This window comes from Capnocytophaga sp., from assembly GCF_030532915.1.
GTDB lineage: Bacteria > Bacteroidota > Bacteroidia > Flavobacteriales > Flavobacteriaceae > Capnocytophaga.
Genome location: NZ_JAUNKD010000004.1, coordinates 1 through 57,671, shown reverse-complemented (window position 1 = coordinate 57,671; position 57,671 = coordinate 1). Strand labels below are relative to the sequence as shown.

At 40.3% G+C, this 57,671-nt stretch carries 46 protein-coding genes (1 of these 46 running past the window's edge); 22 read left to right on the top strand and 24 right to left on the bottom strand.

Annotated elements, in window-relative coordinates; all coding sequences use genetic code 11:
- The 6 genes from Q4D72_RS02000 to serS form a co-directional block, all read right to left on the bottom strand.
- A protein-coding gene (locus Q4D72_RS02000; protein ID WP_303075747.1) for a TraR/DksA C4-type zinc finger protein crosses the window boundary here: on the bottom strand, window positions 1–246 show its 5' portion. Its footprint begins 138 nt before the window's first position; 246 of the gene's 384 nt are visible here — the first part of the coding sequence; the start codon lies at window positions 244–246; the stop codon falls past the left edge of the window.
- A gap of 67 nt (window positions 247–313) precedes the next feature.
- Complete coding sequence (locus tag Q4D72_RS01995) at window positions 314–1,498, bottom strand: toxin-antitoxin system YwqK family antitoxin (protein WP_303075746.1); 1,185 nt, start codon at window positions 1,496–1,498, stop codon at window positions 314–316.
- Between the two features lie 44 nt (window positions 1,499–1,542).
- Window positions 1,543–1,851: a membrane-binding protein gene (locus Q4D72_RS01990; RefSeq protein ID WP_303075745.1), complete on the bottom strand. Its 309-nt coding sequence runs from the start codon at window positions 1,849–1,851 to the stop codon at window positions 1,543–1,545.
- A 610-nt stretch (window positions 1,852–2,461) separates the two neighbouring features.
- Window positions 2,462–2,899: a GNAT family N-acetyltransferase gene (locus Q4D72_RS01985; RefSeq protein ID WP_303075744.1), complete on the bottom strand. Its 438-nt coding sequence runs from the start codon at window positions 2,897–2,899 to the stop codon at window positions 2,462–2,464.
- Window positions 2,900–3,013: 114 nt separating this feature from the next.
- Window positions 3,014–6,490 carry an isoleucine--tRNA ligase gene (gene ileS / locus Q4D72_RS01980; RefSeq protein WP_303075743.1) on the bottom strand — a complete coding sequence of 1,159 codons (3,477 nt, stop codon included), beginning with the start codon at window positions 6,488–6,490 and terminating at the stop codon, window positions 3,014–3,016.
- Window positions 6,491–6,694: 204 nt separating this feature from the next.
- The gene (serS, locus tag Q4D72_RS01975) at window positions 6,695–7,975 is read right to left on the bottom strand and encodes a serine--tRNA ligase (protein WP_303075742.1); all 1,281 of its coding nucleotides are present in this window, start codon (window positions 7,973–7,975) and stop codon (window positions 6,695–6,697) included.
- A gap of 186 nt (window positions 7,976–8,161) precedes the next feature.
- Here serS and Q4D72_RS01970 point away from each other — a divergent pair, with 186 nt between their 5' ends.
- Both Q4D72_RS01970 and Q4D72_RS01965 read left to right on the top strand, forming a co-directional pair.
- Entirely contained in the window at window positions 8,162–9,931 is a 1,770-nt protein-coding gene (locus tag Q4D72_RS01970; RefSeq protein ID WP_303075741.1) for an aminopeptidase P family protein, read from the top strand.
- 127 nt (window positions 9,932–10,058) lie between these two features.
- Window positions 10,059–10,262 (top strand): hypothetical protein, encoded by a 204-nt coding sequence (locus Q4D72_RS01965; protein ID WP_303075740.1) that lies wholly within the window; start codon window positions 10,059–10,061, stop codon window positions 10,260–10,262.
- A gap of 57 nt (window positions 10,263–10,319) precedes the next feature.
- Here Q4D72_RS01965 and Q4D72_RS01960 read toward each other — a convergent pair whose 3' ends face one another.
- Genes Q4D72_RS01960 through Q4D72_RS01950 form a run of 3 tightly spaced genes read right to left on the bottom strand, consistent with a single transcriptional unit; the run spans window position 10,320 to window position 14,410 of the window.
- Window positions 10,320–12,527, bottom strand: coding sequence for a cation-translocating P-type ATPase (locus Q4D72_RS01960; RefSeq protein ID WP_303075739.1), 2,208 nt, complete (start codon window positions 12,525–12,527; stop codon window positions 10,320–10,322).
- Between the two features lie 9 nt (window positions 12,528–12,536).
- The gene (locus tag Q4D72_RS01955) at window positions 12,537–13,658 is read right to left on the bottom strand and encodes a DNA polymerase III subunit delta' (RefSeq protein WP_303075738.1); all 1,122 of its coding nucleotides are present in this window, start codon (window positions 13,656–13,658) and stop codon (window positions 12,537–12,539) included.
- 35 nt (window positions 13,659–13,693) lie between these two features.
- A complete protein-coding gene (locus tag Q4D72_RS01950; RefSeq protein WP_303075737.1) occupies window positions 13,694–14,410 on the bottom strand; it encodes a hypothetical protein in 717 nt (238 codons plus the stop codon).
- Window positions 14,411–14,631: 221 nt separating this feature from the next.
- On the opposite strand from Q4D72_RS01950, the gene kbl reads away from it, so the two are divergent.
- The 8 genes from kbl (at window position 14,632) to Q4D72_RS01910 (ending at window position 25,121) form a co-directional block, all read left to right on the top strand.
- Complete coding sequence (kbl, locus tag Q4D72_RS01945; protein ID WP_303075736.1) at window positions 14,632–15,828, top strand: glycine C-acetyltransferase; 1,197 nt, start codon at window positions 14,632–14,634, stop codon at window positions 15,826–15,828.
- Window positions 15,829–15,934: 106 nt separating this feature from the next.
- Complete coding sequence (locus Q4D72_RS01940; RefSeq protein WP_303075735.1) at window positions 15,935–17,296, top strand: OmpA family protein; 1,362 nt, start codon at window positions 15,935–15,937, stop codon at window positions 17,294–17,296.
- Between the two features lie 261 nt (window positions 17,297–17,557).
- Window positions 17,558–20,566 carry a tetratricopeptide repeat protein gene (locus tag Q4D72_RS01935; protein ID WP_303075734.1) on the top strand — a complete coding sequence of 1,003 codons (3,009 nt, stop codon included), beginning with the start codon at window positions 17,558–17,560 and terminating at the stop codon, window positions 20,564–20,566.
- 14 nt (window positions 20,567–20,580) lie between these two features.
- The gene (locus tag Q4D72_RS01930; RefSeq protein ID WP_368502023.1) at window positions 20,581–22,344 is read left to right on the top strand and encodes a TonB-dependent receptor; all 1,764 of its coding nucleotides are present in this window, start codon (window positions 20,581–20,583) and stop codon (window positions 22,342–22,344) included.
- Window positions 22,345–22,422: 78 nt separating this feature from the next.
- Window positions 22,423–22,839, top strand: a complete 417-nt coding sequence (locus tag Q4D72_RS01925) for a hypothetical protein (RefSeq protein ID WP_303075733.1) — start codon at window positions 22,423–22,425, stop codon at window positions 22,837–22,839.
- 111 nt (window positions 22,840–22,950) lie between these two features.
- Window positions 22,951–23,625 (top strand): response regulator transcription factor, encoded by a 675-nt coding sequence (locus Q4D72_RS01920; RefSeq protein WP_303075732.1) that lies wholly within the window; start codon window positions 22,951–22,953, stop codon window positions 23,623–23,625.
- A gap of 32 nt (window positions 23,626–23,657) precedes the next feature.
- On the top strand, window positions 23,658–24,713 hold the full coding sequence (locus Q4D72_RS01915; protein ID WP_303075731.1) for a cell wall metabolism sensor histidine kinase WalK: 1,056 nt from the start codon (window positions 23,658–23,660) through the stop codon (window positions 24,711–24,713).
- A gap of 21 nt (window positions 24,714–24,734) precedes the next feature.
- Window positions 24,735–25,121 carry a hypothetical protein gene (locus Q4D72_RS01910; RefSeq protein ID WP_303075730.1) on the top strand — a complete coding sequence of 129 codons (387 nt, stop codon included), beginning with the start codon at window positions 24,735–24,737 and terminating at the stop codon, window positions 25,119–25,121.
- A 3-nt stretch (window positions 25,122–25,124) separates the two neighbouring features.
- Here Q4D72_RS01910 and Q4D72_RS01905 read toward each other — a convergent pair whose 3' ends face one another.
- Window positions 25,125–25,877, bottom strand: a complete 753-nt coding sequence (locus tag Q4D72_RS01905; protein ID WP_303075729.1) for a 1-acyl-sn-glycerol-3-phosphate acyltransferase — start codon at window positions 25,875–25,877, stop codon at window positions 25,125–25,127.
- 212 nt (window positions 25,878–26,089) lie between these two features.
- Between Q4D72_RS01905 and Q4D72_RS01900 the strand changes: the two genes are divergently transcribed.
- From Q4D72_RS01900 to Q4D72_RS01865, 8 genes are all read left to right on the top strand, one after another.
- Window positions 26,090–27,478, top strand: a complete 1,389-nt coding sequence (locus Q4D72_RS01900) for a dipeptidase (RefSeq protein ID WP_303075728.1) — start codon at window positions 26,090–26,092, stop codon at window positions 27,476–27,478.
- Window positions 27,479–27,646: 168 nt separating this feature from the next.
- Window positions 27,647–28,741, top strand: a complete 1,095-nt coding sequence (gene dprA, locus Q4D72_RS01895) for a DNA-processing protein DprA (RefSeq protein WP_303075727.1) — start codon at window positions 27,647–27,649, stop codon at window positions 28,739–28,741.
- A gap of 96 nt (window positions 28,742–28,837) precedes the next feature.
- Entirely contained in the window at window positions 28,838–29,644 is an 807-nt protein-coding gene (locus Q4D72_RS01890) for an SDR family oxidoreductase (protein WP_303075726.1), read from the top strand.
- 57 nt (window positions 29,645–29,701) lie between these two features.
- Window positions 29,702–30,583, top strand: coding sequence for a glucose-1-phosphate thymidylyltransferase RfbA (gene rfbA / locus Q4D72_RS01885; RefSeq protein ID WP_303075725.1), 882 nt, complete (start codon window positions 29,702–29,704; stop codon window positions 30,581–30,583).
- Between the two features lie 69 nt (window positions 30,584–30,652).
- Window positions 30,653–32,995 carry an oligopeptide:H+ symporter gene (locus Q4D72_RS01880; protein WP_303075724.1) on the top strand — a complete coding sequence of 781 codons (2,343 nt, stop codon included), beginning with the start codon at window positions 30,653–30,655 and terminating at the stop codon, window positions 32,993–32,995.
- Window positions 32,996–33,248: 253 nt separating this feature from the next.
- Window positions 33,249–34,691: a hypothetical protein gene (locus tag Q4D72_RS01875; protein WP_303075723.1), complete on the top strand. Its 1,443-nt coding sequence runs from the start codon at window positions 33,249–33,251 to the stop codon at window positions 34,689–34,691.
- Window positions 34,692–34,693: 2 nt separating this feature from the next.
- Window positions 34,694–35,152, top strand: coding sequence for a hypothetical protein (locus Q4D72_RS01870; protein WP_303075722.1), 459 nt, complete (start codon window positions 34,694–34,696; stop codon window positions 35,150–35,152).
- Between the two features lie 176 nt (window positions 35,153–35,328).
- Window positions 35,329–36,201 (top strand): hypothetical protein, encoded by an 873-nt coding sequence (locus Q4D72_RS01865; RefSeq protein ID WP_303075721.1) that lies wholly within the window; start codon window positions 35,329–35,331, stop codon window positions 36,199–36,201.
- Between the two features lie 64 nt (window positions 36,202–36,265).
- Here the strand turns inward: Q4D72_RS01865 and Q4D72_RS01860 are convergent, their stop codons facing one another.
- Complete coding sequence (locus Q4D72_RS01860) at window positions 36,266–38,401, bottom strand: suppressor of fused domain protein (protein WP_303075720.1); 2,136 nt, start codon at window positions 38,399–38,401, stop codon at window positions 36,266–36,268.
- A gap of 259 nt (window positions 38,402–38,660) precedes the next feature.
- Window positions 38,661–40,259 (bottom strand): bacillithiol biosynthesis cysteine-adding enzyme BshC, encoded by a 1,599-nt coding sequence (gene bshC / locus Q4D72_RS01855; RefSeq protein WP_303075719.1) that lies wholly within the window; start codon window positions 40,257–40,259, stop codon window positions 38,661–38,663.
- A gap of 229 nt (window positions 40,260–40,488) precedes the next feature.
- Here bshC and Q4D72_RS01850 point away from each other — a divergent pair, with 229 nt between their 5' ends.
- The 3 genes from Q4D72_RS01850 (at window position 40,489) to pruA (ending at window position 44,634) form a co-directional block, all read left to right on the top strand.
- Window positions 40,489–40,737 carry a FeoA family protein gene (locus tag Q4D72_RS01850; protein WP_303075718.1) on the top strand — a complete coding sequence of 83 codons (249 nt, stop codon included), beginning with the start codon at window positions 40,489–40,491 and terminating at the stop codon, window positions 40,735–40,737.
- Window positions 40,734–42,848 carry a ferrous iron transport protein B gene (feoB, locus tag Q4D72_RS01845; protein ID WP_303075717.1) on the top strand — a complete coding sequence of 705 codons (2,115 nt, stop codon included), beginning with the start codon at window positions 40,734–40,736 and terminating at the stop codon, window positions 42,846–42,848. The genes Q4D72_RS01850 and feoB overlap by 4 nt, the downstream gene beginning before the upstream one ends.
- Window positions 42,849–43,008: 160 nt before the next feature.
- Complete coding sequence (pruA, locus tag Q4D72_RS01840; protein ID WP_303075716.1) at window positions 43,009–44,634, top strand: L-glutamate gamma-semialdehyde dehydrogenase; 1,626 nt, start codon at window positions 43,009–43,011, stop codon at window positions 44,632–44,634.
- 84 nt (window positions 44,635–44,718) lie between these two features.
- Here pruA and Q4D72_RS01835 read toward each other — a convergent pair whose 3' ends face one another.
- Genes Q4D72_RS01835 through miaB form a run of 3 tightly spaced genes read right to left on the bottom strand, consistent with a single transcriptional unit; the run spans window position 44,719 to window position 48,366 of the window.
- Entirely contained in the window at window positions 44,719–45,543 is an 825-nt protein-coding gene (locus tag Q4D72_RS01835; protein WP_303075715.1) for a thymidylate synthase, read from the bottom strand.
- A 25-nt stretch (window positions 45,544–45,568) separates the two neighbouring features.
- Window positions 45,569–46,891, bottom strand: coding sequence for a serine hydrolase (locus tag Q4D72_RS01830; protein ID WP_303075714.1), 1,323 nt, complete (start codon window positions 46,889–46,891; stop codon window positions 45,569–45,571).
- A gap of 29 nt (window positions 46,892–46,920) precedes the next feature.
- Window positions 46,921–48,366 carry a tRNA (N6-isopentenyl adenosine(37)-C2)-methylthiotransferase MiaB gene (miaB, locus tag Q4D72_RS01825; RefSeq protein ID WP_303075713.1) on the bottom strand — a complete coding sequence of 482 codons (1,446 nt, stop codon included), beginning with the start codon at window positions 48,364–48,366 and terminating at the stop codon, window positions 46,921–46,923.
- A 254-nt stretch (window positions 48,367–48,620) separates the two neighbouring features.
- On the opposite strand from miaB, the gene Q4D72_RS01820 reads away from it, so the two are divergent.
- Window positions 48,621–49,028, top strand: a complete 408-nt coding sequence (locus tag Q4D72_RS01820) for a DUF2059 domain-containing protein (protein WP_303075712.1) — start codon at window positions 48,621–48,623, stop codon at window positions 49,026–49,028.
- Between the two features lie 55 nt (window positions 49,029–49,083).
- On the opposite strand, the gene pyk is transcribed toward Q4D72_RS01820, so the two are convergent.
- The 9 genes from pyk to Q4D72_RS01775 form a co-directional block, all read right to left on the bottom strand.
- The gene (gene pyk / locus Q4D72_RS01815) at window positions 49,084–50,535 is read right to left on the bottom strand and encodes a pyruvate kinase (protein ID WP_303075711.1); all 1,452 of its coding nucleotides are present in this window, start codon (window positions 50,533–50,535) and stop codon (window positions 49,084–49,086) included.
- The gene (locus Q4D72_RS01810) at window positions 50,529–51,002 is read right to left on the bottom strand and encodes an IPExxxVDY family protein (protein WP_303075710.1); all 474 of its coding nucleotides are present in this window, start codon (window positions 51,000–51,002) and stop codon (window positions 50,529–50,531) included. The genes pyk and Q4D72_RS01810 overlap by 7 nt, the downstream gene beginning before the upstream one ends.
- A 66-nt stretch (window positions 51,003–51,068) precedes the next feature.
- Window positions 51,069–51,272: a hypothetical protein gene (locus Q4D72_RS01805; RefSeq protein WP_303075709.1), complete on the bottom strand. Its 204-nt coding sequence runs from the start codon at window positions 51,270–51,272 to the stop codon at window positions 51,069–51,071.
- A 60-nt stretch (window positions 51,273–51,332) separates the two neighbouring features.
- A complete protein-coding gene (gene lptC / locus Q4D72_RS01800; protein ID WP_303075708.1) occupies window positions 51,333–51,905 on the bottom strand; it encodes an LPS export ABC transporter periplasmic protein LptC in 573 nt (190 codons plus the stop codon).
- Between the two features lie 2 nt (window positions 51,906–51,907).
- Window positions 51,908–53,251 carry a hypothetical protein gene (locus Q4D72_RS01795; RefSeq protein WP_303075707.1) on the bottom strand — a complete coding sequence of 448 codons (1,344 nt, stop codon included), beginning with the start codon at window positions 53,249–53,251 and terminating at the stop codon, window positions 51,908–51,910.
- A gap of 21 nt (window positions 53,252–53,272) precedes the next feature.
- Entirely contained in the window at window positions 53,273–54,556 is a 1,284-nt protein-coding gene (locus Q4D72_RS01790; RefSeq protein ID WP_303075706.1) for a hypothetical protein, read from the bottom strand.
- A gap of 31 nt (window positions 54,557–54,587) precedes the next feature.
- A complete protein-coding gene (locus tag Q4D72_RS01785; protein WP_303075705.1) occupies window positions 54,588–55,322 on the bottom strand; it encodes a type III pantothenate kinase in 735 nt (244 codons plus the stop codon).
- Window positions 55,323–55,392: 70 nt separating this feature from the next.
- A complete protein-coding gene (locus Q4D72_RS01780) occupies window positions 55,393–56,730 on the bottom strand; it encodes a Na+/H+ antiporter NhaC family protein (RefSeq protein WP_303075704.1) in 1,338 nt (445 codons plus the stop codon).
- Window positions 56,731–57,132: 402 nt separating this feature from the next.
- The coding region (locus Q4D72_RS01775) for a hypothetical protein (protein ID WP_303075703.1) at window positions 57,133–57,671 on the bottom strand (539 nt) is incomplete at its 5' end.

Sequence of the window (57,671 nt, the reverse complement as noted above, 5' to 3'; positions counted from 1 at the left end):
GCGGATAAACTTTTCCTGACGGATTGCCAACGCCGTATTTTCTTCCTTACTGTTCACTTTTGAGCCTTCCTCAAAGGCTTTGAAGGTGGGGGCGGTGTCTTCCGTGCCGTTGCTGGCGCTATTCATATAGGCGCTTTTCAAAAGCTCTAAATCGGCTTGGGCTTTCTGGATTTTTTCTTCAATAAGCGCCTTGAATTCTTCAAGTTCCTTGTCGGAATATCGGGCTCTGATGTTTTCTGCTTCCATAATACTCTTATTTTTAAACTGAATGATGCATTCTTTTGTTATTTTCTTGCTTTGAAATTTGTTTTTCTTAAAACTGAGTTGATTTTATTAGATTGCGATGGTCATAAACGTCCTCTTTTTCGAGCTTTCCGCCCTCGGTGTAATACTTCCACGTGCCGTGCATCGTGTCATTCTTGTAGAAACCTTCGGTGTAGAGCTTGCCGCTGCGGTGGTACGACTTGAAAACGCCTTCTTTATTGCCGCGAACGTACGGAGTTTCTTTCTCCAAGAAGTTATCCTTGTCCTGATAATAATATTTCCACGTGCCGTCACGAAGTCCGTTCGTGTAATTGCCTTCCACTTCCTTCTTCCCTTCGGAATTCATCGAGAGATACGCCCCGTGCAGTTCGCCATTGGCTAAATTCCACAGTTCGCTGAGCTTTCCGTTCACGTGAAAGGTTTTTCGCACGATGATTTTGTCGTCTTTGTAATCCCTTTCTTCGGCAACCACCCCCGTATCGTAAAATTCCTTACAGATACCGTTGCGTTTGCCGTTTTTTACACGAATTTCGATTTTTGGGTTGCCATTTCCGAAGTACTCCCGCTCGGTATACGTGTCCTTATTGGTGTATTCCACCTCTTTTTTAAGGGTTCCGTTCTCGTTTACTTCTTTCCACTTGCCGGAAGGCTCACCGTCTTTGTAGAAACGCGTGTATTGGTAATCGCCCCGATTGGAAACCATCTTGCCCCAGAACTTTCCGTGCTTTACATCGTCTTTGTACGTCTCCAAAAGGCGTAAATTTCCGTCGGAATCAAATTTTTTCTGCTCGCCATTGAGCTTTCCGTTGGTGAAATTGTCTTCCCGAAGCAGTTTTCCTTTGGAATTGAACTCCTGCCACTTGCCATCGGGTTTGCCTTTTTTGTAATGCATCAGTCGTTCGAGGTTTTTCGGGTCGAATTGGTTATAAACCGCTTTTTTTCCGTCGAGTTCACCATTATTATACGAACTTTCTTCCAGCAAATCGCCTTTTGATGAAAAACGTTTGTATTTTCCGTGCATCCGACCTTTTGCGAAATGTACCTCATAGAAACTTCCGCCTCCCAAAGCCACTTTGTAATCACCATCAAGTGGTTCGTCGGTTTTGTCGGACTTGTAAAGGGTTTCCGTGCCGAATTTCTGAGCGGTAATTTCGTTTTCGGAAACAAATTTTTGGGCATACCCCGAAGGTATCACCAAAAAACAAGCCATTGCAATGAATTGTAGTGCTTTCATAGCGTTATTTTCTGATAAAAAACAATCATTCCCTGCCGGAAAACCTATCGGCTTGCCGAGATACCGAACTCTTTCCAGTTCTCTTGCGGAATATCCACCTTTACGCGTGTTCGGGCAAAGGAGTGGCTCTCGATGAGTTCCTTCATTTTGTCGTCCAACGCCTTGGTTTTGGCTTTCAAGTCCGCTTTTAGTTTCTCTTGCTCGCTGTTAAGGGTTTCCACCTCCGTGCGGAGGGCTTCGAGTTTGTTGATAAACTCGTTGTCAATCTTGGTTACTTCGCCCGCGTGGTTACGAAGCCCGTCTACCATCAGTTTTACACTGGTAATCTGTTTTGAATACGTTAGTGCTGCCATAGTAATACTAGTTTTAATGTTGATAATTTATTTTTTTGTTTCAAAATTTTAAATAGTTCTCGTTCTTTTTTCGTTTTCTTCCTTTGAAGGAAAAAATCAAAGCACGAAACGCAGGGGTATTTGATGGTTGGCGGTTATTTCTTGACCGAATTGCCCATTTTACACCTTGCGTAAGGGTTATGCTGTGGGTAATTACTGCATTTCTTTCATTGAATTTCATAACAGCACCTATTTTGCAGCGTAGAAACACTACCCAAAGCCGATTTTTATCTTATAAAGAGTTTTTTTATGGATGGAAAAATGAATTTTCTTCAATAAAAAACATTTTTCTTGATTGAAAATTTAATCTTACAGCAGTAAAATTGAATTATTCATCAGTAAAATTGAATTCTACTGCTATTCTTTTCAACGAACCACCGGTAAGATTTAATTTTACAGGTCGGAAATTAAATTTTCTAGCAGGGAAACTCTTTTTTACCGCTCAAAGATACGATTTCCTTTTTTAAAAAACAAATTTTTTAGCAAGAAAATTAATTTTCCTTAACGGATTTCTTTTTTTCTACGGAAGGAAAGGTTATTTTACGGTTTCAAGTTTCAGAAAAACGGCTGTTTAAAACGAATCACATTGCATTTTTTGGTGTGGGATACCATCCAAATCGAATAATCCGCCTACGGATTTAAATCCGAATGCTTCATAAAAAGGAATTACGTATTGTTGGGCTTCAATGACGATTGTTTTTTGAGGGTAAGTAGCTCGGATAAAAGCCATTACTTCTTGTACGAGTCGTTTTCCGAGTCCCGAGCCTCGGCATTCCGGCGAAACAACAACCCGCCCGAAGGTTATGTGGTTTTCCTTTCTAAAAACACGGCTATACGCACTGATTTTTGCGTTTTTATCGGTGTAAAACACGTGATGACAGCGTAAATCTTCGTCATCCAACTCGTAATACGGGCAATTTTGCTCCACCACAAAAACCGCCACCCGCAAACGCATTATTTGGTACAACTCGGAAGTGTTTAACTGCTCAAAAGTTTTTATTTGCCACATTTTTTTGGGGTTTTTATGCAGGGAAAGAAGAAAATACCGATGGAAAAGCTCTTTTAACCTTTGTCAAAGTCCGAAAGACTTTGACAAAGGTTCTTTTCAGAGCAATGAAATTGTTTACGCTTTCTCCACCACGATTTTGGTCGTGATATTATCGAATTCTATCGCCTCACCGGAAAGGTTTTCCGTGAAGGAAAGTTCGTTAGTAAGCGTTTCATTTTTAATGTATTGTAGGTTTGCCGAAACGGCTTCCTCCAATGTTTTTTCGCTTTGCAAGCGAATGTTAATTTTGTCCGTAATTTCAAAATTATTGTCCTTGCGAATATTCTGAATGCGGTTCACGAGCTCACGGGCGATGCCTTCTTTTTTGAGTTCGTCCGTGATGTGAATGTCCAACGCCACGAGCAAACTTCCCGACGTTGCCACAAGCCAACCTTCGATGTCTTGGGTGGTAATTTCCACATCGTCAAGGGTTAAAACCACCTCGCCATTGGCTAAATTCAACGTGAGTTCGCCCTTTTTCTCGATGGAAAGAATATCTTCTTGCGTAAATTTCTGTATTTCAGCAACTACGGCTTTCATATCTTTCCCAAAACGAGGACCTAAGGTTTTGAAATTCGGTTTTATTTGCTTTACCAAAATTCCGGACGCATCTTCCAAAAGTTCGATTTCCTTAACGTTCACTTCCGATTTGATAAGGTCGGCAACGGCTTCAATTTCAGCTTTTTCCGCTGCATTGGCAACAGGAATCATTATCTTTTGCAATGGTTGACGCACCTTTATCATTTCCTTTTTACGAAGCGAAAGCACCAATGACGAAATGCTTTGAGCTTTTTCCATTTTGCTTTCCAATAATTTGTCAATCATTGTGTTATCCGATTTCGGGAAGTTGGTCAGATGCACACTTTCGGCGTTTTCTTGTCCCGTTTTGGCGGTCAAATCTTTGTACAATCGCTCGGCGTAAAACGGAGCTACGGGAGCCATCAATTTTGCCACGTTGAGCAGACAAGTGTAAAGCGTTTGGTATGCCGAAATTTTGTCGGCTTCGTATTCGCCTTTCCAAAAACGACGACGGCAAAGCCTTACGTACCAGTTACTTAGATTTTCCTGCACGAAATCGGAAATGAGTCGTGTGGCACGCGTAGGCTCGTAGGTTTCGTAGGCTTCGTCCACTTTTTGAATAAGCGTGTGCAGTTCCGATAAAATCCAGCGGTCAATTTCGGGACGTTCCGCAAGTGGAATATCAGCTTCTTTGTATGAAAATCCGTCCACGTTGGCGTACAAAGCAAAGAACGAATAGGTGTTGTAAAGCGTTCCAAAGAATTTTCTCCTAACCTCTGCAACTCCCTCTAAATCAAACTTTAAGTTGTCCCACGGATTGGCGTTGGAAATCATATACCAGCGAGTGGCATCAGGTCCGAACTCTTTCAGCGTGGCGAACGGGTCGATGGCATTGCCCAAGCGTTTGGACATTTTTTGTCCGTTTTTGTCTAAAACCAATCCGTTGGAAACCACGTTTTTATACGCAATTCCGTCGAAAACCAATCCTGCAATGGCGTGAAGCGTATAGAACCAACCGCGGGTTTGGTCTACTCCTTCAGCAATGAAATCAGCTGTTTTCCAAGTGTTTTCAACCATTTCTTTGTTCTCAAACGGATAATGCCATTGGGCGTAAGGCATCGCACCGGAATCAAACCAAACGTCGATAAGGTCGTTTTCGCGTTTCATCGGTTTTCCGCTTTCGGACACTAAAATAACGTTGTCCACCACGTTTTTATGCAGGTCGATTTTTTCGTAATTTGCCTCGGACATATCGCCCACTTTGAAATCAGCAAAAATGTCTTCGCTCATCACTCCGGCGGCGATAGCTTTCTGAATTTCAGCTTTTAATTCTTCCACCGAGCCGATGATTTTTTCTTCTTTTTTGTCGTCGGTTCGCCAAATCGGAAGCGGAATGCCCCAGTAACGCGAACGCGACAAATTCCAGTCGTTGGCGTTTTGCAACCAGTTTCCGAAACGCCCTTCGCCAGTGGCTTTGGGTTTCCAGTTGATGGTTTTGTTCAGTTCAAAAAGGCGGTCTTTGATGTCGGTAATTTTGATAAACCACGAGTCAAGCGGATAGTACAAAACGGGTTTGTCGGTACGCCAACAATGCGGATAGGAGTGAACATATTTTTCCACCTTAAACGCCTGACCTTCTGTTTTTAAGAGAATAGCGAGTTCTACATCCCAAGACTTTTCAGGCACCGTTTCGTCGTAATATTCGTTTTTGATGTATTTTCCGCTGAAAATTTCAGGAACTTTGTTGCCTTTCACAAACTTTCCTTGCAAATCCACAAGCGGCACCAAATTGTCGTTTTCGTCTTTGATGAGCATCGGCGGAATGCCGTTTTCTTTGGCAACACGAGCGTCATCAGCACCGAAAGTCGGGGCGATATGCACAATACCCGTTCCGTCTTCCGTCGTTACGAAATCACCCGTAATCACACGGAAGGCTTGGTCGGCATTTTCGGCAGGTAAAAACCACGGAATCAGTTGCTCATAAGTAGTTCCTTCCAAATCCGAGCCTTTAAATTCGTCGATGATTTGATACGGAATTTTAGCGTGCTTCATCTCGCTGGTTTGTGCAATCGCCACATTGATAATGTCCAAAGCATCATCTCTATCAGGGATTTCGTTGTATTTTTGTTCAATTCGGTCAAATATTTCAGAATTTTCACCTTCGGCAAACTTGCTTCCGAATTGTTTTGATACTAAATCTTTTGCTAAAATCACATAAATCGGCTCGTAAGTGTATTGATTAAAAGTTTTAACCAACACATAATCAATATTTTTGCCCACAGCCAAAGCCGTATTTGACGGAAGCGTCCAAGGGGTGGTTGTCCAAGCCAATACAAACACATTTCTGCCTAAATCTTTAAACTGATTTATAAGCTGATACGAAAAAGTTTTCACACGGAATTGAGCTACAATCGTGGTGTCGGAAACATCGCGGTAAGTTCCCGGCTGATTGAGTTCGTGCGATGAAAGTCCCGTTCCTGCTTTTGGTGAATAAGGCTGAATGGTGTAGCCTTTGTACAGAAGTCCCTGATTATAAATCTGTTTCAACAGCCACCAAACCGACTCCATATATTTGGATTTGTAGGTGATGTACGGATTTTCCATATCCACCCAGTAGCCGATTTTTTCGGTGAGGTCGTTCCAGATGTCGGTGTAACGCATCACGGCTTCCTTACAGGCTTTGTTGTAATCTTCCACAGAGATTTTTTTACCGATGTCTTCCTTGGTGATGCCGAGTTCTTTTTCCACGCCGAGTTCTACGGGCAGTCCGTGCGTATCCCAGCCCGCTTTTCGCTTCACCTGAAAGCCTTTTTGGGTTTTGTAACGACAAAAAATATCCTTGATGGAACGCGCCATCACGTGGTGAATGCCCGGAATTCCGTTTGCCGAAGGCGGTCCTTCAAAAAACACGAAAGGCGTTTTGCCCTCACGCAAGTCGATACTTTTGTCGAATATGTTGTTTTCCTGCCAGTATTTCAAAATTTCACCGGCTAAGGTGGGTAAATCTAAGGTTTTGTACTCTGTGAATATCATTTTCTAAACTTCTAATTCGTTGTGATTAAATACATTTCTGGCAAAAAACGCCTCAATATTATTTTAAAGATGCGAAATTACTAAAAAAATATGGGATAAAACGTTTTTTTGAGGCTTTTTTTATTTCTGTAATAAGATAAAAACCTGAAATCGATACGTTTAAATCAATTTCAGGTTTTTGATTATGAATGATCAACAATTTCACTATTTTTTGAGTTCGATTTTGTCAAATCCGGTGTATTTTTGCAACACTTCGGGGATTGCGATGCCGTCTTCGGTTTGGTAATTTTCTAAAATTCCAGCCAAAACACGGGGCAATGCCAACGAACTTCCGTTAAGCGTATGAGCCAATTTATTTTTTCCGTCGGCATCTTTGTAACGCAATTTCAATCGGTTGGCTTGAAAGGTTTCAAAGTTAGATACTGAGCTGATTTCCAGCCATTTTTGTTGTGCCGTGGAATAAACTTCAAAATCGTAAGTCAATGCCGAAGTGAAGCCCAAATCACCACCACACAAACGCAAAATGCGGTACGGCAACTTCAATTCGTTCAGAATAGATTTCACGTGCTCAACCATTGCATCTAAGGCTTTGTACGAATTTTCGGGGTGTTCCACGCGTACAATTTCCACTTTATCAAACTGATGCAAGCGATTCAGCCCGCGAACGTGAGCCCCGTAACTTCCTGCTTCTCTGCGGAAACAAGGCGTGTATGCCGTACAGCAGATAGGAAGCTCATTTTCAGCAAGTAACACATCTCTGAAAAAATTGGTTACCGGCACTTCGGCGGTGGGAATCAAATAGAGGTCGTCCAACCCAATGTGATACATTTGTCCTTCTTTATCAGGAAGTTGCCCCGTTCCGTAGCCCGATGCTTCGTTTACCACGTGAGGTACTTGAAATTCTTGATAGCCCGCTTCGGTGTTTTTATCTAAAAAATAAGTGATTAACGCCCGTTGCAACTTGGCTCCCTTGCCTTTGTAAACAGGAAAACCCGCTCCCGTAATTTTTACACCAAGCTCAAAATCAATGATATCGTATTTTTTTGCGAGTTCCCAATGTGGAAGTGCGTTTTCGCCTAAATTCGGGATTTCACCGGCTTGAAAAACTACTTCGTTATCGGTTTCGGAAGTTCCAAACGGAACTAATTCATTGGGAATGTTTGGAATACGATACAATAGTTCGCTTAAGTTTTCCGAAATTTCGGACAAGGCATCGGAAAGATTTTTGGATTTATCTTTCAATTCGGCGGTTTTTTCTTTCAAAACATTGGCTTCGGCGGTTTTTCCGGATTTGAAAAGCTGACCGATTTCCTTTGAAATGGCGTTGGATTCTGCCAAAACGGTGTCAAGTTCAGCTTGGGTGGCTCTTCGTTTTTCGTCTAACTGAATCACCTCATCAACGATATGTAAATCTTTGAAATTACGCTTTTTAAGTCCGTTTAAAACCGTGTCTTTATTTTCTCTGACAAAAGTAAGTTGCAACATATTTTTCGTTTTTAACACATTGAACCCACAAAGGTACAAAATATTCAGTAAAATCAAAAAAAAGAGGTTTTATTTTTGTTTTTGGGAAAAGAAAAATCTAAAAAGAAGAAGGAAATTAAAAATATTTCATACCTTTGTCAGACTTATTTTTTAATGAAATAGTTACAATCCGTTAAATTTTAGATAATGAAAACATCAGAAAAAATAACACTTTTACGAAAACAGATGCAAACCGAAGGCGTTGATGCCTTTGTGATTTTTAGTGCAGACCCACACCTTAGCGAATATCTGCCTGAGGAATGGTTGGAACGTGCGTGGCTTTCAGGTTTTACGGGGTCGGCTGGTTTTGTGGTAGTTACCCGAGATAAAGCCGGATTGTGGACGGACTCGCGTTATTTTGTGCAGGCACCCATTGAGCTCAAAGATTCGGGCATCACACTTTTCAAGGAAGGCGTGGAAGGTACACCCGATTATGTCGATTGGTTGGTGTCGGAACTTCCAAAAGGGGCAACGGTGGCGCTGAATGCTTTGGCAACGTCACATTTAGCGTGGGAAAAATTACATAATGTATTGAAAAATAATGAAATACATTTGAAAAACAATCCGTTGTTGGATAAGGTTTGGACAAATCGTCCGAAAAGTCCACTGCACCCTATTTTTGTGCATCCTGATAAATGGGCAGGGCAAACGGTAAATGATAAATTGGAAGCCATTCGCGAAAAAATGAGACAGCAAAAAGCTGATTTGCATATAATTACTTCATTAGATGATGTGGCTTGGACGCTCAACCTTCGAGGGAGTGATGTGGCGTATAATCCGGTGTTTTTGGGTTACGTAGTGCTTTCAAAAAACGATGCCATTTTGTTTGTTGATAAAGCCAAAGTAACTGCTGAAGTTGAAAATCATTTGAAAAAATCGGGAGTGGCAATCAAAAATTATGATGATTTCTTTACATATCTTTCCGAAGTGAAAAAATCATCGGTGTTAATTGCTCCGAATGCCAATCAAGCGATTTTCAATGTTTTAGAAAAAGATAATTTCATAATAAAAGCGCCGGCGCCGGGTAATTTGATGAAAGCTACCAAAAATGCAACCGAGCTGGAAGGATTCCGAATCGTGATGGAGCGCGATGGTGTGGCGATGGTTAAATTTTTGTACTGGCTGACGCATCGGGTAGGGAAGGAGCCGATGACTGAGTACAGCATCGGAAAAAAACTACGTGATTTCCGTGCCGAAGGCGCTAATTTTGTTGGTGAAAGTTTCGGAAGTATCGTTGGTTATCAGGGTAATGGCGCAATTGTGCATTATTCGGCTCCGGAAGAAGGCAGTAAAGAAGTTTTTGCCAAAGGCAGTATTTTGGTGGATTCGGGCGGGCAATATTTAGAAGGAACGACCGACATTACCCGTACCATTCCGCTTGGTGAGGTTTCACAGGAATTTATCGACGATTGTACGCTGGTTCTTAAAGGTATGATTCAGTTGGCGATGGTGCGTTTTCCGAAAGGGACAAAAGGCGTTCAGTTAGATGCCTTTGCCCGAATGCCTTTGTGGAAACACAAAAAAGATTACGGACACGGAACGGGGCACGGCGTGGGAAGTTTTATGAACGTACACGAAGGTCCGCAAAACATTCGGAAGGATATGAATCCGCAAGAATTGCTGGTGGGAATGGTTTGTTCAGACGAACCCGGTTTTTATGTGGAAAACAAATACGGCATACGCCACGAAAATTTGATAGCCGTGCAGGAAGTGCAGCACAATGAATTCGGGACTTTCTATGAGTTTGAAACACTGACGCTTTGTCCGTTTATGCCCAATGCCATTAACATACATTTGCTTACCGATGACGAAAAACAATGGCTGAACAATTACCACAAAACTTGCCAAGAAAAGTTAGCACCTCATTTGCAAGGCGATATAAAACAATGGTTTTTGGAACTTGTAAAGCCGTTGTGATTTACCAAATTGCATTTTAAGGATTTATAATCTTTTTATTTTCAGCACCGAATGAAAACTGTTAAAAAAATAAGATTTTCCCATTTTTTTAACAGTTTTCTTTTTTAAACCGAAAGATGAAATACGGTTGTTTTTTATTTCAAAAATACCTTTTATAGAACCTTTTGAAAGAGAGTATGCAATCAAAGATGCTGTCCAAAAATTCAAAATCATCAAACATAAAAAAGACTATATTGAGTTACAACAATCCAATGGAACTGTTTTAAAACTCAAAAAAGTAGAAAAAGGTTTTTATGGTGATGAACCTTTTGTAAGAGAAAATAATAAATAACTACAGTTAAAATCAAAAAATCTTCTTTCTTAATTAAGAAAGAAGATTTTTTTGTGATTATTCTTTCCATTTGAGTCGCAAACTGTTGGTTACCACACTGAGGCTGCTCATCGCCATCGCTGCGCCGGCAAGCATCGGGCTAAGCATAAATCCGTTGATGGGATATAAAACTCCGGCTGCAATGGGGATACCTATAATGTTGTAAATGAATGCCCAAAATAAATTCTGCCGAATGGTTGTTACCGTTTGCTGTGAGAGTTTTATTGCTTGCGGAATTTTACCCAAATCAGATGATATGATGGTCATTCGGGCAACATCAATGGCAATGTCAGCGCCTTTTCCCATTGCGATGCTTACATCGGCAGTGGCAAGGGCTGTGCTGTCATTGATGCCATCACCAACCATTGCTACGATTTTTTGGTTTTGTTGTAATTGTTTTATAAAATCAGCTTTGTCTTGGGGCAAACATTCACTTTTGTAGCTTTTTATATACAACTGATTAGCAATAGCTTGCGCAGTTTTTTTATTGTCGCCCGTCAGCAGATGTAAGTTGATGCCCATTGCGTGCAGTTCGTTTATGGCGGTTTTTGAGGTTGGTTTTACTTGGTCGGCTATGGCTATGGCGGCGAGTGCTTTTTGGCTATCGGAAAACCAAATCACGGTTTGGGCTTTGGCGCTCCACTTGTCGGCTTTTTGTTGCAATATTTCCGAAGGAGTGATTCCGTTTTCGGTTAATAAGGTTTTATTCCCAACGAAGTACGTTTCACCACTAAAAACAGCCGTTACGCCTTTTCCGGTAATGCTTTCAAAATTAGTTAAATAAACCTCATTTGCGTCTGTCAAGTGATTTGTAACAGCTTCTGCCAGTGGGTGTTCTGATTGTTTTTCGATACTTCGCAAAATGCTTTTTAGCTCCGGTGTTTCGGTAAGCCATTCGATGTTGGTAACTTGGGGTTTCCCTTCGGTAATCGTACCGGTTTTGTCCAGCACAATATCGGTTATGTTTTTAGCCCGTTCCAAACTTTCGGCATCTTTTATCAAAATTCCTTTTTCGGCGCCTTTGCCAATGCCCACCATAATGGCGGTGGGTGTAGCCAATCCCAAGGCGCACGGACAGGCAATAACCAAAACGGTAACCGCTGCCAACAACCCTTGAATCAGGCTGTGTTCGCCACCCAAAAAAGCCCATAAAATAAAGGTGATTGCGGCAATTACCATCACCGTTGGAACAAAAACCGAAGCAATTTTATCCGTTAGTTTTTGAACGGGAGCTTTACTGCCCTGTGCTTCCGTAACGGTTTTGATGATTTGGGCAAGCATCGTTTCTTTGCCTACTTTTTCGGCTCGGAATCGGAAACTTCCCTTTTGGTTAATAGTGCCTGCAAAAACTTTCTCGTTCTCCTTTTTTAGTACGGCAACGGGTTCGCCACTGAGCATACTTTCATCAACGTACGAAGTTCCGCCAACTACCTTGCCATCAACGGCAATTTTTTCACCGGGTTTTACCAAAATAGTGTCGCCCACCCGAACGGATTCAATAGGTACGGTTTTTTCATTGCCATCGGCTTGGATAAGAGTAATGGTTTTGGGTTGTAGTCCGATGAGTTTTTTGATTGCCGATGAGGTGTTTCCCTTGGCTTTTTCTTCAAGTAATTTCCCTAAAAGAATGAATGCGATGATAACGGCAGCCGCTTCAAAATAAACGTGCGGGGTGATATCTTTTTTTTGTAAATAACTTGCAAGCAGCATATTAAATACGCTAAAACAATAAGCAATACCGGTGCTGAGGGCTACCAACGTATCCATATTTGCCGAGCGGTTTCGTGCTTTTTTCCAAGCACTTACAAAAAAATCTTTACCCAACCACAACACAACCGGAGTTGAAAAAAGCCACATCAGTTCATTGGCGTAGGGCATATTCATAAAAACCATTCCGATGACAACCACAGGAATCGATAACATAACTGCCCATAAGGTTTTGAATTGTAGCGACTTTATTTTTTCAAGATGGATGCTCTCTAAGGTTTGTTGCGAATCGGTACCTTCGTTAATCAACAGGTCAAAGCCCGATGCTTGCACAATTTTTTGCAAAGTTTCGGGATTGGTTTGCTTAGCACGATATTCCACCGTGAGGTTGCCCGTAGCGAAATTTACGACAGCATTTACAATTCCATTGCTTTGTTTTACAGTGTTTTCAACGCTTCCGGCACAAGCAGCACAACTCATTCCCAGCACGGGAAATGTTTTTTTGATGATGTTACTCATTTGTACGTTTTATTTGGTGTGCAACAATCGGGTTAGTTTGATGGATAAATCCGTGAGAATAATTTTGGCGTTTCCGTTGCGTTCGATGTGAAAAAGAGCGTCTTCCAATTGTTGGTGAATGGCTTCGATGTTATTTCCGTGAACAAACGGAGCGAATTTTTCCAAACGAAACGATGGGTCTTGAAACTCGGAATACACCAAACTTCCTGAATTGTAATTTAAAAGCATCGCCTGACGGAAAACCTCAATACAATACAACAAAAATTGTTTTTGCGTTTCGCGTCCTGCGGCGGCAATTTCTTCGCTCCATTGCAAAAGTCCGTGAATGGAAGCCTTGTTGCCTTTGGCTCGGTAAGCGGTTCTGACCCAGCTGATAAACCATTTTTCAAAGCTGTTTTCTTCATCTTTTTCCTGCGAAAAACGCAAGGCTTTGTTGAAACTTCCTTGTGCCCGAACGGCTAATTTAACAGCTTCATTTTCAGGAATTCCGTTTGCTATAAGTCCCTGTTTGATGGCATTTTCGCTCAACGGCGGAAAACGCAAAATTTGGCATCGTGATTTGATGGTTTCCAAAATGGCGTTTTCATCTTCCGTAACTAACAGAAAAATAGTTTGTTGCGGTGGTTCTTCCAGTAGTTTTAAAAGTTTGTTTGCCGATTCGGTATTCATTTTTTCTGCCATCCAGATAATCATCACTTTGTAACCGCCTTCAAAGGCTTTGAGGGCGAGTTTGGAGGTGATGTCTTTGGCTTCGTTCACGCTGATGTTCCCCTGTTTGTTTTCGATGCCCAGCTGCGAATACCAATCGAAGAGATTTCCGTAAGGTTGCTCTTTCACGAATTTGCGCCATTCATCTAAAAATAAGGAACTTATGGGGTCTTTTTTTACTTTGGTATTGGTGGCTGTCGGGAAAACGAAATGCAAATCGGGGTGCGAAAGGTTGGCACATTTCAGCAAACACGATGCGTTATTTTGGCAAAGAATGTACGTGCCATAGGCAATTGCCATCGGGAGCGTGCCACAACCTTCACCGCCCACAAAAAGTTGTGCGTGCGGAATGCGTTGGGCATCTACGCTGTCTTTTAAGTATTTTTTGATGGAATCGTATCCAAGGATGTTGTCAAATGTCATTTTTTTGTTGCTTTTGTGATTAAAAATAGCTGTCTTTATGTTGTTTGTGCTCTTTTCTGAAAGAAATTCCGCAGGAAAACACCTAAAAGCACCAAAATAACGATGCCAATTATCGTTATGGAAGCTAAAAGAGCTGTTTTTACCCCACTTTCTTGGGTATCTCCGTTAAAATATGCGTAAATCAGCAGTAATTCGGCGGCGATAAGCAAACTCGGAAAAAGAACGTATTTCCCGAAGGTTATCAGTTGATTGAGATATTTTTGGGTATTTCCGTTAAAAATATAGATAAAAATTCCGATTAGGAGGCTTCCGAAAACCAGTGAAAAAGCACTTGAAGCGATGACTTTCAGCAAGAAAGCAAATCCCCAGCCGATGATTTCGTCATTTTTTTGATAGTATTTGATTGGGTAACTGGTTTGGAGCCTTTTAACGGAAAAATCCAAAGCTTTGACGATGGTGTCGTTTTGAGTCGTAACAAATCTGACAACGGGTATGTACATCAATTTTTCAATTTCGATGATTTCTCCGTCTGCGTTTTTGTATCTTTCTTTGACAAAATCAATTTCATTATCAATTACTTCTGCTTGGTATGTTTCAGATTGTAAGCCTTTAACCACCTCAGAGGAAGTCTGTGTCATAATGACAAAACTCACAATGGTTATACCCAAAATGCTTGCCATTGTGCCAAAAATCCACAAGAAAGAACGAATCCCGATTTTTGTTTTTTTTCTGCTTTTATAGTGTCGTTTCACAAACAAAATTGTGATAAGAATTGAAATAACTATAAAAAGTGTAAAGGCTATTGTTGGCATCACTCAAAACTAACGGAAATATCTTTTTTGAAAAGTACAAAGGTAACGAATTTACAGGAAAAGATAAAATAAATGCAAAAAAAACTGTTTTTTTTTATGTCTGTCAAAAAAAATAACTACATTTGTACTTTCAAAGTACCATTAAAACCATACTTTAAGCTATGTACGGAAAAATAAAACAACACTTACAGGCTGAAATAGAAGATATTAAACAAGCCGGACTTTACAAAAAAGAACGCATCATTACTTCCAAACAAGGAGCTGAAATCAAAATTTCTTCGGGCGAGGAGGTGATAAACTTCTGTGCGAACAACTATTTGGGGCTTTCGGCACATCCTGAGGTTATTCAGGCAGCCAAAGACACCTTAGACACGCACGGTTTCGGAATGTCATCAGTACGTTTTATCTGCGGAACGCAAGATATTCACAAAGAATTGGAGCAAAAAATCGCCGATTTTTACGCAACGGAAGACACCATATTATATGCAGCTGCTTTTGATGCCAACGGAGGCGTGTTTGAACCGCTTTTTACCGAGCAAGATGCCATCATTTCCGATTCGCTTAACCACGCTTCGATTATCGACGGAGTGCGTTTGTGCAAGGCAAAGCGTTTCCGTTACGAAAACAGCAATATGGCTGATTTGGAGGCCAAACTTCAAGAAGCCGATTCGGCAGGGGCTCGTTTTAAAATCATCGTAACCGACGGCGTTTTTTCAATGGACGGCGTGGTAGCTCCGCTGGATAAAATCTGTGATTTGGCAGATAAATACGATGCTTTGGTAATGGTAGATGAATGCCACGCAGCCGGATTTATCGGAGCCACGGGCAAGGGAACGCTCGAAGCCAAAAAAGTAATGGGGCGTGTGGATATCATTACCGGAACGCTCGGCAAAGCCTTGGGCGGTGCGATGGGCGGTTACACGACGGGTAAAAAAGAAATTATCGAAATTTTGCGTCAGCGTTCGCGTCCGTATTTGTTTTCTAACTCGTTAGCGCCGGCAATTGTGGGGGCTTCCATTAAAGTGTTTGATTTACTCTCAAAAGACACTTCATTGCGAGATAAATTGGAGTGGAACACCGAATATTTCAAAAAAGGAATGAAAACTGCCGGTTTTGACATCATCGAAGGCGATAGTGCCATTGTTCCGGTGATGCTTTACGATGCTAAAACCTCGCAAATAATGGCTGACGAGCTGTTAAAAAAGGGAATTTACGTCATTGGGTTCTTTTATCCGGTAGTTCCGAAAGAAAAAGCCCGAATCCGCGTTCAGCTGTCAGCAGCGCACTCTAAACAGCACTTAGACAAGGCAATAGATGCTTTTACAGAGGTCGGCAAGAAGCTGGGGATTATTAAGTAAGAGTTAAAAAAAATAAAAAAAACGAATAAGTTTCGTAAATATATCAAAATAATATTTATATTTGTCCCAAGAATTAAAGTAGTAATCAAAAAATTCATTTTTAAGTATGAAGAAAATCAAAGTAACTTTTATTGCTTTGGCTTCGCTTTTATCAGCCGGAGCTTACGCACAAGATGCAAACAATCCTTGGAAAATAGGATTCGGAGTTAACTCTGTTGACATCCGCACACCAGAGGATTTTGGTGAGTTAATGAAAGACTGGGGAGGTCCAAGTGACCTTAATATCCTTCCTGCTATTTCACGCCTTTCAGTAGGTAGATATATCGGTGCGGGGTTCTCAGCTGAGATTTCAGGCTCATTAAACAAAATCGAAAAAGGTTTTGGGTATATCAAAGATGCGCCAAAAGTTGATCAATCTTTCTGGGGAGTTGATTTAAGAGCTAAATACCACATCAACAACCTATGGTCAGGTGCTCGTTGGTTTGACCCTTACTTGCAAGTAGGTGGAGGGTATGCAACCATTGACGATGCCGGAAAATTCAGAGCCTTAGGGGGTGGTGGTCTTAATTTGTGGTTCACCGAGAACATCGGTTTGAACTTACAAACGGCTTACAACCCTACTTTCAAAAGCGGTTCAACTGAGGATTTCTTCCAACATTCAGCAGGTATTGCTATCAAATTTGGAGGAAAAGATACTGACAAAGACGGAATCTTTGATGACAAAGACGAGTGTCCGGAAGTACCAGGTTTGAAAGAATTCAACGGATGTCCTGATACTGACGGTGACGGAATCGCCGACAAAGACGATGCTTGTCCGGAAGAAGCCGGAACAAAAGAATTTAACGGATGTCCTGATACTGACGGTGACGGAATCGCTGACAAAGATGATGCTTGCCCAGAGGTAGCCGGTCCAAAAGAACTTAACGGATGCCCTGATACTGATGGTGACGGTGTTGCTGACAAAGACGACAAATGTCCGGAAGAAGCTGGTCCAAAAGAAAACAACGGATGTCCTTGGGCTGATACCGACAAAGACGGTGTTCTTGACAAAGACGATGAGTGTCCTGAGGTTGCAGGTCCTGCTTCAAACAAAGGATGCCCTGAGGTAACTGAGGAAGTACAAAAAACATTGAACGAGTATGCTAAAACTATCTTGTTCGATACAGGTAAAGCTTCAATCAAACCTGAGTCAGCTGCAGTATTAGAGCAAATCGTTGGTGTATTGAACCAATATCCTAACGCTAAATTTACTATCGAAGGACACACTGACAGCACAGGTAACAAAGCTAAAAACCTTACACTTTCACAAGAAAGAGCTGATTCAGTACGCCTTTATTTAGTTCAAAGAGGTGTTTCTGATACACGTTTGTCTGCCAAAGGATACGGTGTTGAAAAACCAATCGCTTCTAACAAAACAGCAAAAGGAAGAGCTTTGAACCGTCGTGTTGAAATCAACTTGGTAAAATAAGCAGAACTTCGGATAAACGAAATGTAATTAAATTGAGAGGTTGCCTTCGGGTAACCTCTTTTTTTTGTGCTTATTTCAAAAATATTTAGCTTTTATTTAACTTTTACAAATTTTTATAAGTATGTTCCTGAAAATTAGGTGTTTATTATGTTTTTAAGGGCTTTATTTTTGATTTTTGAGAAAATGTTGTTTGCAATTTGTTCTCAAAAATTGGTTTGGTACATAAAATTCCATAAATTTGGGCGATAAAAACATTTCTTTATGAAACGAACGATTTTTTCACTTTTTTCTCTTCTTGTTTTTAACCAGTGGATGCAGGGGCAACAGACTGAAATTTTCACCAACGCATCGGCTGATTTTCAAAAAGCAGTATCATTGTATAACAGAAAGTTGTACAAACCGGCACAGCATTTGTTCCGAAAAGAACAACAGGGGTCTTCTGATAGAGACATACAAATCCAATCACAGTATTACGTGGCTTCAACGGCTGCGCTTTTGGGTGAATTGGGAGCTGACATGCTGATGGAAAAGTTTATCGAAGAACATCCCGAATCGCCACTCAGCACAGGGGCTTATATGCGAATGGCTGATTTTTACTTCCAACGCGGAAATTACAAAGATGTGTTGAAATGGTATCGCAAAGTAAACGATGCCAGCGTAAGCAGAGAAGAACGAAGCAAATTTTACTTCCAAAAGGGTTATGCCTTGTTTTCAACAGGAAGCCGAAAAGAAGCCGAGAAATATTTCAATTTAGTGAAAAGCACCAAAGAATATGGCGCCGATGCCAATTATTATTTGGGATATATTGCTTATGATTCAGAAGATTACAAAAAAGCCGAAAGTTATTTTGAGCAAGTGAAAGGCGAGGAAAGTCTTGACAAAAATGTGTCATATTTTCAGGCGAATATGAAGTTCAAGCAAGGCAATTTTGAGCAAGCATTAAATGAAGGATTAAAACAATTGCAGAAAACCAAAAATCCACAAGAAACCTCTGAACTTAACAAAATTATAGGTGAAAGTTATTTCAATTTAGGGAAATATAACCAAGCCATTCCGTATTTGAAAGAATATAAAGGAAAAAGAGGCAAGTTTTCAAATACCGATTTTTACTATTTGGGGTACGTTCACTACAAAAATAAAGATTATGTCAGCGCCATTGACCAGTTCAATAAAATCATTGACGGTAATGACCACGTGGCGCAAAATGCCTATTATCACTTGGCGGAATGTTACCTAAACACGGGGCAAAAACAACAAGCCTTGAATGCTTTCCGAAATGCCTATCAGATGGACTATGATGCTCAAATCAAGAAAGATGCGCATTTGAATTACGCCCGATTGAGCTATGAAATCGGAAATCCGTATGAGAGCGTTCCGGAGGTTTTGTTGGCTTATGCCCGAAAATATCCCAATGATAATAAAGAGGAAATTCAATCGCTTTTGATTGATTCATATATTTCTTCAGGTAACTACCAAGCGGCAATCAGTTTGTTGGAACAATCAAACGACCCGAGAGACCGCGAGGTGTACAAAAAAGTGTCCTTCTATCGCGGATTGGAGCTTTTCAACGAATTGCAATATCCGCAAGCGCTTGATTATCTCAAAAAAGCAGCTGGAAGTAATGATGCCGTTCTGGCAGGGCGGGCGCTTTATTGGCTGGGTGAAACCTCATATCAACTGAAAGATTTTGCAAATGCTAAAAATTTCTATTCCCAATTTTTAAACAATTCAAATATTTCAAAAACAGATGAATACAAGCATATTCATTACAGTTTGGCGTATGCCGATTTCAATCTGAAAAATTACAAAGGAGCCATTGAAAATTTTGAAAAATATCTGAAAGAAAACCCAAAACCCAATGCGTGGACAAATGATGCGTTGTTGCGCTTGGCTGATTCGTACTTCGTGGAAGGGAAATACTGGCCTGCAATGGAGCGATATAACAAGCTCATTGCCGGAAAATCGTCAGACGAAGATTATGCCGCTTACCAAAAAGCTATCAGCTATGGTTTTGTAGACAGGTCGAAAAAGAAAATTGAAGATTTGGAAGATTTCATCAAAAAATACAGAAATTCAAATCTTCGACCCAACGCCTTGTTTGAACTTGGAAATGCTTATGTTTCAGACGGAAACACGGCAAAAGGCGTGCAATATTACAAACAAATCCAAACCGAATACAAAGGTAATAACTTAGTGCCACGGTCAATGCTTCGTGAAGGATTGGTTTATTACAACAAAAACAACAATCAAGAGGCGTTGAAAATTTTCAAAACCATTGCGCGTGATTATCCGCAAACGAACGAGTCGGCGCAAGCGGTGGCAACAGCCAAACTCATATACATCGATATGGGGAAAGTAAACGAGTACGCCACTTGGGCAAAAGGGCTTGGTTATGTGGAAGTTTCGGATTTGGAACTTGAAAGCGCCACTTACGAAGCAGCCGAACGTCAGCACTTGCAACAGAATGAAAAAGAGGCAATTGCCGGATTTGAAAAATACATCAAAGACTTCCCCAACGGAATGCGTTTGAGCAATGCACAATTCTATTTGGCACAACTTTATGAAGGAGCAAACCAAAAATCAAAAGCCGTAACCCTTTATGATGAGGTTATCAAAAGCGGTTCGACTGAATTTAGAGAGCAATCATTGGTGAAACTATCTCAAATTCTGTTAGATGCAGGAAGTTATCTCAAAGCAAAACCCTATCTTGAAGATTTGGAAAAAACCGCTACCGTTGCTCAAAATAAAGTGTATGCACAATCAAACTTGATGCGGGTTTGTTACAACGAAAAATTGTATGACAAAGCGGTTGAATATGCCAATAAAGTGCTGGCAGAGAAAACAATAGATAACCGTATCAAAAACGATGCCTACAACGTATTGGCACGTTCTTACATCAAAATCGGTAATGAGGCAGAAGCCCGAAAAGCCTATCAGGAAGTAGCAAAAACTGCCACCGGAAGTATGGCTGCCGAAGCAATGTATTACAATGCCTACTTCAAACACAAAGACGGCAAGTTTAAAGAATCAAACGAAGTGATTCAAAAACTGGCAAAAGAATACGGCGGTTACAAAGAATTTGCCGCCAAAGGATTGGTGGTAATGGCAAAAAACTTTTACGGACTAAAAGACTCATACCAAGCAACGTATATTCTTGAAAATGTGATTACTAATTTTAAAGAATATCCGGAAGTGGTTGAGGAAGCCAAAAAAGAATTAACTGCCGTGAAAGCCGAAGCCGCCAAAAGCAATTCGTCCGTAAAAATGTAATTTGATAACTAAAAATGATGATGATGATTAAAAATACAATCCGAATCAAATCGCTGTTCCTGTTGCTGTTGCTGCCCTCAGCGGCATTAATGGCTCAAAATAAGAAAGATAGCCTAACAACCAAGGTCATCGATGTGGTAAAATCATACGTGCCAACCATCGCCGATGCCTACAAAAAGCGTGAAGATGCCAACATTAAAAAAGATTCGCTCACGCTTGCCAAAAAAGAAATTACCTATTCCATTTATTCGGTGCCGGTGGCGTCCACTTTCGTTCCGGATAAAGGAAAAGCCTCTACCATTAAGAAGGTTACCAAACAGGAAACCTATCAAGATTCATACATCGGTGGGGCTTTCGGGAATTTAAGAACCATTTACGGCGATGCATCGGTTACTTTGCCGGTTTCTGATGAAAGTAATTTGGCATTTTTGTTCAACCATCTTTCATCAAATGGTGAGGTAAAGGGTATTATTCCGGATAATGATTATGTCAAAACATCGGCTGATGCCCGTTATGATTACCTTGACAGAGATGTGAATTGGGGCGTGGGGCTTGATTTTGGCAGAAAAGTTTACCATTGGTACGGCGTGCAAAAAGGGTTTTATACCGATGAACAGTTGGGCAAACTTTCAAACATACAACAAACCTATTTAGGCTACGGATTAAGCGGTTACGTAAAACTTGCCGATTCATATTTTGACGGGTTAGACTTGCTTTTCCGCGGATTTTCCGATAAATTTGACAGCAGTGAAATCAATGCCCGAATTGCGCCTTCATTTCAGGTACCTATCAGCGATGGTGAACAAAAAATCCGTTTGAATTTACTATTTGATTATTATTCAGGAAGTTTTGCCAGAGGCTATGTAACTACCGATGCTGTTTCCAACAAATGGATGTTGCTTGGCGTTAATCCGTCATATCATTTTTCAACCGGCGATTTGGATTTGAAATTAGGGGCAACGATTGCCTATGCAGGCGGACATCCTACGCAAGACAGCAATTTTAAAGCCTTTCCCGATGTGGAAGTGTTGTACCGAATCGGGGGCGGAAACACCATCGTACACGCAGCCGTTCGCGGAATGTTACAACAAAATACCTTTGAAAAACTAACTGATGTAAATCCATATTTAGCACCTATTCAGTTGATTAACCCAACAAACGTAACAATGGATATTTCAGGTGCGCTCAAAGGTGAACTCACCACGGGGCTTCATTACAAATTGCAAGGGGGCTACAAACAATATGAAAATTTGCCGTTGTTCACTACTTATACTGAACTAAATTCGCCTGTGGTTATGTTGGGTTACCAGCACAATAACTCGTTTCGGGTAGTTTACGATAAAGTAACCGAATTTGGGTTTTCAGCGGGGCTTTCGGGCAATGTGAGCAATATCTTTTTCTTTGATTTGGAAGGAAAAATCAACGGCTATTCGGCTAAAAATGAAGCAGAGGCTTGGAATTTACCCAGAACGCGTGTGTCGTTGTTCACCGATGTGAAAATCATTGAGGGGCTTTTTGCCGGATTTGATGTGTTTCACGTTGGCAGCCGCTATGAAGCGGATTATGCCACTGCAATTGGGGCAACACCTAACAAATTGACCTTGGAAAGCTATTTTGATTTGAATTTCCACGCCGATTATACGCTTAATAAAAAACTAATGATTTTTGTTCGTGCAAATAATTTAATGTCAGACAATTATCAACGATGGGCGTATTACCCCACACACGGATTTCAGGTTTTTGGAGGCGTAAAATATTTGTTTAGTTTGAAAAAATAATCACCAGAATAAACAAATTGTTGTATTTTTAACAAAAATGCCGTACTTTTGTGCAACTTATCAAAAAAGCAGCAGTTTATGAATCCGTTGGAATTACAACAATTATTGGATGAACATTGCCAAGAAATGAAAGAAAGTATGCCGGGTTTTTTGTTCTATGGAATTTTAAGCGCAACCGACGGCACAACACTATCCAAGATACAGGCTGATGATAATCCACTGGCAATGAATATTGAAAGTAATTCAGCTTTCCATTTAAACGTGCTCAGCAAGGTTAAAAAGGTAACGGAAAGCAGTGTGGAATCACAATTGGAAATTGACGATATCATCGTTGAAACGGATAAGGTTACTTTCGTGATTATGGTTTCGGCATCGGGGAAGTTTTTCTCAGTTACGGCATTGGAGCGTGAAAAGGCAAATTTGGGCATTACGCGTGCATTGCTCTATCGTTGTAAAGCCGTTTTCGGGGCAATGTTAGATGATTTCTTTTCGTAAAACAAAGGTTATTTTGTGTTTATAGAAGAAAAATGGCAGTGCTTTTCGTTGTAAAAGAGTTGATAATAAGTGCATTCAAAAAACTCTTTTATGGTTATGTAGAATTCTGTTATGAAAAATATTAAAATTTTACTGGTAGATGATGACCCCGATATTTTAGAGTTTGTGGGTTATAATTTGCAACAAGAACATTTTCAGGTTTTTACCGCAACCGATGGCGAGCAAGCTGTGCAAATGGCAAAACAAGAATTACCGCATCTCATCTTGCTTGATGTGATGATGCCCAAAATGAACGGAATTGAGGCTTGTGAGCAAATACGCAAATTTCCAGAGCTTTCACAAACGGTAATAGCTTTTTTAACAGCCCGTAGCGAGGATTATTCGCAACTGGCAGGTTTTGAAGCCGGAGCCGACGATTACATCACCAAACCCATTAAACCTAAGGTACTTGTGAGTAAAGTAAAGGCACTGCTTCGCCGATTTACCGAAAAAGAAAGCAGTTCCATACTGAAAATCAGAGACCTTGTCATAGACCGCGATGAATATAAAATAACGTACAAAAACAACGAAATTTTGCTCCCGCGCAAGGAATTTGAACTTTTGTGGCTACTGACATCCCAACCCGGAAAGGTATTTAAACGCGAAGAAATTCTTGATAAAGTTTGGGGCAGTGAGGTAGTTGTGGGTGACCGCACCATTGACGTTCACATTCGCAAATTGCGTGAAAAAATAGCCGACGATTACTTTAAAGCCGTGAAAGGAGTTGGTTATAAGTTTGTTATGTAATTCGGTTGTTTATTTGCATTTCGGGGTAAAATATGCAAAAATTAAAAAAATCATATCGTTTTGCACTAAAATCATCGTTGCTTATAACAGCATTTTCTAGTTTTTTGTTGGGAGTTGTTATTTTCTTCTTTGGTGATATTCCACTTTGGGTGTTGATTCCGTATGCGGTGAGTCTTTACGGGCTTTGTTTTTTTGTGTTGCAATATCGCGTTGAAAAATTCATATACAAGCGCATCAAAAAAATATACAAAGATGTTTCGTTACTTGAAAATACAAGTATTAAAAATCAGGTAATTACAACCGATATTTCATCGTTAAGTAAAGAAATTAACCGATTTGCCCGCCGAAAAAAACTCGAAATCGAAACCCTGAAAGACCGTGAAAATTACCGAAAAGAATACATCGGAAATATTTCACACGAACTCAACACGCCGCTTTTTACCGTGCAAGGTTATATTTTAACGCTTCTGGATGGGGCGGTTGAAAATAAAGCCATTCGTAAAAAATACCTATCGCGTGCCGCCAAAGGTGTTGAGCGGCTCATTTATGTGGTGAAAGACCTTGAAATGATTTCAAAATTAGAAACAGGCGAGTTGATTCTTGATTTTGAGCAATTTAACCTCGTTGAACTGATTCAAAACGTATTTGAGATGTTTGAAATGCAGGCAGCAAAACGCGAAATTTCACTTGTTTTTGACAAAGCGTATGAACCCGTTTATGTGTATGCCGACCGAGAGCGGATACAGCAAGTGCTTGCCAATCTGATAGTTAATTCGTTAAAGTATGGAAAACATAACGGAACGACTGAAATCAGCCTTGAAACACTTTCAAAAGAAAAAATATTGGTGCGAATTACCGACAACGGCGAAGGTGTACTAAAACAGCACATTCCCCGACTTTTTGAGCGTTTTTACAGAGTAGATAAAAGCGGAAACCGAATGCAAGGCGGTTCGGGGCTTGGGCTTTCCATCGTGAAACACATCATTGAGGCGCATAAACAGAAAATTTACGTTGATAGCGTTTACGGCATCGGTTCCGAGTTTTCATTTACCTTAAATCTTGCCCCGACCGAAACACCATCAGAATAACATAAAATAGTGATTTTCAAAATGATTTTAGGTTTTATTTTTGTATTTCTCGCTATTACTTTCGGGTTTAGTGCTTTTGAAAAAATAACGGATTTTAAAGGAACAACAGCGTATTACGCGACGTACTTTTCTAAGACATTTTTAGCAAGATACATATCGTCTGTTTTGATTTTTGTAATTGTTTTTGAGGTACTTATCACATTTTTGTTCGCTTTGGGGCTTGTTGAACTATATTTAAAAAAAATAATTTTTTTGGGTTATTGGGCGCTTGTTTTGGCCGCCTCGCTTTTACTTTGTTTTTTGGTGGGGCAACGTTTGGTAAAAGATTATGATGGCGCCCGAGGAATTGCTATTTATTTTATAATCTGTTTGTTAGGTTTGGTGTTGATTGAATTGGTGTATCAATAAAAATCAATGTTTTTGCGTGTTTTTATCATCAAATAACTGATTTAAAATCAGTGTTCTGACTTGCTGTTTAAGCGTATTTTTATCATCAAGGGTAAGTCCTTGTGTATAAAAAAACGGATTGATTTTCACCCGCATACGTCCGACGCTTCCGGCAAAAAAACGAAAAGGAAATCGCTCTTTGTTGTCAAAAAATGTCATCGGAACGATAGGTATTTGATATTCAATAGCTAACCGAAAAGCACCGTCTTTAAATTCATCTAAGACAACGGCTTCATCAGGCACGCCTCCTTCCGGAAAAATACAGATACTCAGCCCCGAAGCAAGTCGCTTACGGGCAGCGCTATATACATCACGCCGACTTTGTGCGTTTGCCCTGTCCACCAAAATAGCTACTTTTTTGTAGAAAAAACCAAAAAGAGGCATTTTTGCCAGTTCTTTCTTCCCGACAAACACAAACGGATTTTTACTGCAAACAAGCATCAACATCACATCGGTCATACTGGTGTGATTGGCAACAAGCATATAACTTTTTTTAGCGTCAAGTTTTTCATTTTGTGTTATTTGTGTGTAGAACCCCATTGCGCAGAGTATGGGTTTTGCCCACAGGTTTCGCGCCAACCAATAAAATTGCGGATACCATTTTTCACGTGAAGTTAGCAGTAACAAAATGGGCGTTAGCAACAGCGTGATGCCTGCCGTCAAAACGTAAAACCACACCCGCCAGAATAGCCAAAAAATGTATTTTAATGCAATCATTATCCTGATAATTTTCGCCGGCAAATATACAAATTTATCAAAACGGATTGTTTTTTAATTTTCGATATGCGAATTAAAATCACTGTAAGTAACTGATAATTAAAATTATATTAGAGATGAAAGAAAGCTGAAAAACAGGTTTGCGGGTTAAAAATTTGATTTGTCGGATTTTATTGTTACCTTTGGAAAATTATTTTTTTTCAGATATTTTTATGGACTCAATTAAAAATTATATTCAAGAAAACAAAGAACGATTTATCAACGAACTGATTGAACTGCTTAAAATTCCGTCAATTAGTGCCGATTCGGCTTACTCACAAGATGTTATCAACACTGCCGAAGCGGTGAAAAACGCATTGGAAAAGGCGGGTTGCGACACAGTTGAAATCTGCGAAACACCCGGATATCCAATCGTTTACGGCGAAAAAATCATTAACCCTGAATTGCCAACCGTATTGGTTTACGGGCACTATGACGTGCAACCGGCTGACCCTGTGGAACTTTGGCATTCCGACCCGTTTGAGCCGGTTGTCAAAACCACCGACAAACACCCGCAAGGAGCCATCTTTGCACGCGGAGCCTGTGATGACAAAGGGCAAATGTATATGCACGTTAAAGCCTTGGAATATATGGTAAAAACGGGCAATTTGCCTTGTAACGTGAAATTTATGATTGAAGGCGAAGAGGAGGTAGGCTCTGAAAGTTTGGGCTGGTTTGTAAAGCGTAATCACGAAAAACTCAAAAATGATATTATTTTAATTTCCGATACCGGAATGATTGCCAACGACATACCTTCCATCACAACAGGGCTTCGCGGCATCAGTTACGTGGAAGTGGAAGTAACCGGACCTAATCGTGACCTGCATTCGGGCTTGTACGGTGGGGCGGTTGCCAATCCTATCAACGTCTTAGCCAAGATGATAGCTTCGTTGCACGACGAAAACAACCACATTACCATTCCCGGTTTTTACGACAAAGTGGAAGAACTTTCGCAAGAAGAACGAAACGAAATGGCAAAAGCACCGTTTTCGCTAGAAGATTATAAAAGAGCATTGGAAATCAATGATGTGTATGGCGAGGCGGGCTACTCGACCCGCGAGCGGGCTTCCATTCGTCCTACCCTCGACGTAAACGGAATTTGGGGCGGATATACCGGCGAAGGAGCCAAAACCGTTATCGGAGCCAAGGCGTTTGCCAAAATTTCAATGCGTTTGGTGCCGCACCAAGACTGGGAAGAAATCACCGAGCTTTTCAAACAACATTTCGAGCGTATCGCACCTGCAGGCGTGACTGTACAGGTAAAACCGCATCACGGCGGGCAAGGTTACGTTACGCCAATCAATTCCGTTGGGTATCAGGCGGCTGCCAAGGCTTATGCGCAAACCTTTGGTAAAGAGCCTGTTCCGGTTCGTTCGGGTGGAAGTATCCCCATTGTGGCGCTTTTTGAGCAAGAATTGAAAAGCAAATCCATTTTGATGGGCTTTGGTTTGGACAGCGACGCCATCCACTCGCCCAATGAGCATTTTGGTGTTTTCAACTTTTTGAAAGGCATTGAAACCATTCCGTATTTTTACAAATATTTTGCGGAAGCAAACCGATAGTTCAAAAAGTTGTTTGAGTTTGTTTGACACTACGTGTTTGAAGTAGTTTCAAATCATCTCGAACTTTTCAAACCATTTTTAGAAAGAACAATAAATTCAATAACTTACACACGGGCGAAAAATGTTTCGCCCTGTTTTTTAATCGTTAATTTTTTTGTTGGCTGAAAAATGTATAATGACGAACTTCTTTATTTAATTGCGTTGAAAAAAATCCCGTTGGTGGGCGACATCACCGCAAAGAAACTCATCGCTCATTTTGGGAGTGCCAAAGAGGTATTTGCACAAACGAAAAGCAAGATTGAAACGATTGACGGCATCGGGCAGAAAATAACCCGTAATTTATTCAAACCCGAATATTTACACGAAGCGGAAGCCGAAATCGCCTTTGCCGATAAAAACAACATTCAAATCTATGCCTTTACCGATGAGGCGTATCCCGATTTGTTGAAACAATGCGTAGACGCCCCTGTTTTCTTCTATCAAAAAGGGAATATTTGCCTGAAAAACAAACGTATTTTGAGCATTGTCGGTACGCGTAACATAACCCCTTACGGCAAGGCTTTTTGTGAAAAATTGGTTGAAGATTTGGCGACGCTTGATGTGGTCATCGTCAGCGGATTTGCCTACGGGGTGGACATTACCGCTCACAAAACGGCACTGAACAACAACCTGCAAACAGTGGCTTGTTTGGCGCACGGGTTGCATATGGTGTATCCGCAGGCGCACAGTAAATATTGCAAAGCGATGGAAGAAAATGGCGGATTCATCACCGATTTTGGTTTTCAGTGTAAGTTTGACAGAAAGAATTTCCTCAGCCGAAACCGCATCATTGCAGGGCTTTCGCAAGCAACCGTGGTGATTGAATCGGGGGCAAAAGGCGGAAGTTTGGTTACTGCTGACATTGCTTTTTCATACAATCGGGAGGTGTTTGCCGTTCCCGGCAGGGCTACGGATATGTATAGCATTGGATGTAATCATTTGATACGCAATGAAAAAGCCCGAATTTTGACCTCCGCTAATGATTTGCTTTACTATCTGAATTGGGATACGCCTGCTTTGGAGGTTCAGCAGAAACTTTTTGTGGAGCTTCTTCCCGATGAAGAAAAAATTCATTCCTTTTTGAAAAACAACGGAAAACAATTGCTCGATGCCATTGCATTGGCGTGCCAAATGCCTGTTTATCAGGTGTCGAATCTTCTTTTCCAAATGGAAATGAAAAACGTAGTGCGCCCGTTACCCGGAAAAATGTTTGAAATCGTGTGATGTGTGTGATTTTTCGGGAAGTAAATTTTATGTTTCAGCCGATAAAAAGGCGATTTTCCTTGAAAATTATCATATCTTTGCCTCAAATACAGAATAATGCACAATTCAAAAATAGTTTTGATAACGGGAGCGACATCCGGCATCGGAAAGGCTACTGCCTTGTTGCTGACCCAAGAAGGATATAAAGTATACGGCACAGCCCGAAATGTTACCAACGTGGAGCTTCCTTTTAAGCTTTTGCAAATGGATGTCCGTGATGATGAGAGCATTAAACGGGCAGTTGCGGTAATTCTTTCGGAAGAAGGAAAAATTGATGTGTTAATCAACAATGCCGGAGTGGGAATTACCGGATCCGTTGAAGAACTTTCAACACAAGCCCTTCATAACGTGTTTGCAACGAATTTTTACGGGGCGATTGCCGTAATGCGAGCCGTGTTAGCGCCGATGCGGGCGCAAAAAAGCGGACTGATTATCAACGTAACTTCAATTGCGGGTTATATGGGGCTTCCGTTTCGAGGGGCTTATTCCGCCAGCAAAGGAGCTTTGATGTTGTTGTCGGAAGCCTTGCGAATGGAGGTGAAAAGCTTTGGTATAGAGGTAACTACGATTGCTCCGGGGGATTATGCCACCAATATTGCCTCGCGGCGTTACCACGAGCCGGTTCGTGAAAATTCGGCTTATGCTGAAAATTATCAAAAATCACTTGATTTGATGAATAGTCACGTAAATTCGGGTGGAGACCCTACCGAAATGGCGCAAAAACTGTATCAAATCATCAATGTCCGACACCCAAAAGTGCATTACAAACAAGGCAGTTTTTTGCAGCGATTTTCCGTTGTGTTAAAATCGATTTTGCCCGGAAAATGGTATGAAAAAATGCTGATGAAACACTATCAGTTGTAGTTGGTTATTTTTTAAGAAGCTATTTTATTGATAAACAATTATATAAAAATATAACAAATGAAAGGAATTATTCTTGCCGGCGGGTCGGGTACGCGCCTGTATCCTATTACCAAAGGAATTTCAAAACAATTGTTGCCAATATATGACAAGCCAATGATTTACTATCCGCTTTCGGTGTTGATGTTGGCAGGCATTCGTGATATTTTGGTGATTTCCACTCCACAGGATTTGCCAGGTTTTAAACGGCTTTTGGGTGACGGTAGTGATTACGGAATTTCGTTGCAATATGCCGAGCAACCCTCGCCCGACGGATTGGCGCAAGCCTTCATCATTGGTGAAAAATTCATCGGAAATGACGATGTTTGCTTGGTGTTGGGCGACAATATTTTTTACGGACAGAGTTTCACCAAAATGTTGATAGCTTCGGTAGCCACTGCCGAGCAGGAGCGCAAAGCCACCGTTTTCGGGTATTGGGTGAAAGACCCTGAGCGTTACGGTGTTGCTGAATTTGACACCAACGGAAATGTGCTTTCCATTGAAGAAAAACCCGAAAACCCTAAGTCAAATTATGCCGTGGTGGGTTTGTATTTTTATCCGAATAAAGTGGTGGAAATTGCCAAAAACAGTAAACCTTCAGCACGTGGCGAGCTGGAAATCACCACTGTGAACCAAGCGTTTTTGAAAGACAATGAGCTGAAAGTGCAATTGCTCGGTCGTGGCTTTGCGTGGCTTGATACCGGTACGCACGATTCACTCAGCGAAGCTTCTAACTTCGTGGAAACCATTGAAAAACGGCAAGGACTTAAAATATCGTGTTTGGAAGAAATTGCCTATCGAAAAGGTTGGATTGCTGCCCAAAAAATTGAAGAGCTTGCCCGCCCGATGCTTAAAAATCAGTACGGGCAGTATTTGATGGAGCTTATAAAAAGTGAAGTGTAATATTTGACGAAACTTGCTTTATATGTGCGGTTTGTACCAATTTGGAGTTAAAATGAAATGAATATAAATATGTCACAGCAAAAAAATAACTTTTTCGATACACAAGTTCTCGGGCATCCGGCGGGATTGTTTGTACTATTTTTTACGGAAATGTGGGAACGTTTTTCCTTCTACGGAATGCGGGTACTTTTAGTAAACTTTCTAACGATGGCGCTCATCGGATATAATCCCGGTTGGGAATGGACAACGGAGAACGCTGGAGCATTATTCGGAACATACGTGATGCTTTTGTATCTGACGCCCATAGTGGGAGGAACCATCGCCGACAAATATATCGGTTACCGCTGGGCGATTGTTATCGGAGCTATCATTATGACGCTCGGGCACGCCGCAATGGCACTCGAAACCGAATTTTGGCTTTACGTAGGGCTGGGGCTTTTAGTTATCGGAACGGGTTTCTTTAAACCAAATATGACTTCAATTATATCGCATATGTATAAAGACCTTCCGGAGAAAAAAGACGGAGCATACACCATTTTTTATATGGGCGTAAATGCGGGGGCTTTCTTCGGAATGATGCTTTGCGGTTATATGGCTGAAAAAGTAGGTTGGAGCTGGGGATTTGGATTAGCGGGTATCTTTATGCTTATCGGAACGCTTCAATTTTGGCTGGCACGACCTCTTTTTGGTTCTATCGGCGATGTGCCTTCGAAAAACAAGCCGGAGATAAATAAAATAAATCAGCAAAAATCAATTTCTGATGAAGAAAAACCCAATCCCTTCACACTTTTGGACAAAATACTCATCGGGGTAGCTGCCGTTATCGGTTTAGGATATGCCATCAATGACCCGCTATCGAACATCGGCGGAATAGATTTATTTTACTTCTTACAAACATCTAATATCAAAGGACAATATATTGCAATTAGCTTCGGGCTATTGGTTTTCTTATTTGTAATTATTTCCCGCTTGATGCGATATACAAAAATCGTGCGAGAGCGTATGATAACCGTGATTATTTTTGCTTTCTTCACCGTGTTTTTCTGGCTTTCATTTGAGCAGGGAGCTTCGTCCTTAATTATTTTTGCAAGAGACAGCGTTCAGCGGGAATTATTAGGCAATCAAGCAATGATTTTCAACATTCTAAATGCTTTGCTCACCATCATTCCGCTTGCGTTAATCAGTTATGTATTATTTATCTTGGCTAAAAAAACTTTTTCAAAGATATGGGCGTCAAACATCGTGTTGCTTATTTGTTTTGCACTTGTCTGGGGAATTGTAGGTTGGATGTTGCAACGTGATTTCAAAACGGTGGCATACAATGTAAGCTATCAAGCGTTTGAAGTCTATGAAAGTGATGGCAAAAACTTGAAGATAAAAGACGACGGAAGCTATGCGGTAAAATATATTCCTATAAACATTGATAATAACATTATATATAAGGAAGAAAACCGAATCACAAAAACGGAAAAAGCCTTCAAAATTACTGAAACAAACAGTGCGGGGGAAAACATCGTGAAATATTTGCCTTATAGCGATACTAAAAAGCCAAAAGGGAACTTTGAAATTGTTGAAAAATCTATTGAAACTATTGCAATCCCTCGTGTGGACAATAAAACAGGCAAGCAGGCAACCGACAAAAGCGGGAATAAACTTTTCGACTATTATCTAACGGGAAATAACAACGGATTTTCAGTCGTAAACCGAGAAAATATTATTGGGGAAGGCGAGCATAATTTTACGAAAGGACAAGAAATTACTATTTTAACCAAAGATAATAAGTTTTCCTCTTTTGGGTATGCCGATAACGAGAAGATTATATGGGCAAAACGCCGTGCGGAAGAATTAAACGCCAACAATGGGCTTATCCGTGCCACCGTAAAAGAGAAAAAAGACAATTGGGTGGAAATAACAACCTCGTGGTTTTCGATTCTCAACTCATTTTTTATCATCGCACTGGCAAATGTTTTCTCCCGCGTTTGGGATAGTCGTTACAACCCGCCGGCGGCAGTCAAATACGGTATGGGGCTTATTATAATGGCCATCGGATTTGGTTTGCTTGCCTTGGGGGCAGATGGTGCCGGCTCGGGAACAAAAGTGAGTATGCTTTGGCTGGTTGTTGCGTATCTTTTCCACACGATGGGCGAGCTGTGTATGGCTCCGGTGGGCTTATCATACGTTTCGAAGCTCGTTCCCGCACGAATGATAGCCTTTATGTTCGGAGTTTGGTACTTGGCGATTGCTATCGGGAACAAATTAGCGGCAATTTTAGGCGGGCAGATTGAAAACATTACCGAAAAATATAATTTAGCTACTTTCTTTTTAATATTCACCATCGTGCCGATAGTGGCGGGCACACTGATTATTTTAATCAATCCACTTGTAAAACGCTTGATGCACGGGGTGCGGTAACGAAAATAAGCTGTTGAAATAGTTTACATATCTTAAATGTATATGCTTAACCTTTTTGTTTTCAATACCTAAAGAAAATTGTTAAAAAAATAGGAAAATCTTATTTTTTTAACAATTTTCTTTTTAAATCGAAAAATGAAACACGGTTGTTTTTATTTCAGAAGTGTTAAAAATCTGTTTTTCTCGGCATAACATTTTGATTTTTAAGAATTAATTTGTATGTTTGAAACCTGTATTTTAAATAAATAAAATTATGGCAAAACAATTCAAATTTTTAGTAATAGCGGGGTTGTTACTGGTGGTGATATTTGCTTGCCAAGGTGATGAAACTTTTTTGCAAGACGAAAAAGGCATTTCATTGGAGGAGGCTCGGCAGTTTTTTGAAAAGCAGGAAACCGAGAAAACGCGCAATGGTATTGATTTGAAAATCACCCCAAAATGGGAGACATTTCAGGAGAAAACCAACACGAAAGAAAATGTTACATTTGCAACCGTTGATGTGTCGGTAGAAGGTAGTCAAACTTCAAAAATTGAAGCTGTTTTTATCAGAGAAAATCGATTGATAGAAATGAAACTGTTTTTTCATTCTACAAACCCTGAACTTGCACAAGGCGTGGTTATTACCGATGCCAACGGAACACCCGAGGAGGTTTTTATCAAAAAATCAGAACAAAATTTATCAGCCTTTGGAGGGATAGTTATTTCAGTAAATACCGAAACGGATATACAAATGCCGGGAGGAAAAGATGACCCTCGTTTCCGATTTATTGACCAATACGGGAGAACTCTAATGGGAAGTGAACGACGATATTATCTCTATAAAATAAATGAGTACAAATCAAGGGAAGTACGTACCCAAATGATGGAAATAGCTTTGGGAAAAAGAAATAATTTCGGAGGGGTGTTATGGGAAGAGCGTTCGTATTTAGAAAGAATGTTTTTAAATACAAAAGAGCAAGTAATACAACTTGATGAAGTGGTTCTTGATCAAAAAATGCTTCCTAAGAAAAAAAGAGAGAAAATCGTAAACATATGGTCAACAATAAGAGCGTTGAGCTCCAGTTCTGTTACCATTAATTTTGACAGATATAAGTATCCTCCCAAACAAACCTCTAAAAAAAAGAAAGAACAACAATTTATAATTGCTCCTGACACCCCTGTTGCGGATATTGCTGAATTTTTGGAGTGCTTTGACACAAACAAAGGAGCAACACTCACCATTTATGTAGATGAGCCTAATCCTGCTACAGGAGATGTCAGAAACGGAGTCAATGTAGGGCACACTTTTATTTCATTATCACAAAATGGAAATGTGGCAACTTATGGATTTTATCCAAAAGTATCAGGGGTTTGGACTGTGGCAGGAGGAGATTTTACGTCCATTATGGGAGATGATGGGGGGCATAAATATTCCATCAAAGTTTCAACAGAAATTTCGGGCGAGCAATTAAAAAACATCATAAAATTGTCAACCCAACATAAAAATATTAAGTATAATTTAGAAAAACATAATTGTACCGATTTTGCTACGGAAGTTGCTCGTTGGGGAGGACTTAAATTACCTAATTCAGTGAGTAATTGGATGATAGGTAAAGGTTCAAATCCAGGGAGGCTCGGAAAAGTTTTGAGAAGTTCAGGTATTAAAAATATTGATAAAACAGCAGGCAATGCCCCTAAAAGCCATAAAAATTGTTAATAATGAAAAAAATAGTTATCATTTTAGTAAGTCTTACGCTTACAATGTGTGCAAGCAAAGAAGACAAACAACGAAAGGTTGTGAAAAATTATTTTGAAACCATCTTAAAAACGAATGATGAGGATATGTATAAAATTTTTTCATTGTTAAAAATAACGAAGCCCTTGTCACAAGAAAAAAAAGATGATTATCTCAATTTCTTTAAGTCGGTAAAAAAATTTTTAGCAGGTAAAGAATATGAAATTTTAAATTTTCAACAAACCGCAGCGCTTCTTGCCAAGCACGATGTAGGTACCGAGCCTATGAACTCTGATAAAGGAACAGTTTTTTACATTTATGTACCGAGTGAAGAAAGACTTTTTTGGGAGGCTGCCACAGTGGTGGACGACCAATATAACATCATAGCTATCGCGATAGAACTTGGCGAAAAACCCAAACAATTATCCATACGTTATCTTTGATGTAAAAAAATAAAAGTTTCTTGAATATATCCTTTTTTAAAGAATCTATTTTCTCTCCCAAGATTTTGGGAGAGAAAATTTTATAAAAATTTACAGCTATTTGACTGGGAAAGACAACTCAATCAAAATAAGCGAGAAGGAAATTCACAAAGTCACGGAACTAAATGTAAATAACAATGAAAACAAAACTATCAATAATCACAATTTTATATTCTTTTCTCGGGTTTTCGCAGCCTGAGAAAAAATACATACTTTTTGATGAGCTTTTAGCCAATCAAAACGTAATGAAATACACGCTTGACACGCAGAAAATGTATGATGTCAAAGGTGAAATAGAGTTATATAACATCTTGTCTAAAAGCCATTTACTGCTCGTAACCATTTTCCCAGACACGGAAAAACAAAACTCTTGGGAAGAAATTTCTTTCGATGCGTTTCAAAAGCAAATCATTCCCATAAATAAATTCAGACATTTGATTAATTCATCGTACAAAGAAAAGTTTTTCAATGATTTTCAAATAGTTAAAAAAGAAGGAAATGCGTATTTTGTGGCGAAAAACAATCTTTTTGAAGTTTTTAAACTTTTTAATTCCGATACAACGCTTCGGGTTTCGGGCAAAAACGTCATTAACACCCGGCAAAAAATACAAACTTATCAAGACATTCGGAAAACCTATTTGGCTGAATTTCAAAAACCTTTCCCGATGGACGGAAATAACGACTCGCAAATCATCACTCTTGAAAACGAATTAAAAACCATTTATTTATCTTCAATTGAGGAAGTTAAGAATGAAAAAATCTATCGTTTTTGGACGTTTGACGACTGGCACAAAGGCGAAATAATTTTGTGCGGACACACGCACAAAAACGAAATGAAAACCGAAGATTATAACTACCATCGCGGCATTGACCGCTTTGCGTACATTGAAGGCAAGGGCATTGTAGGCGGTTCGTATGATTTTTACTTTGACAGAACAGGCTATGGTTTCAAACGGGTTGTTCGTCACGACATTATGTGGGCAAAAGAACTTTTTCTGCAAAGGCAATAAATTAAAAAATCTTCTTTTTTGATTAATCAAAAAAGAAGATTTTTATTATTTCTTTAAAAGGCTGTTACGAACCTAAATGCAGGAACACGATAGGCGTGCCGTCGTCACTATATCCTTCTATTTCAAATCCCTCAAAATAGATATGGTCGCCCAATTCTTTGTTTTGAAGGCAGTTTTGAATGTTCCACAATAATTCCAATGCCCCGAAAACCTTCCCGTCGCCCGATTCCAATTCGGCAATGACTTCGGTTTGGTAATATCCGTCTTCATCGTTTCCTTCTCGGAACACATCGGTCGGATTTTCAGTTAGTTTTTCCATCGGGAAGAGGTCTTTTTCGCTTCTGAGCCACGCTTCATAAATCACTTTCACTTTGGGCGTGTTAAACACAGTTGCAAACGGATTGAAATATTCCAAATCGTTTTCAATATCATCATTATACGCTTTGACTTCCTCCCAGAATTGCATCAATCCGGCGTAATTGTTTTTGTTAAACGCCCACGCAACGTTGTCCAACGCGCCGTTATCGGCTGCCGGTTCAAATCCTTCACACACATTCGGGCGACGCACATCCACCACGGGCGGGTAAGGTATTTGGTTTTCTTGAAATAATTCAAGTAGCCCCTCGGCGCCATTTTCCAATTTAAAAAGCATTTCTTCTTCGTAAATTGGGACTAAGGTGAAGAACTCGACCGTTTTTCCACCGGGAAGTTTTGCCTCGGCAGGCTTGTTGCCTTCGGTTTCGGTGCTGATAAGCATAAAGCCCGCAAAGTTGGTACCTTCAATGCGCTCTCCGGACGGAATGGTATGCCCCCAGCCCAAATACGTAGCCTGTTCAATGGGCAAGCGAGCCAAAAGTTTAAGCCAACGAATAGGCCAGTAATCTTTTTCGTCTTGACTGGTTACGTTCCACGTTGGCGGTAGGTGTATCATCAGCTCAATGTTTGACGACCCTTCGTAGCCATCGGGTGTAGACATATCAAACGCGCCCATTCCGCCCGTTACCAATGTGTAATAATTGCGTTCGGGGGTTGGTTTTACCAAATATACGTCGCAATGAATGTCGGGCGAAACCAATTCGTGAAAAACGTCGTCAAATTTTCCTATTTTGGCTGTGATATAATCCTCCAAAGCGGTTTGCTCATCTTCTTCGTAAAATGCCGGTTCAAAACTGCGTTCATCGTTATTGGCAAACATTAACGAATTTAGGGCTGCGTCGTAGTAAATTCCGCCGTTTTCCATTTCGGTTAGGGTAGGATTAATCCACTGTGCCAAACCGTGTTCCACCCAATCCACAAAGTAACATTTTGCGTCTTGACCGGGTGATATGCTGATGATTTGTCCGTAATTTTCTTGGTTTACGGGGTCTAAATCAAAGCATAAATATTCGGCAAAACCCGCTTCGTTCATTCGCGTAAGTAGCGGAATCCATTTTTTGCTAAACAGTTGGTTTTTAATAATGTCATCGTCAAAGAAATCATCTGATGACAATTTTTGTTTTTGCCAATTTGCGCCAAAATGTTGCTCAATTTGCGCCTGCCATTTGCGTTGCAGGCTTTCTATTTCAGAAAGGGCTACAAAACGTTGCGAATTATTAAAGAAAAGCACGCTATTGTCGGTTTGCCCACTGAATGTTTTGTGTAACCATCGGAAGCCTTCGGGTAGTTTTGCGCCTATTCGTTGCTCAAACTGGTCTAATTCGGCATCACTCACGCCTTTTGCCAAAATGTTTGCCAGTGGGGGGGCTTTTTCGGTAAGTAAATCAATAAATTTTTCAAGAGCATATCGTTCAATCATCATTCCTTGCGGAGCCACTTGGGTGGGTTTGAGTCCTTTCTTTTCGGCAAAAGCAATAAACCCGAGCAAATTAACGGCATTGCATTCCGATGTTTGTTGCAAATGCTCTTTGGCTTTGGCAATATCGTCCAAAAAGAAGTAAGCATACCCAATGCGGTAATGCCAGCTTTGCTCGTCAATGTCGCCTTTTAGGTAATTGAATACATCAACGGCTTTTTTGAGGTATTTTTTATTCTCGTCTGACGGGTTGAGCCAATAAGCGTTGTTGTAAGCACGCCCCAACTCACTCAACACCAAAGCTGTTTTTTGTTCGATGGGAAGATTCTCAATAAAATCAATAATCGTGGCGATTTTATCTTGCTCGTCCCACATTTCAATCTTTTTTAGAATTTGTTTTTCTGTCATATCTATTTATTTTTTAAAATAATACACTTTGTGTAAGGGTTGATTGGGCAAATGTAAAAAAGAATTTTTGATTTACCTAACAGAAAAATCGGTTTTTAACGAAAATGAGAAACTATTTGCGCTTTCGGGAGCAGATTGCTTGCAATCCGTTTGAAGAAAAGCAGATATGAGGAATGCAAATGTAGGTTAAAAAATTACATTTGCAGATTGAAAAGATGCAAAAAACCTTTGGCAAAGTTCCAAACTTTGCCAAAGGTAATCAATACGTCAGCACTAAAAAACGGGTGTCGAACGGGTCAAAACTATCCAACAGCAGCGGAATTAAAGCATCGCCTTGCTCCAAGTAAAACGATGAGAAGTTGGCGAAACGCTCTTGCAGACTTCCGTTGGGGAAAAGTTCGTTTTGCAGTCGGGCAATTCGCTCCAATTGGTTTGCCAGATTGCGTTTTTGGGCTTTGAGCAATCGTTTTTCAAGCTGATGCAAGCCTTTTAGTTGTTTTGATTCCTGTGCTTTAACGGCATTTTTGAAGGTTACGTCCGTTTTTTCGGCAAGGCGGTACAAATCGGCGAATTGTTGTTGCAAAACCACCCGTTGCGGTGAAAAATCAATCGGAAAATCACTCAGTTCGCGGGTTTTTTGCGTGCGTAAATCTTCCGTTTTTAAAAATAAATCCTGCGCCAAGAGTTGCAATTTTTCGAGTTTGCGCTGTTGCTGCCCCGAAACCAGTAATGCCGAGTTGCGGAGCATCAAAATCGGGAACGGAACGCCTTCGGATTGGAAAAATCGTTTCAGTTCCAACCAATACGCAATTTCACCGCCCCCGCCGATATACGCGAGGTTGGGCAGAATTACTTCTTGATACAACGGACGTAAAATTACATTGGGCGAAAAGCGTTCGGGGGCTTCTTCCAATTCCGTTAAAAGGGCTTCGTGCGTAAAAGTAAGCCCGGTTTGATGCACCTCAAAGCCCGCACCGGTTGCCACGATGCGGTCTCGTCCGTTTTTAGTTAGGTAGAAAAGATTTACTTCACGCGGATTTACCTGAATGCGGTAATTTTTGTTTATTTTATGTATATCATCAATAGTTTCGGAGACTTTTTCAAAAGCGTGATGTCGTAACAGGTCGTTTTTCATCTGCGGGATGAAGGCTTTTTTAAGTTCGCGATGGTTTCCGTCAATAATCACCAAACCGTATTGCTGAAACAGGGTATTTACTAGCTCACGTGTGGCATCGGAGAGTTTTTTGTGTTTTAGATAACTCTCGCTGAAAAGCGTTTTGAGCTTTTGGGCTTTGTGTCCATCTGTGAGTAACTTACTGAAAGTCTCAAATACTTCGCGGAGCGTGTCGGTACGGAAATTTCCGGTCATTCCGCTTTGCGAGCTGTGCCAACGCAAGGTTTGTTGGTGATGAAAATGATTGATTTCTTCAAAATCGTGGTCTTCACTCGCCATCCAATACATGGGAACGAATTGATAATCCGGATACGCCTCAGTCAGCAACCGCGCCGTGTTGATTGCCGAAACGATTTTGTAAATAAAGTACAAAGGTCCGGTAAACAAACTCAGCTGATGCCCCGTTGTAATGGTAAATGTAGTATCTTGCCTCAGCAGAGCGATGTTTTCAAGCACTTTTTGGGAGGTTGTAATTCCGTTGTACTGGTCATTGAGTGCATTTACCAAACGGGCACGTGCCTCGGGGGTAAAATAATGTTGTTTTTCGGTTAATTGTGCTTTGAAATTACCGATATTGGGCAAGCGATGGTACAAGGCTTTTAGGCTGTCCTTTTCGGCAACATAATCTTTGATGAGTGAAGAAAAAAAACGGATTTCATTAAGTGCAATGCGCTCTGTAATCATACGGTTATTCTGTTTGTCGTATGCAAAAGTATTAAAATTATGAATGCAAAATCCATTTTTAATTGAGATTTTGTTTATTTGCCATAAACGTAAGTTTTTTTTGCCCACTATATCTTGCTGTGAGGGAGATGTAACTACGTGATACAAAACTTTTAATCGGGAAACTTCCGTTTTAGGTAAAAAATACTATCTTTGCCCTTTAAATTAAGTCTAAATAAGAACCACTACAATGAATCCGATTCAAAACAGCCCAAAAACAACCATCGCCCAGCTCAAAAAAGGTGAAAAGGGCATCATTAAACATATTGACATTGAAAACGTTCCGTTAAAACTTATTGAATTGGGATGTTTTTTGGGTAGTGAAGTTAAAGTAATCCAAAAAGCATCGTTTAACGACCCTATTTATATTCAGATGAACAATTCCTATCTGTCAATTCGTAAAGATATGGCTTCATTAATTGAAATTGAAAGACTATGAAAAGCATCATAAAAGTAGCGCTGGTTGGTAACCCCAACGTCGGGAAAACCTCACTTTTTAATGCCCTAACCGGATTGAATCAAAAGGTAGGCAACTATCCGGGCATTACAGTTGAGAAAAAAATAGGGTATTGCAAACTCACTTCGGAACAAAAAGCCGAAATAATGGACCTACCCGGCACATATAGCCTCAATGCCAACTCAATGGACGAGCGCGTGGCGGTGAATATCCTCCTCAATAAACACAACGAGCAATATCCGGACGTGGTTGCCGTGGTTTGCGATGTGGAAAACCTCAAACAAAATCTGTTACTCTTTTCGCAAATTAAAGATTTGAATCTGCCAACCATTTTGGTGTTAAATATGGCTGACCAAATGCCTAAAAAAGGTATAACCATCAATGTGGCAGGTTTGGAAGCCGAGCTGAAAACCAAAGTGGTGGTAATCAGCGCCCGAAATAATACCGGTCTGGACGAGTTAAAGCAAGCTCTGGCGCTGTACGAGCAAATCCCGACCGAACCCTGCCTGAACATCAGTAGATTAGATCCCGACTATTTCAGCAGGCTCACCACACTTTTCCCCAATGAAAACAGCTATAAATTGTGGTTAATCATTTCACATAACACCCACATTATTGAACATTTTAAGGGAGCCGACCTCACAAACGAGGCAAACACAAAAACCGAGAGCGAAATCAAACGAATGAAACAGAAGGAAACCATCCTTCGCTATCAATTCTTAAACGATATTCTCAAAAAAAACTATACGATTGATCTGGCAAAAGCCGAGAGCCTGCGCGCTAAGTTAGACAGGGTGCTTATCCATCCCTTCTGGGGGTATTTCATCTTCGGTTGTATATTAACGCTGGTGTTTCAAGCCGTTTACGATTGGAGTAGCTACCCGATGGCGTGGATTGAAAGCGCTTTTGAATTCATTGGTGAGAAAACCGAAACATTCTTGCCTGCCGGCGCTTTAACTGACCTTATCACCAAAGGAATTATCCCTGGAATTGCCGGAATCGTGGTGTTTGTGCCTCAAATTGCCATCTTATTCTTTTTCATATCCTTATTGGAAGAAAGCGGCTATATGAGCAGGGTTGTATTTTTGATGGACAACCTAATGAGACGCTTCGGACTTAACGGAAAGAGCGTAGTACCGCTTATTTCGGGGGCAGCCTGTGCCATTCCGGCTGTGATGATTGCCCGAAATATTGAAAGCTGGAAAGAACGCCTCATCACCATTTTAGTAACGCCCTTTATGACTTGTTCGGCGCGATTACCGGTGTATCTGATTATCATTGCACTGGTTATCCCCGATGGCAATGTGCTTTTATTCAGTTATAAAGCCCTCACCCTACTTGCCCTCTACGTTTTGGGCTTTTTGGCGGCATTGGGCGCTGCCTTTATTTTAGACAAAACCCTTAAAATCAGTAAGAATAAAAGTTTCTTCATTGCCGAGATGCCCAACTATAAATTACCCTTGTGGCGAAATGTTGCCATCACCGTTTTTGAAAAAACGAAGAGTTTTGTGCTTGGGGCCGGGAAAATCATTCTTGCCATATCCGTAATTTTGTGGTTTTTAGGCTCGCACGGAGCAGGAGAAGCCTATAACAATATTGAAAACAGGGCAATACAAATGGCACAAGCCCAAAATTGGACGGAAGCCGAGACACAGCATTTTGTGGAAGCCCAGCAATTAGAGCATTCCTTCTTAGGGAATATCGGGAAGGCTATCGAGCCGATTTTCAAACCCTTAGGTTATGACTGGAAGATAAGCATTGGGGTGTTATCCTCTTTCGCTGCGCGCGAAGTGTTCATTAGCACGCTCTCTTCTATTTATAGTTTAGGGGCAGACCTTGACACCGAAGAAGAAGCCGGCGAACGAACCATTTTAACCAAATTACGAAGTGAAATCCGCCCCGACGGAACCCCCGTGTACACCTTCGCAACCGGAATTTCCCTGCTCCTTTTCTACGCCTTCGCTATGCAATGTTTAAGCACCATTGCCGTTATCAGGCGCGAAACCAACAGCTGGAAATGGACTGCCCTGCAATGGGTTTTTATGACCGGATTTGCATATTTAAGTGCTATGTTAGCATATCAACTCTTGTAAGGATTTTTAAGGATACACCTGTTTAGGCGGGCATTTTTCAGCTTATGAAGAGGTGGCTGAGGTTATTTTAAGCTAAAAAAATAAAAAAATCGGTCTTTCCTTGTTTAGTTTAAAAAGAAATTAGTAACTTTACGCTCTAAATTATTAATCAAATAAACCAATGGGAAAAGGATTTTTTAAAGTACCGAAGGCAATAAACGAGCCTGTAAAGTCATACGCCAAAGGAACGCCCGAGCGCGAGGCAGTTTTGAAAGCATACAAAGAGTTATGGAACGCTACCGTTGATGTACCACTATACATCGGGGCGGAGCAAATCCGTACGGGCAAAACCAAAACGATGACTGCCCCGCACGACCATCAGCACAAGGTAGGCACGTATCATCTTGCCGAAAAACAGCACGTGGAGAAGGCAATCGCAACTGCACTTGAAGCCCGCAAAAAATGGGCATCCCTGCCGTGGCAAGAACGAGCCGCTATCTTCTTGAAAGCAGCCGAACTCATCGCGGGTCCGTATCGTGCCAAAATCAACGCCGCTACAATGATTGCACAATCAAAAACCATTCATCAGGCGGAGATTGACTCGGCTTGTGAACTTATCGACTTTTTGCGTTTCAACGTAGCATTTATGGCAGATATCTACAACGACCAGCCCATCTCGTCAGAAGGTATCTGGAATCGGGTGGAATATCGTCCGTTGGAAGGATTTATCTACGCCGTTACCCCGTTTAACTTCACGGCAATCTCGGGCAACCTTCCGGCAAGTGCCGCCCTAATGGGGAATGTGGTAATTTGGAAGCCGAGCAACGCCCAAGTATTTTCGGCTAACGTAATTATGGAAGTGTTTAAGGAAGCCGGACTTCCCGACGGGGTAATCAACTTCATTAATGGCGATGCGGCAATGATAACCGAAACACTTCTTGCCAGCCCTGACTTCGCCGGAATTCATTTCACCGGTTCAACAGGCGTGTTTCAAGACATCTGGAAAAAAATAGGCAATAACATACATAATTATAAGACGTATCCGAAAATCGTGGGCGAAACCGGCGGTAAGGATTTCATCGTTGTACATCCGTCGGCAATTTCCAAACAAGTGGCTACCGCCATTACACGCGGGGCATTCGAGTTTCAAGGGCAAAAATGCTCGGCAGCATCGCGGGTATATCTTCCCAAATCGAAAGCTGATGAAATTTTAAATTTCGTGAAAGAAGACGTGCTTTCTTTCAAAATGGGAAGTCCGGAGGATATGGAAAACTTCATTACTGCGGTTATTCACGAAGGTTCGTTTGATAAATTAGCCAAATATATCGACCAAGCAAAAGCAGATGCCGATGCTGAGGTGTTTGTTGGGGGCAATTACGATAAATCGAAGGGATATTTCATTGAGCCTACGGTTATTGTAACCACAAACCCCAAATATACAACAATGGAAACGGAGCTTTTTGGTCCGGTGGTAACGGTTTATGTGTATGACGACGCCAAATGGGAAGAAACACTCAAATTGGTGGATGAAACTTCGGAATATGCACTTACCGGAGCTGTTTTCTCACAAGATAGATACGCTTTAAGCCAAGCGATTAAGGCGTTGGAAGATGCGGCAGGGAACTTTTATATTAATGATAAGCCAACCGGAGCCGTGGTGGGGCAACAGCCTTTCGGAGGAGCAAGAGCTTCGGGAACAAATGACAAAGCAGGTTCGGCACAGAACTTACTGCGTTGGGTTTCGCCTCGATTGATTAAAGAAACCTTTGTTCCGCCGGTAGATTACCGTTATCCATTTTTAGGATAATTTGTTTGTGTTTGAAAACGAACTTTATCAAAACAACAACCCCGCTCAAAGCATCTATTTTTGAGCGGGGTTATTGTTTTATTATCAAACTGAAACCTGTCCTTTAATGGCGGGATAAGGGTCGTAATCTTCAAGCGTAAAATCATTATAGGTAAATGAAAATAAGTCAGTTATCGCAGGATTTAATTTCATCGTAGGCAACGGTCGGGGCTGTCGGCTCAGCTGCAGTGCCACCTGTTCACGGTGGTTGTTGTAAATATGTACATCACCAAAAGTATGCACAAAATCGCCAGCCTGCAAACCACACACTTGCGCTACCATCATCGTTAAAAGCGCATACGAAGCGATGTTAAAAGGCACGCCCAAAAAAACGTCGGCGCTGCGTTGATAAAGTTGGCACGAAAGCCTGCCGTTGGCAACATAAAACTGAAAAAAAGCGTGACAGGGAGGCAATGCTGCTCTTCCGTTGGCAACATTTTCAGCAAAAGATTTTGATGTATCGGGCAAAACCGACGGATTCCACGCCGAAACCAACATTCGGCGGCTATCCGGATTTTTTTGAATCGTTTCAATCACTTCTTTAATTTGGTCGATGCCCTCGCTGTTCCAATTGCGCCACTGATGCCCATACACCGGACCTAAATTGCCGTTTTCGTCTGCCCATTCATTCCAAATACGCACTCCGTTATCAGTCAAGTAGTTAATATTGGTATCGCCTTTCAAAAACCATAACAATTCATAAATAATTGATTTTAGATGTAATTTTTTGGTCGTAACCAGCGGAAAACCCTTGCGCAAATCAAACCGCATTTGGTAACCGAAAATGCTGGTAGTGCCCGTTCCGGTACGGTCGTCTTTGGTGTATCCGTTTTCTAAAATATGTTGTAATAAATCGTGGTATTGTTGCATCTGTATATTCTTGATTGTTAAAAGATTATTTTTTTTCAAACGGAATTTCTAATCCCATTTGTTTGAGAATCATTTTTTTCGTTTCGGGGAAAAATTCTACTTGAATACCTGCCTTATCAAACTTAAATTTATTTTTTTCGGTGGCTTCCAACGGAAAAGCCTGTTGATTGGTGGCTTGACCCATAAGTTGTTTTCCGTTTTTGAAAATAGTAATTTGCATTGGCATACCTTCTTTACTATATGTGCCAACATATTGATTTAGAACCTCTTCACTTACTTCAATACTTTCAAATGAAGGAATATCAAAAGGCTTGTTAAAGACAGCACTCAACACGGTTATGTCAATGTCATTTACGTTAAAATTCAATCCGTTACACAACCGAATGTAGGTTATTTTTTCATCAGGAAAATAGCCCGCTATCGACAAAAAACCGTCAATACTTCCCGTATGTCCGTACATTTTTTTATCATAAAACGGAAGTTGAAACAGCCCCATTCCGTAGTTTTCTTTTAAAGTTGTCATTATTTCAAAACTCTCTTTTTCAAGCAATTTCCCTTCAAAAAGAGCGCGAATAAAAATCTTCAAATCGGTAGCGGTTGATAGTATTCCACCTGCTCCCAACACAAATGAAAGGTCGGTCTCGGTTTCTTTCTCCCAACCATTTTTATAAGTGTATGAATAAGCCGCCTCGCTCTGAGAACTCTGTTTTTCGCCCATTTGGGTGTTTTTCAATTTTAAAGGATTTACAATGAATGTTTCAAGTAAATCCGAAAAACTTTTTTTGTAAATATCTTCCAGAATGTAGCTGAGCAAAATATAATTGGAATTGCTGTACTCAAATTTGCTATCCGGCTCAAAAACAGGATTGTAACTTGCTATTTTTAAAAGAATTACACTTCTTTTTTGGGGTTGTGTATGCCAAGTAAAATACGAAGTATCGTTTGTTAAATTAAAAATTCCGGAACGATGCCGCAAGAGCTGTTCAATAGTTATTTTTTCAGCGTTTTTAATTTCCTTAAAAAAATCACTAAGCGGCTGATTCAGTTTTAGTTTACCTTGTTCAACGGCTTTTAGCACCAGCACGGCGGTAAATGTTTTACTCACGGAACCTACCCGAAATTGTGTGTTGCCACTGTTTTCAACCCGATTTTCCACATTGGCAAATCCCACCGATTTTTCATAAAGCACCTTGCCATCACGGGCAACAAGTACACTTCCCATAAATTTTTGATGCGCAGTTAAGGCGTCAAAATAGGCGTCCAATTTCATTCTGTCAAACGACTGACTCCAAGCCGTTTGGCAAAACAAAAACAATAAAAAACTCTGAATTTGCCAAGGTGTTTTCATACGTTTTTTTGTAAGGAATTGATTTTAAATTACATCATCTCGCTATACCCGATGGCTTTCCCGATAAGGGTGGTTGAGGTGCAACTTTCTATTTTAACATTCACAAAATCACCTACTTTGTAATGTTCTTTCGGGAAGACCACCACGGTGTTTTGCGTGTTTCGCCCCATCCACTGGGCATCTGATTTTTTGGAATTTCCTTCAATAAGCACCTCGCAAATTTGTCCTACTTTTTCCTGCGTACGCATCAGGCTGTGTTTTTGCTGTAAATCAATGATTTCCGTAAGGCGACGTTTTTTAACTTCCTCAGACACATCGTCTTCGATTTTGCGGGCGGCAAGCGTTCCGGGGCGTTCCGAATAGGCAAACATAAACCCGAAATCGTATTTTACGTACTCCATCAGTGAAAGCGTATCTTGGTGGTCGGCTTCAGTTTCGGTAGGAAATCCGGCAATCATATCCTGTGAAATGGCACATTCGGGAATGCGTTTGCGGATATTGTCAATCAGCGTAAAATATTCCTCGCGTGTATGTAATCGGTTCATTGCCTTTAAGATACGGTCGCTTCCGCTTTGCACGGGTAAGTGAATGTATTTGCAAATGTTGTGGTGTTTCGCCATCGTGTCAATCACGTCGAGAGTCATATCTTGCGGATTGGAAGTCGAAAACCGAATGCGCATTTTAGGGTGTGCAACTGCCGCCATATCAAGCAGTTTTGCAAAATTTACGGCTGTGGCTTTTTGCATTTCGCTGGCTTTTTCAAAATCTTTTTTCAGTCCGCCACCGTACCATAAATAACTATCCACATTTTGCCCCAAGAGGGTGATTTCTTTAAAACCACGTTCTTCTAAGTCTTTGATTTCGTTTAAGATAGAAAACGGGTCGCGGCTGCGTTCACGTCCGCGTGTAAAGGGAACGATACAAAACGTACACATATTGTCACACCCCCGCGTGATGGAAACAAAGGCGGTTACTCCGTTGCTATTCAATCGAATAGGTGAAACATCAGCGTAAGTTTCGTCTTTTGAAAGAATTACGTTTACCGCTTCTCGTCCGCCATCAACTTCTTGCAACAAATTGGGCAAATCTTTGTAGGCATCAGGTCCAACGACCATATCTACGATTTTTTCTTCTTCTAAAAATTTGCTTTTCAAACGCTCTGCCATACAGCCCAATACACCCACTTTCATCTTCGGGTTGATACGTTTCACGGCATTGAATTGCTCCAAACGCTTACGAATGGTTTGCTCGGCTTTTTCACGAATGGAACAAGTATTAACCAACACTAAATCAGCTTCTTCGAGCGTTTGTGTGGTGTTGTATCCTTCGCTGGCCAAAATGGAAGCCACGATTTCGCTGTCCGAAAAATTCATCTGGCAACCGTAACTTTCAATATATAATTTTTTGCTATTTTCTTTATTTCCTTCCAAAACAAGACTTTGCCCTTGCTTGGTTTCGTCGATAACTTTTTCCATTACAAATGTGTTTAGCGGGCAAAGTTACACAAAAAATAAAAAACAGAATAATTTTGAGAAAAAATCCGTTGCTATAATTTGGGATAGTTTGATGGTTTGAAGTTGTTTGAAAGGTTAAATGATTTCAAATGGCAAGTTTTAAGCCATTTCAAACGAGCAGTTTCAAACAACTTATAAAATTATTTTTGGTAATTTATTTTGATAGTCAAAAAAATATCGTATTTTCGCCATATTAATTTAATAAACGCTTCAATATGAAAAGATATTTTTTTACACTAATGCTTTTGTTTGCAGGGTTTTATGCTTCTGCTCAAAACAATGATGCTTTTAAGAAAGACACCGAAAAATTGGTTGCCATCGTGAGTGAATCGGCTTTTGATGCTGTTATTTCGCCACTGAAACAAATTATTCCGGTTGAAAAATTTCCGGAAGCCGAAAAAGAAATCAAAGGCAAAATGCCACAACTTTATCAAGCTATGACCCGAATTTATATGGAAGAATTTACACATAGCGAAATTAAAGAATTGCTCAAATTTTATGAAACACCCATCGGGCGAAAAATGGCGAGCAAAACATCGGTATTAGCCCAAAAAGGAATGACCGAAGGCGCTAAATGGGGACAAGAAACCCTTACGCCTATTCTTCAAAAATATATAAAATAAAAAAAATAGTAGCGATTATGCTACTATTTTTTTTAACAAAATTCTAAAAACAACTTTATTTTGCTTTAATTGCACACGAATCAATTTCAGAAACGCGCAATGTGTTTACTTTTCCTTTGCCTTGAATCGGCATTGCGGCAAGGCTTATCATAATATCACCCATATTCACATAGCCTTTTTCGTTGGCAATATGGTTTACGTCTTCAATGGTCTCATCGGTTGAAACAAATCTGTCATAATAGAAAGTCGTAACGCCCCAAAGCAGACTGAGTTGCGTTAAAATACGCTTGCTTGACGTAAAGACCAAAATATGTGAATTGGGTCGGTATGACGAAATTCGATAAGCCGTGTATCCACTGTTTGTCAATGTTGATATTACTTTGGCATTCATTTCATTAGCCATTGTGGCGGCGTGGAAACAAATGGAATTTGTAACATAACGTCCCGAACGCACAAAGGGCGTAAGCATCGGTACTTTAATCAGTTCTGATTCTTCAACGCTTTTGATAATTCGGCTCATTTGCTGAATTACTTGTACGGGATATTCTCCAACGGAAGTTTCGCCCGAAAGCATCACGGCATCAGCACCGTCCATTACCGAGTTACCCACATCATTCACTTCGGCGCGCGTAGGGGTAAGACTCGAAATCATACTTTCCATCATTTGTGTAGCAATAATTACCGGAATGTGGTTGAGTTTTGCTTTATGCACCAATTCTTTTTGGATTAACGGAACTTCCTCTGCCGGAATTTCCACACCCAAATCGCCTCGTGCCACCATAATTCCGTCACAATTTGCCATAATTTTATCAATATTCACCAAGGCTTCGGGTTTTTCAATTTTGGCAATAATCGGAATGCGGTTACTTGCATTTTCGGTAATTAAATCCTTTAAATCTTGAATATCTTTCGGATGGCGCACAAACGAAAGAGCAAACCAATCTACCTCTTGTGAGATGGCAAACATAGCGTCTTTCACGTCTTTTTCGGTAAGAGCCGGTAATGAAACGTTGGTGTTGGGCAGGTTTACGCCTTTTTTTGATTTTAAAGGTCCGCCTTGTATCACCTTGGCTTCCACTTCGTTATCCTGATTGGTCGAAACCACCTCAAAGATGAGCTTTCCGTCATCAAGCAAAATACGCTCACCGGGCTTTACATCTTTCGGGAAGGTTTTGTAATTCATATAAACGCGCTGTTTGTCACCCACGAACGGCTCACCGGTAACGAAGGTAATTCTGTCACCGGGCTTTACCACAGCGCCGTCTTCCATAACGCCCACGCGCAATTTCGGTCCTTGAAGGTCAGCCAAAATAGCGGTATTGAAACCAAATTCTTTATTGATGGAACGAATCATTTCAATGCGGCGCTTTACGTCGTCATAATCAGCGTGTGAAAAATTGATGCGAAACACGTTTACGCCTGCTTCCATCATATCTTTAAGAATTTCACGTGTATCGGTAGCAGGACCCAAAGTCGCTACAATTTTAGTTTTTTTTGTGCTTAACATTCTTGAAATATTAATTTATGTTTTGAACTTAGTGTGTCTGTGTTTATTGTGTATGCGGCTGTTACATTGGGTATTGTTACGATTTTTTCAATTACTTCTTGGGTTTTTAAAGTTCCTTGCCCGTCCATTTTTAAGAAAAAATCAACTTTTTTTTTACTGTCCACCAAATAATGAACCAAGGTCATTTGGCTGAAAAGTGATGTTTGTGGTGTTTTTTGCTCGAAAACCAACTTATTGGCAAAGCAATGCCACGCTATTTTTGAGGCTTTGTCGTTCCAACAGAAATATGAAAACCCTTTGCCGTTTTCAATATTTTTCAAATCACATCGATTGTAACTTCTTGAAAATCGCAAATTTAATACTTTATTTAAGAAGTACGCCAACCGATAATCTTCCAACGTGGTGTGAATGGCAATTAACGTAAAATCATCATCAAAAAAGTAATCTGACAATTTATGTACAATCATACCGACATATACTTTAGGGCGACAAAAGTACAAAAAAAATGACAATTGGCAATTTTCCGTTTTAATTTACGGTTGCTGTTTTGAATTTTTGTCTTCGTGGCGTTTGCGCGTTATTCGTCTTAAAAAAAACATACCTAACGAAGCCACTGCAAAGAAGACATACATATAAAACGATTGCTTATCAGCTGAATTCCAGTAACGAACGGCTTCGTAAATTGAAAATCCGCAGATGGCTAAATAGGCGTATTCAAAAAATATTCGTGTGTTCATAATGTTATTAATTTTAAAAAGATAAATGCTTAAAAATGCTGATTTTTTTACGGACTTTGCTTATTCTTTATCTTCAATAGCTAAAATCCCCGTGGTTTTATGAGCCTTTACGGTTGAAAATGCCTTATCAAAATCAATGCCCACGCCTTTGGTTAGGGTTCCTTTGGCAGAGTCGGTAAAGGTAAATTCTTTTTCGGTAAAGACCCAATCTTGTTTTTGGTCCCAGAAAAGTTGCGCGGTTTCCAGTTTTTTTCCTTCGTGAGTTGTTAAAACCACACTGTCACGAAGTTCAACCATTTGTGAGTTGTTGTAAATAATTCCGTATTTTGCCGTAACGGTATTTTTATTATTTTGATTATCAAAAAAATCAACGGTTACTCCTTTGGGAAATTCGGAATACGGAAAACGCTGATTTGAAAAATCATTGTTTTGCTTGCTGGTGATGATGGCAACCACTTTGGTTGAATCGGTGTAAACCAATTTAAAATCATACACTTCGCCCTGTGGGAATTTGTGAACCACGTTCATTTGTTGCAAGCTCTTCAAGTCGTTGCTACACGAAAAAAGCATTGCCATACAACAAAGTACGGCAACGCTTCTCAATAAATCATATGATATGACACAAAATCTCATAATTACAACGCCGGAACTTTTACAGATTGCCCCACCCAGCATTTAAGTGCGATGGTTTTTCCTGCCATTCCTGATTCAAAAATATCAACCTTACTTGGCGCTAAGGCATCGTAGTGTTTTGCTAAACTCTCCAAACCTCCTTTGCGGGCGGTGCTGGCTGCCAACCAATATACGGCACGTTTTTCAAAAGTTGTAGTTCCGCACTCATTGGCGCTGGAAGCATAAGCCTGAGCCATAATACGATACGCATCAGAGTTTGACGGATTGTACTTCAAAGCCTCTTGTGCATACTTAACAGCACCTGCTTTTGAATGTTTTGACGCAATTTTGGTCAAGATTTTAGCTTTCTTAAGGTTATCTGTCTCCAAACGTACTGATTCGTTGTAATATTCAACGGCTTTGGCTGAATTTTTATTTCGGTCATTAAGCACCCCCAAATAATAAGCTGATGAAGCCGAAGGTGATAATTGGTGTAATGAACTAACGATTTTCACGAAAAGCGGGTCGCTGGTACAATCTTTGTCAGCCATTTTTCCGGCTGCACGGCGTAGCCACTCTTCATTGCTTTTGTTCGCTTCAAAGGTTTTGTTGTAAAGCGGAATCAAGTTATCACAATCAGCTAATTTACCTAACTTAGCATCGATGCTTTCTCCGATAAGTTCATAGTTATCAACCCGTTTACGGGCTGCTTCCAAACTTTTTTTGTCTTTATCGCCAATAGTACCTGCTTCTTCCTGAGCAATAAACTTGTTGATGGTTTCTGATAGGTGATTTTTTTCTTCCTGAATTTTTTCAACCACGTCATCATAGGTGTTAAACACATCTTGTAGTGCTTTTTCATTTTTTTCGTACAACGAAACCAATTCTGAAAAGTACAAGTAAAGTGCTTTTTCATTTTTGAAGTTGGCTTTGTCTTCGGTAAAGGCTTTATGAAGCAATCCGTAGATTTCTTTACTGCCTGCCGTTTTTTGGTCAAAAGCCAACATTGCTTGGTCAACATACACATTAGCAGTAGCGTAACGCGTAGGGAAGTATTTATTATAGTCTTGATAAAGTTTGTTCAAATCTTTTATGAATTGCTCTTTTTCAGCACCATTACTCTTTGATATTTTATGTTTTAAAATAACTTCACCACGTGTAAAAACGGCTGCATTGATGCTTGGACATTTTTCATAAACCGATTTCCAAACCGGATAGGCTGCATCATATCGTTTTGCTTTTGCATCTTCATTAAACAATGAAAGATTTTGCTTGATTTCTACATCTTGCTCGCAACCCTGTGCCTGCACGTTGGTTGCGTAAAAAACACTTGCAACGAATGCCGCTAATAAAATTTTTCTTTTCATTTTCGTTTGTTTTTATTGTTCTTACTGATATTTAGTTCTTTGGAACCATTTGTCGTTCAAAGTAAATCCGACTCTTAAATTCAAATAGTTCTCTTTAATCAAATTTTGTTTTAAAGTACCTTTTTTTCCGTATTCAAGAGAGGTTGTCACGTTTGAAAAACCTCTTACGGGTAAACTTACACCAAAAGATATGCCAAAGTCATTAATTGATTCATTATTTAATACAATTCCTGTTTTTTCATACCGAAGTCCGGCACGGTAAGTAATTCGTTTAAAATAGTTTGTAAACGAAGTATGCTGAGGAATATAAAATCCGCCAACTGAAATTTTATATCCGTTTTCATACGTTACATTGGTTGCCGACAAAAACGGATTTGCGAAATTTTTAGTCTGTGAGTGTGTATACTCCACCGCAGCAAGCCATTTTTGGTGTTCCCCGATGCCGAAGCCGATTTCCAATTGAGAAGGCAATGTGAGTTTGGTTTGAGCCAATCCCAAGGCGTTTAAATCCTTCACTTGTTTTTCTTTTTCAACCAAGGTAAATGACTGCCCCGCAAAAGCATAACCAAAAGTTGATACGATGCGTTCATTGGTTGAAGTCAGCTTGCTTTGAGGTGTATAAACCAATGAAGATGATATTTTCAATCGCCCTTTTAGCGGTTTTTCATAATACAGTCCCAAAGAGCTTGTCAGCCCTTTGTAAATCGATTTACTGTACTCTTGCGTAAAAAAATCAACGTTTGAGATTGAGAGTTTGTCATTCATTTCGGTGTATCCAAAGTGATATTTTAACGAAAACCCAACGCTCAATCCTTTATAAAGGTCGTATCCGCTTGAAAGAAAAGCCTGATTCACGTTTCCTTTTCCTTCAAACTGACTCAAATGTGTTTGATTGTTAATCGTTTGAGAAGCAGCTAATTTATAACCCACTGATGAAAAAGGAAGTAAACCTGCTGCCACGCCCCATTTATCAACAATTGGGAAGCCTAAATAAATGTAATTGAAACCCGTAGCTCCACTTTTAACTTTTGCTTCATTTGATGAAAGATTTTTTTGCACGAATGAAATTCCGGCAGAAAAAGCGGTGTATTTCAGTTTTGAAAGTGCCGCCGGATTTTGCATATTAACGCGGGTGCTGTCGGCATAAACCCCGATTCCGCCCATAGCACGCTCTTCAACCGTTCCGTCAAAATTGAGCTCACCAATGCCGTAGTATGAGTACGGTGATTCGGTTGTTTGTTGTGAATATGTAGCGTAAGTTACTGCAAATAAAGCTATAATAAGTGTAATTATTTTTTTATTCATATGTAATGAAATTGTTGTTGTTTTACTAAAATCATTTTTTTTGCCACTCCAAAATGGCGTTGAGCCCTTCCAGCAAAAAAAATGAGTTTGCAAATATGCGATTTTTTATGTTTTCAACCAAAAAAAGATGATTGCCACCCGTTAAAATGGTGCGTAAATGCTCAAATTTTTGCTCATATTGGGTAATTACCCCCTCAATTTCGCGTACCACATTGTTATAAACCCCCGAGAGCATACACGATTTTGTTGAATTTCCAACAAAATCGGTGGTGTTAAAATCCGTTTCGTCAAGCAAAGGAAGTTTGGAGGTAAACGCGTGCATTGCCCGCAAACGCATTGCAATACCCGGCGCAATAGCCCCACCCAAATAAATGCCTTTTTGGGTCATCACATCAAAAGTTATGCACGTACCGGCATCAATAACTAACACATTTTCTTGCGGATACCGCGTTACTGCCGCCGCCATCAATGCCAACCGGTCAATGCCCAGTGTGTGCGGTGTGGCATAATTATTAACAAAAGGCATCGGGGTTTGAGCGTCCATAAAAAGTAAATTCGCTACTTTTTCGCTTAAAAATGAAAAACGTTGAGGCGCATTTTCCACCACCGAAGCTATGATGCCGTGCGTTATAATTGAGAAATCGATTTCCCGTGTAATTCCTTTCTGAAAATCAGATTTTGCAAAGGTACGAAAAAAAATCGGTTTTTGGGCTTCAAAAACAGCAACCTTCACCGAACTATTTCCTTCATCAATGATTAAATTCATTTATTTTTCTGTGTATTTGGAAAAATTAAAACCTCGCAAAGGTACGAAATATATTCGTAATCAGCAATTTTTAATTCGTTTGCAAGTCAGAAACATTTTCGTGAGGCGTTGCACCTTTTTTCCTTCCTTTATAAATAAAAATGTAAATCAGAGTTGAAATCAGCAACAAATGCAAATAAACCGAATAGCCCACAAGTTCCGGATAACGCACCTTTTCCTGACTAAGTTCAACAATGGCAAGCACTTGCGCCCCATACGGAATAACGCCCTGCACATAGCACGAAAAAATATCCAACACCGAAGCCGCATCGCGCGAACGAATGGGAAATCTGTCTTTCAGTTCACGACATACCCGCGAGACAATCAAAATTGAAACCGTGTTGTTAGCCACGCAAAAATTAACGGCACTTACCAAAACACCCATTCCTAGCAAGGCGCGTTTGCCCGATTGTATCGGTTTGCGAATCAAATCTATTAAAAAACGAATCCCGCCGAAATGCTCCACCAATGCCGCCAATCCGCCCGTGAAGAAAAACAAAAAGAATATTTCAGACATATTGCTAAACCCTTGATACGTAAGGTTGGTAAATTCAAGAAACGTAAATTTGCCATACGCCATTCCCAACACACCCGAAAAAAAGATGCCCGAAAGCAACGAAGCAAAGACATTCACCCCGAAGAGAGACAGCACCACAACCGACACATAAGGCAGTATCAACATAATGTTAAAATCATCTTTTGGGGCAGTGATTGCGATTTCGGTTTGTGAATTTCCGATAATCAACAAAATAATTACCGCAGCCAAAGCTGCCGGTAAGGCTATTTTTACGTTCGCTTTCATTTTTTCGTTCATTTTGCAACCCATTGTTTGTGTGGCTGCTATGGTGGTGTCGGAAATTAATGAAAGATTATCGCCGAACATCGCCCCTGAGAGCAAGCACGCCGCAATCAGTGAGATGTTGAAATCACTTTGTGTTGCCAACCCCAATGCGATGGGTGCCAGCGTGGTAATCGTCCCCACCGACGTTCCGGTTGAAAACGACAAAAACGATGCGATAAGAAAAATCTCAATCGGGAAAAAGGCAGGCGAGATGTAATTAATACCCAGATTCACAATGCTATCTACACTGCCTGAGGCTTTTGTTGCGGCTGCAAAGGCTCCCGCAAAAAGCATTATGACGCACATTATAAGCACGTTACTATTCCCTGCTCCTTTAAAAAAGATATTTATTTTTTCGGTAAGCGGCGCGCGATAGGCCAGTAACGCCACAAAAACGCCCGCCAATGCCACCAAAGGCGTGGGCAACAAATAAAAATCATTGAAATAAATTCCGCTGCCTAAAAAAATCGCCACAAATGCAAGTAAGGGCAACACGGAAAGGATGGTTGTTTTTTTACGTTCGGACATTTTACAGAAGAAAATTAAAAATCGACGCAAAAATAAGGTTTATTTCACAATTGTCAAAATATATTTTTATAAAAATTTAATTTATTGTAAAAATATACTTCCAAATTAATAGATTAAAGTAGAAGCGTTGCCTTTGTCAAAGTTCCAAAACTTTGCCAAAGTTTTTTTACGATAAAAATCACTGCTAAAAGTAGATTGAGAATATTTAAATGTATGCTGAACATATTCAGATATAGATTTAAAATATTCAGATGTAGAATAGGAAAGGATATTTACCTTTGGCAAAGTTTGAAACTTTGCCAAAGGTTTCAAAGGTTTTTCGGTATACATTTAAAGCAAAAAAAATCCCCCGACAAAAAATTGCCGGAGGAATAGTAATTAACAAAAATAATTTTACATTTTCTATTTGTCTTGCAAAGCAGCTTTTACTTTGGCTGTTGGAAGAAAAATTTGGAAACCGATTCGAAGCCCCAAATCACCTTGACCGGCTGTGTTTCCACCACCTACAACAGCGTTGAATTTAAGCACTGCGTCTAAACTTATGTTACGAGTAATGAAGTAAGCAAAACCGGCTCCTACACCTAAATCAACTCCGTTGGTAGTGCTTCCTACGCTCGAATTGTTTCCGCCAAAACCGAAACTTCCTTCACCGAAGAAACGTCCGTTTTTCAAAAGATTTACATAGTCTTTACCAATGTAGTAACGACCAAAACCTCCCAAATTCCAGTTTGTTTGCGTGTCGCTTGACCCTTTGGCTTTGTAAACACCCAAGCCTACAAGCGCACCTACTGCAAAATTGTCGGCAATGAAATACCCTGCTTGCGGATATAGGTTAATATTCAATCCGTTGGTGAATTTCATATCGGCAACTTGCCCACCTACCATCCAATTTCCTTTTTGGATTTGTGCACTTACTGTGCTGAAAACCACTGCTCCAAATA

Excerpts from the sequence above, each read along its gene's own strand:
- Q4D72_RS01795 (WP_303075707.1), bottom strand. The coding sequence starts at position 53,251 with ATGAAAAGAAAAATTTTATTAGCGGCATTCGTTGCAAGTGTTTTTTAC.
- Q4D72_RS01835 (WP_303075715.1), bottom strand. The coding sequence starts at position 45,543 with ATGCAACAATACCACGATTTATTACAACATATTTTAGAAAACGGATAC.
- Q4D72_RS01925 (WP_303075733.1), top strand. The coding sequence starts at position 22,423 with ATGAATCCGTTGGAATTACAACAATTATTGGATGAACATTGCCAAGAA.
- Q4D72_RS01875 (WP_303075723.1), top strand. The coding sequence starts at position 33,249 with ATGGCAAAACAATTCAAATTTTTAGTAATAGCGGGGTTGTTACTGGTG.
- Q4D72_RS01880 (WP_303075724.1), top strand. The coding sequence starts at position 30,653 with ATGTCACAGCAAAAAAATAACTTTTTCGATACACAAGTTCTCGGGCAT.
- Q4D72_RS01780 (WP_303075704.1), bottom strand. The coding sequence starts at position 56,730 with ATGTCCGAACGTAAAAAAACAACCATCCTTTCCGTGTTGCCCTTACTT.
- dprA (WP_303075727.1), top strand. The coding sequence starts at position 27,647 with ATGTATAATGACGAACTTCTTTATTTAATTGCGTTGAAAAAAATCCCG.
- pyk (WP_303075711.1), bottom strand. The coding sequence starts at position 50,535 with ATGTTAAGCACAAAAAAAACTAAAATTGTAGCGACTTTGGGTCCTGCT.
- Q4D72_RS01785 (WP_303075705.1), bottom strand. The coding sequence starts at position 55,322 with ATGAATTTAATCATTGATGAAGGAAATAGTTCGGTGAAGGTTGCTGTT.
- Q4D72_RS01790 (WP_303075706.1), bottom strand. The coding sequence starts at position 54,556 with ATGAATAAAAAAATAATTACACTTATTATAGCTTTATTTGCAGTAACT.
- Q4D72_RS01985 (WP_303075744.1), bottom strand. The coding sequence starts at position 2,899 with ATGTGGCAAATAAAAACTTTTGAGCAGTTAAACACTTCCGAGTTGTAC.
- pruA (WP_303075716.1), top strand. The coding sequence starts at position 43,009 with ATGGGAAAAGGATTTTTTAAAGTACCGAAGGCAATAAACGAGCCTGTA.
- Q4D72_RS01890 (WP_303075726.1), top strand. The coding sequence starts at position 28,838 with ATGCACAATTCAAAAATAGTTTTGATAACGGGAGCGACATCCGGCATC.
- Q4D72_RS01915 (WP_303075731.1), top strand. The coding sequence starts at position 23,658 with ATGCAAAAATTAAAAAAATCATATCGTTTTGCACTAAAATCATCGTTG.
- Q4D72_RS01995 (WP_303075746.1), bottom strand. The coding sequence starts at position 1,498 with ATGAAAGCACTACAATTCATTGCAATGGCTTGTTTTTTGGTGATACCT.
- feoB (WP_303075717.1), top strand. The coding sequence starts at position 40,734 with ATGAAAAGCATCATAAAAGTAGCGCTGGTTGGTAACCCCAACGTCGGG.
- Q4D72_RS01970 (WP_303075741.1), top strand. The coding sequence starts at position 8,162 with ATGAAAACATCAGAAAAAATAACACTTTTACGAAAACAGATGCAAACC.
- ileS (WP_303075743.1), bottom strand. The coding sequence starts at position 6,490 with ATGATATTCACAGAGTACAAAACCTTAGATTTACCCACCTTAGCCGGT.
- Q4D72_RS01930 (WP_368502023.1), top strand. The coding sequence starts at position 20,581 with ATGATGATGATGATTAAAAATACAATCCGAATCAAATCGCTGTTCCTG.
- Q4D72_RS01900 (WP_303075728.1), top strand. The coding sequence starts at position 26,090 with ATGGACTCAATTAAAAATTATATTCAAGAAAACAAAGAACGATTTATC.
- Q4D72_RS01805 (WP_303075709.1), bottom strand. The coding sequence starts at position 51,272 with ATGAACACACGAATATTTTTTGAATACGCCTATTTAGCCATCTGCGGA.
- miaB (WP_303075713.1), bottom strand. The coding sequence starts at position 48,366 with ATGGAAAAAGTTATCGACGAAACCAAGCAAGGGCAAAGTCTTGTTTTG.
- kbl (WP_303075736.1), top strand. The coding sequence starts at position 14,632 with ATGTACGGAAAAATAAAACAACACTTACAGGCTGAAATAGAAGATATT.
- lptC (WP_303075708.1), bottom strand. The coding sequence starts at position 51,905 with ATGAGATTTTGTGTCATATCATATGATTTATTGAGAAGCGTTGCCGTA.
- Q4D72_RS01865 (WP_303075721.1), top strand. The coding sequence starts at position 35,329 with ATGAAAACAAAACTATCAATAATCACAATTTTATATTCTTTTCTCGGG.
- Q4D72_RS01910 (WP_303075730.1), top strand. The coding sequence starts at position 24,735 with ATGATTTTAGGTTTTATTTTTGTATTTCTCGCTATTACTTTCGGGTTT.
- bshC (WP_303075719.1), bottom strand. The coding sequence starts at position 40,259 with ATGATTACAGAGCGCATTGCACTTAATGAAATCCGTTTTTTTTCTTCA.
- serS (WP_303075742.1), bottom strand. The coding sequence starts at position 7,975 with ATGTTGCAACTTACTTTTGTCAGAGAAAATAAAGACACGGTTTTAAAC.
- Q4D72_RS01850 (WP_303075718.1), top strand. The coding sequence starts at position 40,489 with ATGAATCCGATTCAAAACAGCCCAAAAACAACCATCGCCCAGCTCAAA.
- Q4D72_RS01960 (WP_303075739.1), bottom strand. The coding sequence starts at position 12,527 with ATGAGTAACATCATCAAAAAAACATTTCCCGTGCTGGGAATGAGTTGT.
- Q4D72_RS01860 (WP_303075720.1), bottom strand. The coding sequence starts at position 38,401 with ATGACAGAAAAACAAATTCTAAAAAAGATTGAAATGTGGGACGAGCAA.
- Q4D72_RS01935 (WP_303075734.1), top strand. The coding sequence starts at position 17,558 with ATGAAACGAACGATTTTTTCACTTTTTTCTCTTCTTGTTTTTAACCAG.
- Q4D72_RS01990 (WP_303075745.1), bottom strand. The coding sequence starts at position 1,851 with ATGGCAGCACTAACGTATTCAAAACAGATTACCAGTGTAAAACTGATG.
- Q4D72_RS01810 (WP_303075710.1), bottom strand. The coding sequence starts at position 51,002 with ATGATTGTACATAAATTGTCAGATTACTTTTTTGATGATGATTTTACG.
- Q4D72_RS01830 (WP_303075714.1), bottom strand. The coding sequence starts at position 46,891 with ATGAAAACACCTTGGCAAATTCAGAGTTTTTTATTGTTTTTGTTTTGC.
- Q4D72_RS01870 (WP_303075722.1), top strand. The coding sequence starts at position 34,694 with ATGAAAAAAATAGTTATCATTTTAGTAAGTCTTACGCTTACAATGTGT.
- Q4D72_RS01920 (WP_303075732.1), top strand. The coding sequence starts at position 22,951 with ATGAAAAATATTAAAATTTTACTGGTAGATGATGACCCCGATATTTTA.
- Q4D72_RS01940 (WP_303075735.1), top strand. The coding sequence starts at position 15,935 with ATGAAGAAAATCAAAGTAACTTTTATTGCTTTGGCTTCGCTTTTATCA.
- Q4D72_RS01955 (WP_303075738.1), bottom strand. The coding sequence starts at position 13,658 with ATGACATTTGACAACATCCTTGGATACGATTCCATCAAAAAATACTTA.
- rfbA (WP_303075725.1), top strand. The coding sequence starts at position 29,702 with ATGAAAGGAATTATTCTTGCCGGCGGGTCGGGTACGCGCCTGTATCCT.
- Q4D72_RS01905 (WP_303075729.1), bottom strand. The coding sequence starts at position 25,877 with ATGATTGCATTAAAATACATTTTTTGGCTATTCTGGCGGGTGTGGTTT.
- Q4D72_RS01820 (WP_303075712.1), top strand. The coding sequence starts at position 48,621 with ATGAAAAGATATTTTTTTACACTAATGCTTTTGTTTGCAGGGTTTTAT.